This window comes from Streptococcus mitis (genome assembly GCF_023109105.1).
Classification (GTDB): Bacteria; Bacillota; Bacilli; order Lactobacillales; family Streptococcaceae; genus Streptococcus; species Streptococcus mitis_BW.
The window spans coordinates 1-57,671 of the sequence record NZ_JALDTZ010000003.1 but is presented as its reverse complement, the minus strand read 5'-3'; the positions used below and the strand labels follow the sequence as shown (position 1 = coordinate 57,671).

The window sequence follows — 57,671 nt, the reverse complement described above, 5'->3', positions numbered from 1 at the left end:
AAAATCTGAAAAGTTAACAATCCCCTCAATGGAGTAGAAAAAGAGTTGCCTAAAACTCCAACTGGTCTTGCCAGCCTGCCTTTCGACATTAGGATAATCTAAATAGTGAGTTTTAAACCCGACCCAGGCAAAAAGTCCTTTAGAAAAACGATTGGACTCAGTCAAGCTTAAAATGGCATCGACTACAGACCTTCTCATCATACGAAAATCACGGACACCTGATGGCAGGGCTACTGGACTGATTTTTTTCATGAAGCCGTAAAAGAGATTAGCACAGAAACTGCGAAAGAAGGGTTCTCCCTCCCGACTAGTTCTCCTGGTCCCAACACAGTCCAAGTCTGTATTCTGGTCTAGTAAGGCTTTCATCTCAAGCAACATACTAGGAGGATCTTGGAGGTCTGCATCCATCACCACCACCAAATCCCCTGTCGCATATTGTAAGCCTGCATAGAGGGCTGCTTCTTTGCCAAAATTTCGCGAGAAAGAAATATAATGCACTGCCGGATTTTGCTCCCGATAGGTCTTTAAGAGTTCCAAAGTCCCATCACTTGATCCATCGTCGACAAAGACATACTCGATTTCTGTTTCCAAATCTGGAAGTAAAGCTTCCAAAGCCTGATAAAAAAGAGGAAGTACTTCCTCTTCGTTTAAACAGGGGACTATGATTGAAATCACCATCTTAGTCTTCAAATCCATTTGGATGCTTGCTTTGCCAACGCCATGCGTCTTCACACATTTGGGTGATGTCTAATTCTGCTTCCCAACCGAGTTCTGCTTTGGCTTTTGCAGGATCTGAATAGCAGGCTGCGATATCCCCTGGGCGACGTTCTACAATGCGGTAAGGAATTGGACGCCCCACTGCTTTTTCCATATTTTGGATAATTTCAAGAACTGAGTAGCCTTTCCCTGTTCCAAGGTTATAAACATTTAGACCTGAGCCTTTTTGGATTTTTTTCAGAGCTGCAACGTGACCTTTAGCCAAGTCGACAACGTGGATATAGTCACGAACACCAGTTCCGTCTTCCGTATCGTAATCGTCTCCAAACACTTGCACTTGTTCTAATTTTCCAACGGCTACTTGCGTCACATATGGCAAGAGATTGTTTGGAATACCATTTGGATTTTCTCCCAAATCACCACTCTCATGGGCTCCGATTGGGTTGAAATAACGAAGTAAAACCACATTCCATTCTGAGTCTGCCTTGTAGATATCTGTCAAAATTTCCTCAAGCATAAGCTTAGTGCGACCATATGGATTGGTCACTGAAAGTGGGAAATCTTCCAAGATTGGCACTGTATGAGGATCGCCATAAACTGTCGCAGAAGAACTGAAAATAATGTTTTTACAGTTGTTTTCTTCCATGACCTTCAAAAGACTAACAGTTCCAGCAATATTGTTGTCATAGTAGGCAAGAGGAATACGGGTAGATTCACCGACAGCCTTCAAACCAGCAAAGTGAATGACACCAGTTGGTTCTTCTTGCTTGAAAATATCTCTGAGAGTATCTGTATCACGGATATCTGCCTCATAGAAAGGCACTTCAACTCCTGTAATTCTCTCAACAACTTCTAAACTTTTTCTGTTACTATTCACAAGGTTATCCACCACAACAACTTGATGACCTGCTTGGATTAACTCAATAACTGTGTGGGTTCCGATAAAACCTGCTCCACCCGTTACCAAAATCTTTTCTTGCATCTTTTTTCCTCGATTCTCGGATTATTTTTTCTTATTTTACCATTTTTGATAGGGAATGTCATTTGCCATCCTAGAGGGGAGGCTAAAATTTCAGTAAAATTCTTATTCGCTTTTTACCCGTTTGACATAGTTTTCAATTGAGTAGTTCAAAGGGTCCAAGGTCAACTCCTTGCCTTGAATCAGTTGAGCTAGATGGTAACCAATGATAGGACCTGTTGTGAGGCCTGATGAACCTAGCCCACTAGCCGCATAGACACCTGCCAATTCTGGCACCTGCCCAAAGAAAGGTGAGAAATCACTGGTGTAGGCACGGATTCCCACACGCTCACCAGCTCTAGTAGCTTCTGCTAAACTAGGATAGTGGGGTAAGGCTGCTTCCTCCATTTGTCGGAGCAAGGTTTCATCTACTGTCAAATCAAATCCCATACCATTTTCATGAGTAGCGCCTAAGGATAATTTCCCACCTGCAAAAGGAATCAAATCCCACTCTCCTTCTGGCATAACAACAGGGTAAGCTTCCATGTCTTTACCAAGCTGATAATCTCTAAGTTGTCCTTTTTGAGGACGAACATCCACTTCATAACCTAAGGGTTCTAATATGTTCCCCAACCATGCTCCCGTCGCCAAAACAACCTGATCAAACACCTCTTCGCCAATCTGGTAGCCTGATGCTAAAGGTGTCAGAGTCACTTTTTCTTTGACCAGCTTGATGTGACTGGTTTCCAGCAAACGAGTCACTAAGAGTTGTCCATCCACTCTCGCTCCACCAGAAGCATAAAGCAGGCAGTCAAATCCCTGCAAGCCAGGGAATAATTCATTTACTGATGCTTGATCCAGAATAGCTAATTGCCCTATCAAGGGAGATTCTTCTCTGCGCTGAAGGGCCAGTTGATAGAGTTCTTCGAGTTTTTTTTCATCCTTTTTCAGGAGAAAGACTCCCGAACGCTGGTAAAAGTCGATTTCTTGCCCTGACTTCTCTAAATCAGCTAATAAATCCACATAAAAGTCAGCCCCCAAGCGCGCCATCTTGTACCAAGCTTTATTGCGGCGTTTTGAAAACCAAGGACTGATAATTCCTGCTGCAGCCTTGGTAGCCTGCCCTTGTCCATGGTCAAAGACGGTCACCTCTAGGTCACTTTCTTTCGAGAGGTAGTAGGCAGCTGTCGCCCCCACAATCCCTGCTCCAATAATGGCAACTTTTTTCATTGTTTTCACTTTCTAATACTCAATGAAAATCAAAGAGCAAACTAGGAAGCTAGCCGCAGGCTGTACTTGAGTACGGCAAGGGGAAGCTGACGTGGTTTGAATTTGATTTTCGAAGAGTATAACTAGATATGGTGGAAAGGATTGGTCGATGCTTGACTAGCTACAATATCAATAGTCCAGCTTTTTTCCTCTTTCCATTGAGTAAGAAGCTCTGCAATTTTTTCTACAAAAAGCACTTCGATATAGTGTCCTGGGTCCAATGCCAACAGGCCATCAGACAACATATCCTGAGCTGTGTGGTAATAAATATCGCCAGTAATATAGACATCTGCCCCCTTTGCCAAAGCATCCTTATAGAATGACTGCCCACTTCCACCACAGATGGCCACTCTTGAAATAGGCTTCTGCAAATCAGTCTCTTGATAATGCACCATTCGAAGACTATCTAGACCAAAGACTTGCTTGACAAGCTGGGCCAAGTCCCCAAATGTCTGAGGCTGAATATTCCCAATACGTCCAATTCCTCGTTCTGGACCTGTTTCCTGCAGATAAGTTGTATTCTCAATACCTAACATCTGGCAGAACCAGTCATTAAGGCCATTTTCAACGATATCAATGTTAGTATGACTGACGTAAACTGCAATATCGTGCTTAATCAAATCGATATAAATCTGATTTTGAGGTCGATCGGCTACCAAGTCCTTGATGGGACGGAAAATGGGCGCGTGCTTGACGATAATCAAGTCCACCCCCTTTTCAATAGCTTCAGCCACCGTCTCTTCACGAATATCGAGGGTAACCATGACACTTTGGATATCCTTGTCCAGAGTTCCTATTTGCAGGCCACGACTGTCTCCCTCCATGGAAAATTCCTGAGGGCAAAAGGATTCATATGCGCTAATTACTTCACTTGCTAGCATGGAGAACCTCCTTGATTGCTTGAATTTTATCTACAAGAACTTGACGTTCCTCCAAATTTTTTTCAGGGATTTGTCCTAGGGCGAACTCTAACTTCTCAGCTTCTTTTTGCCATTTTTGGACAAACACTGGACTAACTTCTTTGGATAAGAAAGGACCAAAACGTGTATCTCTTGCTGACAATTTCATTTCTCCAGTTTCCACGACTAGAATCTCATAAAATTTACCAGATTCCTCTAAAATACTTTCGGCAACAATTTGGAATCCATGGTCTTGTAACCAATTACGCAAGTCGTCCTCACGATTATTAGGTTGAAGAATCAAACGCTCAACATTGGCTAGTTTATCCAATCCCTCTTCTAATATTGAAGCTATCAAACGACCTCCCATTCCTGCAATAGTGATTACAGAGACCTGGTCACTTTCTTCGAAAGCTGATAAGCCATTGGCGAGTCTGACTTGTATTTTTTCTACCAAGTCATGTTCTTTGACATTTTTGATTGCAGATTGGTAGGGACCTTCTACGACCTCACCTGCAATGGCACGCTCGATGTGACCTTTTTCAACTAATTCAATCGGTAGATAAGCATGGTCACTTCCCACATCCAGCAAAACGGCTCCTTGAGGCACAAAGGAAGCTACCGTTTCTAATCTCTTTGAAATCATTTTTTCTCACTTTCCGAATTACTATTAGTTCTATTATACCATATTTCAACCTTCAATCTTACACCAAAAAAGACTGCAACCATCGATTGCAGCCTTTCTTTATTTTCTCATTTGATAACGACTTGTCAGGATGAACATCACAATAAAGATGAACATCATGACGCTATAGACTGGTAGTGTTTGTGCTGTAAGTGTTGAAATTTCCAGTAGTTTTTGAATTCTTGGAAATAGAGCTGTTCCAAGGAAGCCCCCAACTGACCAAACAATCAAGAGAACTCGCCAAAGGGTAAATGGCAAGCAAGCTCTAACGACAGACATGAATCCAATTGATGCCAGTAGGTAATACAGAATTGTCGAAATTTCAATGGCCGACCAGCCTTGACTTGTTCCAAAAATTTTAATAAACAGAACACTAAAGACTACCATCAAGGCACTTGGTAAAGCACGGAGCATGGATTTTCTAAGGAAGTTCTGTTCGACAGGTTTGATATTTCTCTCAAAAGTCAATACAAACGGTGGGAATCCTTCCACAAACTGGTCAATCATGGTAATCTGAATAGGAATGAATGGGAAAATCAAAATCCATTCCGTACGTCCCAACAAAGCACTGGCAATACAGATAACTGCTAGCAAGAAGGAATAGATGGTCTTAATCAAGAAAATCGGAGCAATGTGGGCAATGTTATTAACCACACGACGACCTTCAAAGAGAATCTCAGGAACATCATTGAAATCTGAATTCAAGAGGACCAGATTTGCAATCTGACGAGTCGCTGGGTCTCCTTCAGCCATAACGATGGAACAGTCTGCCTCACGGAGAGCTAGAATATCATTGACACCATCTCCTGTCATAGCAGTGGTGTGGCCTGCTTTTTTCAGAGTTTGGATAATCAGTTTTTTCTGATGAGGTGAAACACGTCCGAAAATGGCTGTTTCCTCAGCCATGGCTATCAATTCCTCATCTGTGATTTTCGAGCAATCTACATAGCTATGGTAGTCCGCAAAACCAGCCTTCTGGGCAATGCTGGAAACCGTAACTGGATTGTCACCAGAGATAATCTTGAGTCCCACTTCCTGAGAACGGAGATAGTCCAGCGTCTCTGCTGCTCCCTCTCGAATAGGATCCAAGATCTCCAGCAAGGCTAGAGCCTGAATATCAGATGGTTTCTGGGGCTTGTGATGGTCTAATTTCTCCTGACTAAGAGCTAAGACCAAAACACGTGACCCTCTCTCCAAGGCCTCTCTGGCTTCTAGTACTTCAGAGTCCAACAACATCTCAGGTGCACCTAAGAAAATCGTTCCCAAACCTTCTAACTCCATAGCTCCCCACTTGCGGTCACTTGAGAAAGGAAGATTGGAAATCATAGGATAAGTAACTTCTCCCACAAAACGCTTTCGAATAGCTTGGGCTGTTGGATTTTTATCTTCACTATGAGCCATATAGCTGGCTAAGATGCTAGCAAGCGCTGACTCTCCATACTCTTCGGTCAAAGGAAGAACAGCCTCCACCTGCATATTTCCTTGGGTGATGGTGCCCGTCTTGTCCAGACAGAGCATATCCACGCGCGCCAAGGTCTCAACAGAGTACATCTCCTGAACCAAGACCTTTTTCAAGCCCAGCTTAATCACCGCAGTCAACAAAGAAGTAATAGTCAAAAGGGCAATTCCCTTGGGCAACATTCCCAAAAGAGCTGTCGACGAATTTACAACGGATGACTTGAGAGGCAAGCCTTTTAACATCAAGGCTTCTAGCAAGAGAGCCAGACCAAAAGGAATGATAATCTTCCCAGTAAAACCAGCTAGCTTGTCCAGCGATTTCATAATACGGGAGTTGATGGGTTTAACGGTCTTTGCTTCCAGCATGAGTTTGGCAGCATAGTTGTCTGCACCGACATGGTAAACTTGAGCTAAAACTGACCCACTGGCTAGGAAACTTCCTGACAAAAGCAGGGCGTCCACTTCCTTTTGCACCAAATCACTTTCTCCCGTTAACATGGCTTCATTGACTTCTGCAAAGCCTTCTAATACAATGGAATCACTAGGAATCTGCTCTCCCGCAGACAAACGAATGACATCTCCTAGAACCAATTCTTCCGGATTGAGGGCAACTTCCTGCCCATCACGAATGGTTTTGACCTTTTCCTTGGTCATGAGATTGAGCTTGTCCACCATGTGTTTGGCTCGTAGCTCGGTCACAATTCCAGAAAAAGCGTTAAAGCAGATAACAGCAAAGAAGACCAGATTGCTCCAGGCTTGCACAAAGGCTAGTGCCAAAGCAATGACAAAGTTTAAAGCGTTAAAAAGGGTAAAGACATTTCGTTTGATGATTTGCCAAGTGCTAGTACTAGCCGAAGCAGTAAAATCATTGACCAAGCCCTCAGCCTGTCTTTCCTTGACTTCTCTTTGGGTTAATCCCATAATCTTATTTTTATCCATAAATTCTATCATATCATTTTTTTAAAAAGAATTCTAATCTCATCCCAAATATGCATCTAGTCAAGGGAAAAGTTTGCCAGCCATCCTTTGATAGGGTATAATAATAACAAGAAAAGAATCGAAGGAGATCGCATGTTTTATACTTATTTACGTGGATTGGTTGTCTTGCTCCTATGGTCCATCAATGGCAATGCCCACTATCATAATACTGATAAAATTCCTAATCAAGATGAAAATTATATTCTAGTTGCACCTCATCGCACTTGGTGGGATCCAGTTTATATGGCCTTTGCGACCAAGCCAAAACAGTTTATCTTTATGGCCAAAAAAGAACTCTTTAGCAACCGTATCTTTGGTTGGTGGATTCGTATGTGTGGTGCCTTTCCTATTGACCGTGAAAATCCTAGCGCCTCAGCCATCAAATATACTATCAATGTTCTCAAAAAAAGTGACCGCTCTCTCATCATGTTTCCAAGTGGGAGCCGTCACTCAAACGATGTCAAGGGGGGCGTAGCCTTGATTGCCAAGATGGCCAAGGTTCGTATCATGCCTGTTACCTATACAGGGCCTATGACCTTAAAAGGCTTGATTAACCGCGAACGTGTCGATATGAACTTTGGAAATCCAATCGATATCTCAGATATCAAGAAAATGAATGATGAAGGCATTGAAACAGTCGCCAATCGCATCCAAGCAGAATTTCAACGTTTGGACGAAGAAACGAAACAATGGCACAATGATAAAAAACCAAACCCACTCTGGTGGTTTATCCGCATCCCTGCCCTCATCCTTGCCATTATCCTCGCTATCCTAACCATCATCTTTAGCTTCATCGCAAGCTTTATCTGGAATCCAGATAAGAAGAGAGAGGCTCTTGGTTAAAAAATACAATTATCCCTTGGCTTTTACCAGGGGATAATTATTTTATTCGATTTCCCATTCTTGGGCCAACCAGTTGGAAAAGGCTAGAAATCGTTCAGCTACTTGCTCATGGTGTCCATAAGGATCAAAAACAAACTGACCATTCGGATAGCATTTCTGAAGACTGGTATGAATCTGCTCAGCATAGGCTGGTGCTTGGGCCAAGCGATTAGTATGATGGGCTCCTTCTGTTTGACCATTTTGTAAATACAGCAAACAGTCTAGATTTTCCACTTTCTTTTCCTTGCAGTAAGCCACAAAATCAGGATACCAAAAGGAACCGCAGATGGAGAAGACACAGGATACCTTGTCAAAGCTGAAAAGACTGTAAACTGCCACCAAACCACCTAGTGAGTAACCTCCGTAGGCAAGACGTGCTTCATCCAAACGATAAAGCGACTGCAACTTGTCTAAAAGACCCCCAAATAAAAGATCATGATAGGCATTTGCCTGACCACCAAAATCTGGAGCCCCATCTCTTAGAGCTGGTGCCTTCCAAGGAGTGTAGTCGTCTAGACGATTTTTAGAGGTCAAGCCCACTAAAATCACAGATTCTGAAAGGGAAGATAGGAAATCCAAGTTTCCATCATTCAAGAGAATCGCTGGATAGGTTTGATCGGGATCATAGGTCGAAGGAAGGCTGACCTTGACTTGGATCCCTTCCCAATCAAACTCATTATTGCTTGATAAAGTCATTGATTTTCTCAAGGGAATCAATCACTGCTGGACCATAGTCCATCAATTCATCGTAAGAAATGGTCATGATTTTTTGATTCTTAATTGCAGGAACGCTTTCCAAAACAGCATTCGCCTTCATCAACTCCACTGCTTTTTCATCCAATTTTTTATTGCGGTCGCTGGTTACATAGATAATCAATTCAGGATCCATTGACACCAGGTTTTCCAAGGTCAAGCCTGATGTACCCGTGGCAACGTTTGTATAACCAAGTTGGTTCAGCAAACTTTCTTGTAAGGCTGACTTGTAGGCCCCAAAGGTTTCATCATTGTAGGCTACCATAATCAAAGCCTTTTTCTTTTCACCCTGTGTTTCTGGGTTGGCTTTTTTAACCGCATCGATTTTAGCTTGTAATTGCTCTGCATATTGGTTAGCCTTGTCTTGGACATTAAAAATAGTACCAATATTCTTCACATCTTCTACGATATTTCCTAAATCTTGTTGGATATTTGATAGTGAAGCTTTTTGCGTATAAACAGGGATTTTGTTTTCATTCCAAGCGCTAATGGTTCCCATTGACTTTTCAGAGAACATCATGTTGCGTCCCATCAAGGCATCTGGTTCATAAGAAAGAACACTTTCTTGTGAGACAGATTTTTTATCGCCAATATGCGGGATGGCTTCAATGGCATCCTTGTATTTACCAGTTACAGCATTATCAGGATTGAGCATGCCAGCAATTTTATCTTGCAAACCGAGTTCAAGCAAGATTTCAGTTGTTGAAAGATTGTTGGTGATGACCTTTTCAGGTGCTTTTTCAAAGACTTGTTCGACTTCGTTTCCTTTGGCATCATAAGTTTTGATGGTTACAGGATAGCTGGTTTCCGTACTAGCTTTTGGACTGGCTTCTGTTGTAGCTGGTGCAGTTGATGTTTCTTTAGAAGTGTTGCCACAAGCTGCCAAAGTTAAGGTAGCTACTGTTACCAGAAAAATGCTTAGTGTTTTTTTCATCTTGTTTTCCTTTTCTTTCTTATAAATAGTGAATCATAGCTTGCTGATCCTCGGTCCAAGTCACCTGACTTTGAACTCCGTATACAGTTTGCAATGACTCATGGGTGATGGTCTCTTGCGGAGTCCCCTGATAAAGGATTTCCCCCTCTTTCATCAGATAGAGATAATCCGAATAGCGACAAGCTAGCTGAATATCATGCAAGACAGCTAGTACATTAATCTTGAGTTCCTTGACAATGGCCAGTAAGTCTAGCTGATACTTGATATCCAAATGATTGGTCGGTTCATCTAAGAGCAAGAGTGTCGGTTCTTGCGCCAAGGCGCGTGCTAACAAGACTCGCTGTTTCTCTCCCCCCGACAGGGACGAATAAAGACGAGTTTTCTTCTCGAGCATATCCACCTTAACGAGGGCATCTTGAACGAGCGTAAAATCCCTGTCCCTTTCCTTCTCTAAAAAAGACAGGTGGGGAGTTCTTCCCAGCAAGACAATTTCTTCAACTGTACAATCAAACTGCAATTGATTGAACTGGGTGACAACTGCCATTTGCTTGGCTGTTTCTTTGAGTGACCAATGCTCCAAAGGGTTTCCATCTAAGCTTATCAAGCCTTTATCCGCCTTTTCCTGACGATAAAGGAGTTTAAGTAGACTGGTTTTCCCGCTTCCATTTGGTCCTAGTATCGTGTGAAATTGATTCCCTTCAACCTTAAGAGAAACTCCTTTTAGGATTTTTTTCTCTCCTAGTCCAAAGTGGATATCCTGACAAATCAAATCCATATCAGCCCCTCACCTCCCTTCGCCTACCTCCAACCATGTAGATAAAGAAGGGGGCACCTACTAAGGCTGTGAAAATACCAATAGGAAGCTCTGCGTTTGGAATGATGATACGAGATAGTACATCTGCCCAGATGACAAAGAGGGCACCTAGCAAGGTTGCAACAGGAAAAAGCCTCTTGTAATTCGTTCCTACTAACCCACGAGCTAAATGTGGTGTAATCAAACCGACAAAACCGATGATTCCACAAGTCGAAACTAGGACTGCAGTCATCACAGCTACAATCGTCACATAGAGATACCAGTAAAAACGTAGGGGAATCCCCAAGGTCAAAGCCGCCTCATCTCCCATCATCATGGCATTGAAAACACGGTATTGAGTAGAGAAAAATAAAAAGGCTATTCCCACGATTATAGTTGGCAAGGTTAAATGAGCCCATGAGGTTCCCGCTAAAGAACCCATGGTCCAAAACTTGATGGTCATAACGCTATCAGCATTGGCCCCGATAGAGATAATAAAGTTTGAAAAAGCCAAAAATAGTGCATTCACAACTGTCCCCGATAGGATTAAGCTGGAAGTTGTCATCCTGCCCTGCATCGATGCAATGAGAAGAACTGCAACCGTTGCTAAAATCGCTCCAAGGAAAGATCCTAGACCAATCATAACCTTAAATCCAAGAATAATACTCAAAGTTGCTCCAAAGGTTGCCCCGGCTGAAATTCCTAACACATAGGGCTCTGCGATTGGATTATTGACGGTTGACTGCATGACACTGCCACACATGGAAAGTCCAGCACCCACAATCAATCCAAGAAAAACCCTTGGCAATCTCATATTCCAAACAATAGCAATCGTAGACTTTGAGATATCTCCTATATCAAAAGGAGCACCTAACTGACTCAAAATTATCCGATAGGTATCACTCAAGCTAATCTGAACAGAACCCATAGAAACTGCCAGAAACAGAGAAATCCCCAAAGCTCCTAACAGAATAGCTAGTAAAAAACAATATCTCAGGTTTTGATGACTTCCAGAAAATTTGGAAAGCATGAAACCCTCCCTTTATCAAAAATTAAAAATTTAGACAATTTTCATAAATTAGTATACCACATTTCCAAAGCAGGAACAAGACAAGAAAAATGCACATAAAAAAAGCCCTCTGAAGTCAGAGAGCTGATTTGAGCTCGGGCTAAAATCCAAGTAAAACAAAAAAATCTACACGGTCAGAAAAGTCTCTATCGTGCCATTTTCATACATGATGTATAGTCCAAGTAGAATGAATACTAAGGGAACAATGATTCGCTCGTATTTTTCAATTGTCTCGAATATTAACGGAATAGAGGATAACACCCGACTAAGCTCGCATAAGATAATTATGCCGATTACAAACACAAGCAACGCCACGAGGGTCTGTGACCAATCTAACGAAGCAAAATAAGGTATATAGATACCTAAATTATCTCCGCCAGACGCAATTGTCAGCAATGTAACTGTCCAAAACAGTTGATTTGCCTTGCTTTGTTCTAATCTTTCAATAATTTCTTCCTCTTCTTCCTCACCTTCTCCAACAATTGCAAAGCGAATCCCTAAATAGATAGGGATTAAACCAAGCAATCCAACCATCCATTCTTCAGGCACGAAATTAACGACATAAGCAGCAACTAAACTCGCCCCTACAAGTAAGCCTGTGCCTAGATATTGCCCCGCATAAATATGCCATTTTTGTTTATTCTGTGATAGCTGTGCAAATAAAATAAATAAAATAATTAAATAATCGATACTGGTGGAAATATAAACACCAATAGCAGATATGATTGTCTGTCCCATAAAAACCACCTGTATTAGTCAGTAATAAATCAGCAGATTTTAGGAGAGCACAGACACATTAATTTAGCTATCGCTAATGGGTAATGTCGAACGTAGGAAAGCATTTTACTCCTCCTAAAAACGTAGTTACAAAGTAATTTCTAACTGGAATTCGGTGACTACTTCCATGTAAAGTATAACATACTATACTTTACTTCGTAAAGTGTGGGCTCTCCGAGGGTCTTGCAGACTACTACCATTTGAGGTTTTTGTAGTCCTATTTCAACTAAATTGACTCAAGCGCAAGGTTTTTGTAGTCTCCAAAATTGTGGCCGATAAAACCTCAATAAAAAAGCTCCCTGAAGTCAGAGAGCTTGATTCTTGCTGGATAAAACGTTTATAGACTAGGCGGCAAGCCGAAGATTGTACTGATGGTACATCGAGGCGAAGCCAACGAAGTATAGAAACGTTTTAGACGCAAGATTAACGACGAAGTCCAAGAGAGTTGATTAACTCACGGTAACGGTTAACGTCGTTTTTACGCAAGTATGCAAGCAAGTTACGACGGCGACCGATTTTCTTCATCAATCCACGGTAAGTAGCGTGGTCTTTTTTGTGTTGTTTGATGTGTTCGTTAAGGTGGTTGATTTCCCAAGTAAGGACAGCAACTTGAACCTCTACTGAACCTGTATCACCTTCGTGACGTGCATATTGTGCAATGATTTCATTTTTTTTCTCTTTTGAGATTGCCATGATGTTTCTCCTTTTTATTTGGCTTCATCCGAGTGACAGGTTGGCATGCCTGTAACCAAGAAGAAGTTATTTGTCTTTACGACATTTCTTATTCTACCAATAACTAGGTTCTTTGTCAACTAATTTACTATCTATACCGCAAATGTGCTATAATAGTTATAGGAAGGATATCTAAGTAGACAGCTTGAAAAGTGAGGTGATTACCATGCGTAAATTCTCTCAATATCTCCCCTACTATCTGGTTATATTTTTCTTTTATTGGCCACTTTATGAACTGTTATTATGGACTATTACTGAAAACTATATCTTGAAGGAGCTCTTCATCAGCAACGTTATTATCTTTTCTCCACTGGCGACTTTCATAGTATCACTATTCTACTCTTATCGTTTCAAGTTCTCAGTTTGGTGGTTAATTGGAGTTGGATTGCTCTTTTGCTTTACAATCATTACTTTCGGAGAATTTATCCTTCTCTACTTCTTAGCCTATGAAATCTTTGCCCTCGCAGGCATGGCTTCTGGTCTTGGAATCAAGTATCTTCTACAAAAAAGAAAAAACAAAAAACTTTCACAAAAACCTTGAAAAATCTCGCAATCATGCTATAATAATGCATAGAGATAAGTCACTTAGGCCCTTTCTACCAGAGAGTGCGTGGTTGCTGAGAACGCATAGGAAGACTATACTGATACTACTCTACTGACTTTTATGAAAACATAAAACGGTGGCCACGTTAGAGCCAATCAGAGGTGTCCCTCTTTTTTGAGGAACATAAATGAAGGTGGAACCACGTTGCGACGTCCTTTCGAGGATGTCGCTTTTTGTTTTTCTTTATTTAATACTGCAAAATAGGGAAACACTTCTGCTTTAAAAATAATGGAGAACTAATATAAGGAGAAAACCATGATTAAGATTACTTTCCCAGATGGCGCTGTTCGTGAATTCGAATCTGGCGTTACAACTTTTGAAATTGCCCAATCTATCAGCAATTCCCTAGCTAAAAAAGCTCTTGCTGGTAAATTCAACGGCAAACTCATCGACACGACTCGTGCGATAACTGAAGATGGAAGCATCGAAATCATGACACCTGATCACGAAGATGCTCTTGATATCTTGCGTCACTCAGCTGCTCACTTGTTTGCACAAGCAGCTCGTCGTCTCTTCCCAGACATTCACTTGGGTGTTGGTCCAGCTATCGAAGATGGTTTCTACTACGATACTGATAATCAAGCTGGTCAAATCTCTAACGAAGATCTTCCTCGTATCGAAGAAGAAATGCAAAAAATCGTTAAAGAAAACTTCCCATCTATTCGTGAAGAAGTGACAAAAGATGAAGCCCGTGAAATCTTCAAAGACGACCCTTACAAGTTGGAATTGATCGAGGAACACTCAGAAGACGAGGGTGGTTTGACTATCTACCGTCAGGGTGAATATGTTGACCTCTGCCGTGGACCTCACGTCCCTTCAACAGGCCGCATCCAAATCTTCCACCTTCTCCATGTAGCTGGTGCTTACTGGCGCGGAAATAGTGACAATGCGATGATGCAACGTATTTACGGTACAGCTTGGTTCGACAAGAAAGACTTGAAAAACTACCTTCAAATGCGTGAAGAAGCCAAAGAACGTGACCACCGTAAACTTGGTAAAGAGCTTGATCTCTTCATGATTTCTCAAGAAGTTGGTCAAGGTCTACCATTCTGGTTGCCAAATGGTGCGACAATCCGTCGTGAGTTAGAACGCTACATCGTCGATAAAGAGTTGGCTTCTGGCTATCAACACGTTTACACTCCACCACTTGCTTCTGTAGAGCTTTACAAGACTTCTGGTCACTGGGATCATTACCAAGAAGACATGTTCCCAACTATGGATATGGGAGATGGGGAAGAATTCGTCCTTCGCCCAATGAACTGTCCACACCACATCCAAGTCTTTAAACACCATGTTCACTCATACCGTGAATTGCCAATCCGTATCGCTGAAATCGGGATGATGCACCGCTATGAAAAATCTGGTGCCCTCACTGGTCTTCAACGTGTGCGTGAAATGTCTCTCAACGACGGTCACCTCTTTGTGACTCCAGAACAAATCCAAGAAGAATTCCAACGTGCTCTTCAGTTGATTATCGATGTTTATGAAGATTTCAACTTGAATGAATACCGTTTCCGCCTCTCTCTTCGTGACCCTCAAGATACTCACAAGTACTTTGATAACGATGAAATGTGGGAAAATGCCCAAACCATGCTTCGTGCTGCCCTTGATGAGATGGGTGTTGACTACTTTGAAGCTGAAGGGGAAGCAGCCTTCTACGGACCAAAATTGGATATCCAGGTTAAGACTGCCCTTGGAAAAGAAGAAACTCTTTCTACGATCCAGCTTGACTTCTTGCTTCCAGAACGCTTCGACCTCAAATACATCGGAGCTGATGGTGAAGAACACCGTCCAGTTATGATTCACCGTGGTGTTATCTCAACCATGGAACGCTTTACAGCTATCTTGATTGAAAACTACAAAGGTGCCTTCCCAACATGGCTTGCACCACACCAAGTAACTCTCATCCCAGTATCTAACGAGAAACACGTTGACTACGCTTGGGAAGTGGCTAAGAAGCTCCGTGACCGTGGTGTCCGTGCTGATGTGGATGAACGTAATGAAAAAATGCAATTCAAGATCCGTGCATCACAAACTAGCAAGATCCCTTACCAATTGATCGTTGGTGACAAGGAAATGGAAGACGGAACTGTCAACGTTCGTCGCTATGGACAAAAAGAAACGAACACTGTGTCAGTAGAAGAGTTTGTAGCAGCTATCCTAGCTGATATCGCCAACAAATCTCGTGTTGAGAAATAAAACGATCACAGTCTGAGAAACATTTTTCAGTAAGAAAAAGCAACAACTATTTCAGTTGTTGCTTTTTATATTTTGTTTAACCTGAGTTAGTAGTGATTGATCAAACCACCACAAATAGTATCCTCATCAACAATCTTTTCTATCCATTAACTTTTGGATATAGGATATCCTCCCAAGATTTGCTTCCATGAGTTAGATAAGTTGACTATCCTCAGTCCTTGTCTGCCTCAATTTCTTTTACGATGTCATCTTGTGAATCTTTTTCAGAGAGTTTTTGATCGATATACTTGTCAATGTTTTCGTAAAATTCCTTAATCGTCTCACTATCTAATTTTGCCGAATTATGGAATTGCTTGACTTTCAATTGAACAGATTGAATACCGTAAGAGGCTTGTTTTTGGCGAATGGTTTCTAATTCTTCTTCTGAAATCGGACCTCCAACAACCGTCAAGACCAATTCATTATTACTTGACTTGTAGACTTGATTAATGACCGTATGATTGGCGAACTCTTTTCCTACAAACTGTTTGATCCCTTCTTTGCGCGCTTGTTCTATTGTCAGAGTAACTGCCGAATAGCTAGCTGGAAGAATCAACAATACAATCAAAGAAATCAAGCCAATTCTCATTTTAATGCTCAGCTCTTTAAATGAAGTTAAAGGAGATTTTCTCATCAAAATTCTTGTTCCAACAATGTTGGCTAGCATGATAAAGACACAGTTGATCAAGAAAAGATAGAGAGCCCCCAATAAAAATCGTACATTCCCATTAGCTAAACCATAGCCAGCAGTACAGATAGGCGGCATCAAAGCTGTAGCAATGGCTACTCCTGGCACGATATTGTTTGCTTCTTTTTTCCTTGAACCGATCACACCAGCAATCCCACCAGCAATAGCAATGAGAACATCCCAAATGGTTGGAGAGGTTCGTGCGATCAACTCGCTACTTGCATAAGACAAGGGAGAAATCCAGAAATACAGAGTCGAGACAAGCAAACTGACCAACACTTGAGTCAATAAAACCTCTAGAGATTGCTTGATTAAACGCGTATCAAAAATAGCTAAACCGAATCCCAGTCCAACAATCGGTGTCATGAGAGGTGAAATTAACATGGCTCCAATAATAACAGCTGTTGAATTCATATTTAGACCGATAGAGGCAATAAAAATTGCACACATCAAAATCGCTGTATCTCTCAATCGAACATGAAGGTCATCGTATAATTTCTCACGGTATTCCCGTGTTGAATAATTGGCAGTCATTTGTCCTCTCCTCTTTCCTTATTTAAATCGGTATAATAATTAATAATAACAGCTGATAAACAGCCAAAAAATATGAGCCCATAAATCGTCAAGAAGACACTGGTAATCCTTCCAATCAAGGTCACAGCTAGGAGATCCCCGTAGCCGACAGTCGTCGAAGTCACAAAAGCATACCAAAGACCGTCTCCGTAATTTGTGATAGCAGGTTCAACTAGGAAAAGCACGCCTCCTGACCCAAAAACAAAGGTCACAAAACTCAGAGCAAACCGAGTAAAACCCGTAACCTGTATAATATGCCATAACATTTTTAAACGTCTCATTTGTTCTCCTTATTCATACTAGCTCCTGACCGAGCCGTTTTTTCCAATAATCAAAGTGAAGATAGGACATGATCTCCATCAGAGAAAGATAGACAAACTGATAGATCTGATTTAAGCTGATTATCAACTGATATTGTTTGAAAAATGACTGGAAGAAAGACCAGATATGACTGTCTTGAATCAGTCCCTTCTTAACATTATATCAAAAATTTTACAGTCTTTCTCTGAAGAAATCAATTAATTTAAAAGATAGAGAAAGGAAGAAATTTTTGTATCCTTATCCGAAGAAAAAACGTTTTGAGTTGAAAAGTATTAAACTTTTTCACACATTTCCTCTTTCTCATTTTTAAATTTTATCAGAAAAATTACTGTTATATCATACAGTTATCTTACATTTAAAATAGTAATCTTACATTTTTGTGAGGAAACCATATTTCTACTAGATAAAATAATTTACTCGGATATACAGTTATAGATAAAAAAGCCCAGTTGTTTTATCTTGGGCTCTTATCTAATATGCTCACTCAATTATCAGATTCATATCGGAAAACTTGATTCTTACTGTCGTTCCTTTTCCAACCTCAGACTCGATGCGAATCTGATGACCTAGTTCTTCAGAAATCTTCTTAGATAGATAGAGACCAAGTCCAGATGACTGCTGGGTCAGACGTCCATTATATCCTGAAAATCCACGTTCAAAGACTCGGAGGACATCACTGTTTTTTATCCCGATTCCCGTATCCTTGATACAGAGTTCCTGGCCTTCCATATAAATCTCCAGACCACCTTCCTTGGTGTATTTGAGACTATTTGAAATGATTTGCTCAATAACCACTAGTAACCATTTTTTATCCGTCACGATTTCTTTATCAAGGTCATGTAGATTGACATTTAAGCCTTTTTGAATAAAGAAAAGAGCATATTTACGAATTATTTCCTTGACCAAGTCCTCAATTTGAACTTGCTTTAAGACCAAATCGTCATGGAAACTTTCTAAACGCAGGTACTGTAAGACTAGGTTGGTATAGGAGTCGATTTTGAAAATTTCCTGTTCTAACTGTTGCTTCAGTTGGCGGTCGGCTACTTCTGCAACTAAGAGTTGGCTGGCTGCAATGGGGGTCTTAATCTGATGGACCCATAAGGTATAGTAATCCAGCAAATCCGTCAGTTTTCTTTCTGCTTCTGACCTCTGCTGATAGAGTTCCATCTCACGCGCTTCTAATTTTTCTGCTAAAGCTATTTCCAAAGGAGACTTAGCTTCCCTCTCTCCATAGAGAAGTTCCTTGCGATAAACCTGCATCTCCGCCAATATGTCCCAAGTGAAAAATAGGATGGTTACAAAGCAACACAAGAGGAAAAAGTAGAGAAAGTAAATTCCCAAACTGGCAAATAAAAACTGAAAGAGCAAGACCAGAAACATCAAAGAAAACAGATAGACAAACAGACGACTACGGGAGCGCAGATAGGCTAGAAAAAATTGTTTCCAATCAAGCATGCTTCAGTCCATACCCTATCCCTTTCTTGGTCTCGATAAATCCTACCAAGCCCTGCTCTTCCAACTTTTTACGCAAACGAGCCACATTAACAGAGAGCGTATTATCATCAATGAAAAAGTCACTGTTCCAAAGCTCCCGCATCAGGTCATCACGTGCTACGATATTGCCTGCATGCTCAAACAGCACTCGTAAAATCTGGAATTCGTTCTTGGTCAAATTCAAGACTTGCCCTTGATAATGTAAATCCATGGATTTGGTATTGAGGATAACACCGGCATATTCCAGTAAGCTCTCGTCACGCCCAAACTCATAGGAACGGCGCAACAAGCCCTGAACCTTGGCTAGAAGGACCTGCTGGTCAAAGGGCTTGGTCACAAAGTCATCCGCCCCCATATTGATTGCCATGACGATATCCATAGCCTGGTCTCTCGAAGACAGAAACATGATGGGTACTTTGGAAATCTTGCGGATTTCCTGACACCAGTGATAGCCATTAAACAAGGGCAAGCCAATATCCATGAGGACCAGATGAGGTTCCGACTGGACAAATAGACTCAAAACTTCCATAAAGTCTTCTACCAGAACCACTTCAAATCCCCATTCAGAGAGCATCTTTCCGACCTGTTGACGAATGACCTGATCATCTTCTACTAATAAAATCTTGTGCATGCGCTTCTCCTTTTCTATTATTATAACAGATTTTTCCATGCTAGAAGGTCTGAAACTGAATTTGAAATAGCTTGTTTTTAGCCAACAAAGTGTGGCAATCCTACTAGCTAATTTGAGGGAAATTTGATAAGATAAATAAAAAGAAAGGAGCTCCTATGGCCAATATTTTTGACTATCTGAAAGATGTCGCATACGATTCCTTTTACGACCTTCCGTTGAATGAATTAGATGTTTTAGCCTTAACAGAAACCACCTACCTCCCCTTTGATAATCTGGTCTCCTCAACTCCTCAGCGACTTTTAGACCTGATAGCTCAGGTTCCAAGGGAACCTAACATGTTGACCAGTAAAAATCGCCTCCAGCTATTAGATGAACTAGCTCAACACAAGCGCTTTAAAAATTGCAAACTCTCCCATTTTATCAATGACATTGACCCTGAATTGCAAAAGCAGTTTGCGGCTATGACCTACCGCCTCACTCTCGATACCTATCTGGTTGTCTTTCGTGGGACTGATGACAGTATCATTGGCTGGAAGGAAGATTTCCACCTGACCTATATGAAGGAAATTCCCGCCCAAAAGCACGCCCTCCACTATTTAAAGAACTTTTTTGCCCACCATCCTAAGCAAAAGGTCATTCTGGCTGGGCATTCCAAGGGAGGAAATCTAGCCATCTATGCTGCTAGTCAAATTGAGCAAAGCTTGCAAAATCAAATAACAGCAGTTTATACCTTTGATGCGCCTGGTCTCCATAAAGAACTGACACAGACCGAGGGCTATCAAAGGATAATGGATAGAACCAAGGTCTTCATTCCACAAGGTTCCATTATCGGTATGATGCTGGAAATCCCTGCCCACCAAATCATTGTTCAAAGTACTGCCTTGGGTGGTATCGCTCAGCACGATACTTTTAGCTGGCAAATTGAGGATAAGCACTTCGTCCAACTGGATAAAACCAACAGTGATAGCCAACAAGTCGACACAACCTTCAAGGAGTGGGTGGCCACAGTCCCTGATGAGGAACTCCAGCTCTACTTCGACCTCTTCTTTGGTACCATTCTGGATGCTGGGATTAGCTTCATCAATGACTTATCTTCCTTCAAGGCTATCGAACACATTCATCATCTCTTCGTCCAAGCGCAATCCCTCACTCCAAAAGAAAGAGAAACCATGGGACGTCTTACCCAATTATTAATTGATACCCGTTACCAAGCCTGGAAAAATAGATAAAAAGCTTATGATAAGGTGTGAACCTTCTCACAAGCTTTTTTGTTTTAAAGAAAAAATCACTCCTTCATTTTATTCTCTGCATCTGCCACGACTTGCTCTAGACTAGTCTGACCAAGTTCAGCCTCCATAGCCAGCTGGATTCTCTCCAATTTTTGATCCAAAACATCATGAATATGAGCTCCAACTGGGCAATTTGGATTTGGATTGTCATGAAAACTAAAGAGTTGACCTGTCTTACCAAGACACTCAACCGCTTGATAAACATCTAAAAGACTAATGTCCTTGAGATCCTTAACAATCTCTGTTCCGCCTGTCCCACGCGCTACTGAAATCAACTCTGCCTTCTTCAACTGGGACAAGGTTTTTCTGATAATGACTGGATTGACCCCAACACTAGCAGCCAGAAAATCACTGGTTACCTTGCTTTCCTTCCCCTTGAGGGCAATGATTATCAGCATATGAGTCGCAATGGTAAATCTACTTGGAATTTGCATCCTCTTCTCCTTTTTAAGAGGCTACCCTGCCTCTACTCTTCTTTTTCTTTTATTATACCCTTTTCAGTTGTAATGTCAATTATTACCACTTTCCAACCAGGCATCTAATTCCCTATCATATCCCTCTTTCTGGGCCAATTCTCTCAGAAATTCCTGATTATGAGTATGGTGGATACCATTGACCAGACTTTCATAATAAACCTCAAAATAGGGAAGTTTAAGGTCTTTAGCCAGCTGTAATTCAGCTGCCACATCGTAGTCTACCCGTCGGAAGTCCATATCTACCAAGCCCTTGTCATCAAACTCCAAAATCATATACTGGGCCCGTAAGTCCTTCCGCAGCTGGGCATCTAGAAAGAAAGGTTGGCCAATCGAACCCGGATTGACAATCAATTGCCCACCAGTCCCGTAACGAAGCAACTGCTGATGAATATGACCATAAACAGCAATATCACAAGGCGGATTGGTCACCAAACGGTCAAAATCCTCTTGTGCTCCAGTATGAATCAACTCTCGCCCCCAGTTCTTATCAGGCAGATGATGGCTAATTCCTACCGTCAAATCCCCAAACTGACGATGAAGCTGGAGAGGTTGATTGTGGAGCAGTTCGATTTCTTCTAGGGAAATTTCCTCTAAAACATACTGGCACTGGCGCAAGAGATAGCGTTGGCTGGGACGAGTACTATCCAATTCCTTGCGGACACCATGCCAAAGACTGTCTTCCCAGTTTCCCAAAACTCTAGCCGTAATCGGTATTTCAGCCAACAAGTCCAATACCCTTCTACGCCCTGTCCCTGGCATAAGAATATCTCCCAAAAGCCAGTATTCATCCACTCCTAGCTGCCCGGCATCGGCCAAAACAGCCTCTAAAGCAGTGGTATTGCCATGAATATCTGAAAGAAGAGCTATTTTTGTCATATTCATCTCCTCATTTTTTCTCTTGCAATAAGTATAACATAAAAAGTCACAGCTAGAGAAATCTAGCTTTTTTTGATATACTAGATAAAGATATTAGACAAGAGGAAACGAATGACCCCAAACAAAGAAGACTATCTAAAATGTATTTATGAAATTGGCATAGATTTGCATAAGATTACCAACAAGGAAATTGCGGCTCGTATGCAAGTCTCTCCCCCTGCCGTAACCGAAATGATTAAACGAATGAAGAGCGAAAATCTCATCCTCAAGGACAAGGAAGCTGGCTATCTACTGACTGACCTTGGACTCAAACTGGTCTCTGAGCTCTACCGTAAACACCGTTTGATTGAAGTTTTTCTAGTCCATCATTTAGACTATACGAGTGACCAGATTCACGAGGAAGCTGAGGTATTGGAACATACTGTCTCTGAGCTATTTGTGGAGAGACTGGATAAATTGCTTGGATTCCCCAAGACCTGCCCTCACGGAGGCACCATTCCTTCCAAGGGAGAACTCTTAGTTGAAATCAATAACCTGCCACTAGCTGATATCAAGGAAGCTGGCGCCTACCGCCTGACTCGGGTGAATGATAGTTTTGACATTCTCAATTATCTAGACAAGCACTCACTTCACATCGGTGACCAGCTCCAAGTCAAGCAGTTTGATGGCTTCAGCAATACCTTCACTATCCTCAGTAAAAACGAGGATTTACAAGTAAGTATGGACATTGCCAAACAACTCTATGTCGAAAAAATCGACTAATTTCTCAAGTACCCCAACCAACCCTGAAAGTTTGATTTTCAGGGTTTTATTTCTATCATTTGATTTTACTTTCATTTAGTTGTAGAATGTTTGTTAAAAAAAAGAAAGATAGTTTAAGCTATGAAAAAATCACTAAAAATTTTTGCGACATCCAAATGGTTTGACCTCTTCGGGGTTGCTTTGGTCGTTGGAATTGCGATTGCATCTGGTTACCTCAACTCACGTCTAGATAAATTTGTAGACTGGGGACCATGGACTGCACTTGTTCCCTTTGGATTGATTTCCGTAACCAACGTTGGAATTTCCATGTTGTCCACTCGTTTTACAGGAAAATTAAGCAAATGGGGAAATTACTTTGGCATTGTCAATACGATTTTGTCTGGTACCATTGATTATATCCTTGGAAATAAAGCGGCCATCATCACCTATCCTGTTACCTTCCTCATTTATACCTTTGCTATTAAAAAATGGGAAGTTTCGCAAGAAGGCAGACCCAACCAAATGAGCCAAAAACAGGTAAAATTGGCGGCCATCATCATTTCAATTATTGCCTTCCTCTTTGCCTTTGTGACCAACTATATCGGCTATGGAGGTAAGATGAATCTCCTTGCCTACGTGACAACGATTGCCTTTGCACTGTCCCTCATTGCCAATGCTTTGAATGCATTAAAATTAACAACTCAATGGGGCTTTTGGTTGATTTACAATTTTGTGCAGCTGACAAAGGCTGGCATTCAAGGAAACTTCGCCAATATCGGTAAATATATCTTTTATATCCTCAATGCAATTGGAGCTTTATTTGTCTGGAATGATGAAGAAGCTAGATAATAGAAGGAAACTCAAATAAAGAAAGCAAGACGACTTAATAGAATCACCCTTCTACTGTTTATTATCATTTTAGTTGTAACTACCATTGGTTTGGTGTAGAATAAAGCTAGATAAAAGAGGGAGGTCATCCTATGAAAAATCTCTTTAGAATCCATTTTGTAGCAATTGCAGTCATTGATTTGCTACTATTTGCATTTTTTAACACGAGACAAGAGACATTTTTAGACCGGTTCTTGCTCTCTGGTTTTATTTTCCTCCTTGCTCAGGGACTCCTGCTATTTCGCTTGCTTGTCCGACTCAAACATCATTTCTCTGAGATTTATCCTCAAATCAATAAAAAGATTCGCTTCTACTATTTAGGAGTTCTCTCCATTGATTTTCTATTTTTTGTCCTTTTAGCCTTCGTTAGTTCTCATCTTTTTTTCTCTCTTATGCCAGTCGTCACTGCTTGCCATTCTACTTTTTATTATACGACGACTAACTACCTAAGGGACAACTATCCAGATTTTTACAACAAACACATCTCTTTATGGGAGTGCCTCTAAAGAAAAGGAGGTTTTAGCATGAAAAAAATCATCTACAGCAAAACCATTCAACTCCTTGTCATCGATGGAATCATGCTGGCATTTTTGACATTTAAAGAAGGGCTTACTTGGGATTGGATTTTGATTTATAGCGGTTGGCTCATTTTCTTTCATCCTGTGCTACTGACTTATCTTTCTAACCAGCTTTGTGACCACTTTAGTCAACTCTATTCCCAGATTAGACCGAAATTCTGGCGTTTTGCCCTACAAATCCTCCTATGGGATTGCCTGATGATTCTCTCCTTGATATGTTTAAGTGGTGTCCCACTTTTCCTTCAAGGAACTCTCCTAATTTTAGGACACCTCATTTCTTCCTATCGCATAAACCAAAGCCTGAAACAAGATTTCTCCAAAGCCTATCAAGAACCGATTTCATTTTGGAGTATTTTATGATAGATAAGAAAAACCAAGCCGGCTGGGCTTGGTCTTTCTTATCTATTTTTAGTATCTAGGATAATGGTAACAGGTCCGTCATTGATCAGCTCAACCTGCATATCCGCTCCAAAAATACCTGTCTGAACGGGCACTTCCTGCTCTAATTTTTGATTAAAAGCATCATAGAAGTTTGATGCCATATCAGGCTTAGCTGCACCTGTAAAGGCTGGCCGATTGCCTTTCTTAGTATCTGCAAAGAGGGTAAACTGAGAAATAGAGAGGATTTCTCCTTCAATATCTTTGACAGACAGGTTCATCTTGCCTTCTGCATCTGAAAAAATCCGCATATTGACAAGCTTTCTCACAGCATAGTCCAAATCTTCCTCTTGGTCTTCTGGTCCAACACCGACCAACAATAAGAGTCCCTGATTGATTTTTCCCTGAACCTGACCTTCGATACTCACTTGGGCTTTTTTAACCCGCTGGATAATGATTTTCATAATAGCCTTTCTAGTAAGAGCTAGGACAATTAGCCGTTGGTCCGTTTGACAGAATAGACCTCTGGTACGCTCTTAATCTTGTCCACAACCGTAGTCAGCGTAGAGAGGTTAGCAATACCAAAGGATACATGGATATTAGCAAATTTCATATCCTTGGTTGGTTGGGCATTGACTGTTGAGATATTCTTAGTTGTGTTTGAGAGAACTTGAAGAACGTCGTTTAAGAGACCTGTACGATTGAGACCGTAGATATCGATATGGGCCATATACTCCTTATTTGAGTTTGAGTACTGGTCTTCCCATTCCACATCAAGAAGACGTTGCTCGTAGTTTTCTTGGGCTCGCAGGTTCATACAGTCCACACGGTGAATAGCCACACCACGACCCTTGGTAATGTAACCGACAATATCGTCACCAGGCACTGGATTACAACACTTGGCAATCCGCACTAGGAGACCAGAAGCACCTTCAATGACCACACCACCCTCATGCTTAACCTTGAGGGTTTCTTTATTTTCAACCTTGACCTCGCCACCTTTGACAAGTTCTTCTGCTTCAGCCTTTGCCTTGGCCCGCTCTTCTTCACGACGTTCCTTTTCAGTCAGACGGTTAAAGACGGTAATAGCACCGATTTCGCCAAAACCAATGGCCGCAAAGAGGGATTCTTCTGTCTTGTAGCTAGTCTTTTGCAGAACTTGGTCCATATGGCGCTTGTCCATGAATTTATTGGCCACATAGCCGTTTTCTTGGAACTGAGCCATCAGCATTTCACGACCCTTATTGACAGACAATTCCTTGTCTTGGTTTTTAAAGAACTGGCGAATCTTATTACGAGCCTTGCTGGTCTTGACCATATTGAGCCAGTCACGACTCGGCCCAAAGGAGTTCGGGTTTGTGACAATTTCAACCTGATCTCCTGTCTTGAGCTTAGTTGTCAGCGGAACCATGCGACCATTGACCTTGGCACCAGTTGCTTTTTCCCCAACTTTTGTATGGATTTCATAGGCAAAGTCAATCGGTCCTGAATCTTTTGGAAGTGAACGGACAGCTCCATCTGGGGTAAAGACGTAAATCTCCTCAGCCAGATAGTTTTCCTTAACAGAGTCCACAAATTCCTTAGCATCATCAGCCTGGTCTTGGAGCTCCATCATCTCCTTGATCCAGTTCATTCCAATAGCAGATTCCTTGCTGTTAACCTGCCCCTTGATGCCCTTCTTGTAAGCCCAGTGAGCCGCAACCCCGTACTCAGCCACCTCGTGCATTTCCTTTGTCCGAATCTGGAATTCGATCGGCCCTTTGGGCCCATAAACAGTGGTATGGATAGACTGATAACCATTGGCCTTGCGATTAGCGATATAATCTTTGAAGCGACCCGGCATCGGCTTCCATAGCTCATGCACGTAACCAAGCATGGCATAAACATCACTTTGGGTATCTAAGATACAACGAATGGCAATCAGGTCATAGATTTCCTCAAAACGTTTTCTCTTATCCTGCATTTTGCGGAAAATCGAATAAATATGCTTGGGACGACCATAAATTTTCCCTTTTAGGTGACGATCTGTCGAATAGTTTTCTAGTTTCGTAACTACCTCATCCACCAAGGCCTCACGCTCTCTACGCTTTTCCTTCATCATATGGGTAATCTTGTAAAACTCCGTTGGGTTAAGATAACGGAAAGATAAGTCTTCCAACTCCCATTTGACGCTAGAAATCCCCAAACGATGGGCAAGTGGGGCATAGATTTCCATTGTTTCTTTGGAAATGCGCTCCTGCTTGTCTTTTCTAAGATGTTTCAAGGTCCGCATATTGTGCAAGCGATCTGACAGTTTGACCAAGATAACACGGATGTCCTCAGACATGGCCATAAGCATCTTACGATGATTTTCAGCCAACTGCTCCTCGATCGATTTGTACTCGACCTTACCAAGTTTAGTAACCCCATCGACAATCACGCGCACATCAGGACCAAACTCTCTTTCCAAATCGTCCAAGGTCGCATCAGTATCTTCCACCACATCATGCAAGAAACCACAAGCTACCGTTACAGCATCCAGCTTGAGTTTGGCTAAAATACCTGCCACTTGGATAGGGTGAATGATATAAGGCTCGCCTGATTTGCGGTATTGACCACTGTGGCAATCCACCGCATAGACCAAGGCTTTATGTACAAAAGCAACATCCTCTTCCGTTAAATATTCTTTGGTTAAAGCGACAACTTCTTCGCCTGTTAAATTCACTTCTTTTGGCATCTCTACTCTCCAATTCTTCCTACCATTTTATCACTTTTTTAATAATATGAAAACTAGAAAAGAGGATTCTAAAGCTTATTCAGTTTGTTAGGAAGGAGGATAACATAAGATTCGCACTAAAACAACAAATTTATCTAGCTCTTCATCTAACTTTGTTTGGATATTGGTTGCGTTAAAAGTTAGTAAAATGAAAATACTTTCTTCTTTTTCAATAAGAAAAGATTTGATATTTTAGTAATTTTCTAACTTTTTTAGTGTATAATGGTAATATGAACAGTTTTTTACGATAATTACTGAAATTTCATCTCTCTAGAAAGGTATCTCATATGAAATCACACAAAAGACTGACACTTTTAGCTTTGGCTGTGCTTGGCTTATCCAGCCAAGTGGTTTTGGCTGATGATACAAGTCATTCTACTAGTAACCATATTAGTAGTTCTACAACTACTTCTGCTAGCAGTTCACAAGCTAGTACAGAAACTTCGTCAAGCACAGCTAGTTCAAGCGAACAAGAAACCAAGCCGTCTCTTTCTAAGGAAACCAAACCCAATCAACCTATACAGACTGGCTGGGTAAAAGAAGGAAGCAAGTGGACGTTTTATAGTCAAACTGGGGTCAAATTTACAGATACTCTCTATGATGGTTATCTCTTTGATAGTCATGGCTATTTGCTTGAAAATAGCTGGTATCAGATGGGAAATAATTGGTACTATATCAATGGGTCAGGTAAATATTTATCCAACCAATGGAGCCAAATCAATGGCAAGTGGTATGTTTTTGATGGCTACGGTAGAATGTTGGCCAATGTCTGGAAGGGCGATTACTACCTCAAATCTAGCGGTGCCATGGCAGATAAGGAATGGGTCTACGACCAAAGCTACTCTAGTTGGTTTTACCTCAAATCTGGCGGACGCTACGCCCAAAAACAATGGATTGGTTCCTACTACCTCAAATCTGGTGGCTACATGGCCCATAAGGAATGGATTTATGACCCAGACTATCAAGCTTGGTACTATCTTAAGGACGATGGTGTGTATGTCACAGGAACCTATGCAGTGGATGGCAAAAACCAGCTCTTCCAAGGAAATGGAAAATGGGTTCGTGGATTAGCACAAGGTTTTCAAAAAGGACATTACTCTAAAACTATTTTTCTAGATCCAGGACACGGTGGTAAGGATCGCGGTGCTTATTACTATGGCATAGCTGAAAAAGAATTGAACCTACAAGTTTACCGTAAATTACGTAAACGATTAGAAGGCCTAGGCTATACCGTTCTTACCTCTCGAGACAGTGATATAGACGTTGATTTTATTACCGAGCGTTCTCGTATGGTCAACAAGACCAATGCTGACTTTTTCATCAGCCTTCATTTCAACGCTACCGGAAATGATACTACTGTTAATCTAGGTATCCAAACCTATTCTTACAAGGAAGAACCTGGCTTCCCTAGCAAGATTAACAAGGATTGGCATAATAATCCTGAACGGATAAGTGAAAGTAACCGTCTTGCTGCCGATATCCATTCTTCACTGTTAGCTGAAACTGGAGCCAGAGATGCTGGACTTTTGCAAGCAACCTTTGCTGTTCTACGTGAAACAGCTAAACCAGCTGTTTTGCTAGAGATGGGATATATGGATAATCCAGAAGAAAACAAAAAAATCCGTAGTAGTGAATACCAAGATAAACTAGTTGAAGGGATAATCAAGGGAATCCAAAAATATTACGCAGGGAATTAAAGTAGTCTAAGCCTCGAACTCATTCGGGGCTTATTTTTTCTTATCCAAACCATATCCTTCTTTCTAGAACTATTTCCTTTTTATGCTTATTCTCCCTAACTATGCTATACTTAATTTAGTACATTCTTTGAGATTGGAGCCAATATGAAAATCCATAAAACTGTGAATCCCGTTGCCTATGAAAACACCTATTACCTAGAAGGTGAAAAGCACCTCATCGTTGTCGATCCTGGTAGCCATTGGGAAGCCATTCGTCAGACAATAGAGAAGATCAACAAACCGATCTGTGCCATTCTATTGACCCACGCCCATTATGACCATATCATGAGTCTGGACTTGGTTCGCGAGACTTTTGGCAATCCTCCTGTCTATATCGCAGAGAGCGAAGCTAGCTGGCTCTATACTCCTGTCGATAATCTCTCTGGGCTTCCCCGCCACGATGATATGGCGGATGTGGTCGTAAAACCTGCTGAACACACCTTTGTCTTTCATGAAGAATACCAATTAGAGGAATTTCGTTTCACTGTCTTGCCAACACCAGGTCACTCTATCGGCGGCGTTTCTATCGTCTTTCCTGATGCTCACCTAGTCTTGACAGGAGATGCTTTGTTCCGTGAAACTATCGGACGGACCGACCTTCCAACTGGTAGTACGGAGCAACTCCTCCATAGTATCCAAACCCAACTCTTCACCCTACCAAACTACGATGTCTATCCAGGGCATGGTCCAGCTACTACTATTGCTCACGAAAAGACTTTCAATCCTTTTTTCTAGTAAAATGATGACAATCAATTTCGCAATTTAATACTCAATGAAAAACAAAGAGCAAACTAGGAAACTAGTCGCAGGTTACTCAAAGCACCGCTTTGAGGTTGCAGATAAAGCTGACGTGGGTGAAGAGATTTTCGAAGAGTATAAATAAACTATACAGCAATTCTTTCCATTATAAAAGGCATCCTATCAAGGCTTTCACACCTGATTGGATGCCTTTTTCTGATGACTAGATTTTTTGCATTACCAAATAATGACGCGCTCTTCTGGTGAACGCCACATACCGTCGCCTTCTTTGACATCATAGGTTGTAAAGAAATCATCGAAGTTTGGTACTTGCACATTGACACGAAGTTTAGCTGGTGCGTGCACATCAACGCTAGCCAAAAGTTTCATAAATTCTGGACGACCTTTCATGCGCCAGATACGACCGAAGTTGTAGAAGAATTCTTCTGCTGAGAAGTCTGGTTCTCTCTTAGCTGCTTCAAGCGCTGCAGCGATTCCTCCCAAGTCAGCCACGTTTTCTGACACAGTCAATTTACCGTTGATGGTTGCTCCATAAGAATCTTGTCCATCAAACTGGTCAATAACTTTTTGTGTTTTCTCCTTGAAGGCAGCATAGTCGCTCTCTGTCCACCAATCTTTGAGACTACCATTTTCATCAAAGGAAGCTCCGTTGGTATCAAAGGCGTGGGAAATTTCATGGGCAATAACTGCACCAATACCACCGTAGTTAGCAGAAGACGACTGATGCAAGTCATAGAAAGGCGCCTGTAAAATAGCCGCTGGGAAAACAATCAGATTCTTCTGTGGATTGTAGTAGGCATTGACCATATGAGCAGGCATGCCCCATTCCTTATAGTCTACAGGCTGGTTCCACTTGCTCCAACTGTGTTTGATTTCCACACGCGCAAAGGCTAGAGCATTGTCAAAAAGACTAGCAGTCTCATTTACTACTTTGTCCTTATAACGTTCTGGCAATTCTTCTGGGTAACCGATATAAGGCTTGATGACATTGAGTTTGACAATGGCCTTGTCACGAGTTTCAGGAGTCAGCCAGTCATTTTTAGACAAGCGTTCCTTATAGACATCAATCATAGTTGCCACTTTTTTCTCCACGTCTGCCTTGGCCTCTGGAGAGAATTTTTCATGGGCATACCAGAGACCCAAGGCTTGTTTGAAAGGACCTTGTGCTAGCTGGTAGGCTGCCTTGACCTTGTCTTTGGCTTCTGGAACTCCAGAAAGCGCACGACTGTAGGCACCTGACAAGACACGGATTTCTTCTGTTAAATAGCTGGTTGAAAGATTCACAACACTTAAAATTAAGGTTGCCTTGAGGAGAGGCCATGCCTCTTCACTATAGAATTGGTCTGCTGCTTGCCAGAAGCGTTCCTCGTCTACGATAACCTTGTCTGGTACTTGTCCAAGAACGGCTTGGAAGAAGTCATCCAAAGGTAGGGCAGGAGCGAATTTTTTGAAATCTTCATAAGAATATGGATGGTAGAGTTTGGCATATTCTGAACTTTCTTCATTAGAGAGCACCACTGCCGCAATTCGGCAATCCAATTCTAGTCTTTTCTCTAGCAAGTCTTCAATTTCTTCATTAGAGAAATCATAAGCCTTGAGAAGATTTACGCTGGTTTCTTTCCAAAGAGTCAAGAGTTCTTCGCGCTGAGGATGGTCTTCTGCATAGTAGGTCGTATCTGGCAAGATTGTGCTTGGAGCGCTAGCCCATAGAACATTGATTCTAGCATCCATAAAGTCTGGCGATACACCAAAAGGAAGAAAGTTTGGTTTGCCAGCAAGCTCAAACTCTGCTAGTTTAGCTGTAAAATCCGCAAAAGTCTCCAATTCTTGGAATTCTTTAAGAAGTGGTAAGACAGGTGTGATACCGTCAGCTTCTCTCTTGTCAAAATCACGAACTAGGCGGTGGTATTTGACAAAGTTTGCCAAGATAGCATCCTCAGGCACCTCTTGACCTGCCAACCACTTGTCTGTTGTCGCCAGCATCAGGTCTTCAATTTCCTGGTCTAAATCAACAAAACCTCCCGTTTGAGACTTATCTGCTGGAATTTCAGCTGTCTTCTGCCATTCTCCATTGATTGCATCATAAAAATCGTCTTGATAACGTGTCATCTTGTTCTCGCTTTCATTTGTATTTGTTTATTTGTTTTTAGCTTAACAAAAATTACCTGGGAATGCAATTAAAAATAAACGGATGTTTCCTATTGTTTTTCAGTTAATATTTTAATTTTTTGAAAAATTAACTTGACTTAATTTTTTTTTTAAGGTATATTAAGAGTCAGGAGGAATATAAGTTTATGATACGTATCGAAAACCTCAGTGTCTCCTACAAAGAAACGTTGGCACTTAAGGATATTTCACTAGTGCTCCAAGGACCAACAATTACCGGAATCATTGGTCCAAACGGTGCTGGAAAATCAACATTATTAAAAGGTATGCTGGGAATTATCCCTCATCAAGGTCAGGCATTTCTCGATGACAAGGAAGTTAAAAAATCCTTACACCGAATTGCCTATGTCGAACAAAAAATCAATATCGACTACAACTTTCCCATCAAGGTCAAGGAATGTGTCTCGCTAGGACTATTTCCCTCTATTCCTCTCTTTCGCAGTTTAAATGCTAAACATTGGAAAAAAGTAGAGGAAGCCCTTGAAATCGTCGGCCTAGCTGACTACGCTGAACGTCAAATCAGTCAACTGTCTGGAGGTCAATTCCAGCGGGTCTTGATTGCCAGATGTTTGGTGCAGGAAGCCGATTATATCCTCTTGGATGAACCCTTTGTTGGGATTGACTCTGTCAGTGAGGAAATCATCATGAATACGCTGAGAGATTTGAAAAAAGCTGGTAAGACGGTTCTCATCGTTCACCACGACCTCAGCAAGGTTTCCCACTACTTCGATCAAGTCTTACTTGTCAATCGAGAAGTGATTGCCTTTGGTCCAACCAAAGAAACCTTTACCGAAGCCAATCTCAAAGAAGCTTACGGTAATCGACTCTTTTTCAATGGAGGTGACCTATGATTGCAGAATTTATCGATGGATTGCAAAAATTCCATTTCCTACAAAATGCCTTGATAACAGCTATTGTCGTCGGGGTCGTAGCTGGAGCTGTGGGATGTTTCATCATTCTACGTGGGATGTCACTCATGGGAGATGCTATTTCACATGCTGTCTTACCAGGTGTAGCCCTCTCCTTCATCTTAGGCGTTGACTTCTTTATCGGAGCCATTGTCTTTGGATTGCTAGCTGCTATCATCATTACCTACATCAAGGGGAACTCGATTATCAAAAGCGATACCGCCATCGGCATTACCTTTTCTTCTTTCTTAGCCCTCGGTATCATCTTGATTAGTGTCGCTAAAAGTTCAACTGACCTTTTCCATATCCTTTTTGGTAATATTCTAGCCGTCCAAGATACGGATATGTTTATCACTATGGGCGTAGGGGCGGTCATTCTCTTGTTAATCTGGATTTTCTTCAAGCAACTCTTGATCACTTCCTTTGATGAACTCTTAGCTAAAGCCATGGGAATGCCTGTCAATTTCTATCACTACCTCCTCATGATACTCCTGACTCTCGTGTCTGTGACAGCCATGCAAAGTGTTGGAACTATCCTGATTGTAGCCATGCTGATTACCCCAGCTGCAACTGCTTATCTGTATGCTAATAGCCTGAAAAGTATGATTTTCCTTTCCTCAACCTTTGGAGCTACAGCTTCAGTTTTGGGACTCTTTATTGGCTATAGTTTAAACTTAGCAGCTGGTTCTAGCATCGTACTTACAGCTGCTAGCTTCTTCTTAATCAGTTTCTTTATCTCTCCTAAACAACGATATTTGAAACTGAAAAATAAACATTTGTTAAAATAAGGGGCAAAACCCCAATAAATTGGAGGATCTAATGAAAAAATTAGGTACATTACTCGTTCTCTTTCTTTCCGTTATTGCTCTTGTAGCATGTGCTAGCGGAAAAAAAGATGCAGCTTCTGGTCAAAAACTAAAAGTTGTTGCTACAAACTCAATCATCGCTGATATTACTAAAAATATTGCTGGTGACAAGATTGATCTTCACAGTATCGTTCCGATTGGACAAGACCCACACGAATACGAACCACTCCCTGAAGATGTTAAGAAAACTTCTGAGGCTGACCTCATTTTCTATAACGGTATCAACCTTGAAACAGGTGGCAATGCTTGGTTTAGCAAATTGGTAGAAAATGCTAAGAAAACTGAAAACAAAGACTACTTTGCAGTCAGCGAAGGCGTTGACGTTATCTACCTTGAAGGAAAAAATGAAAAAGGAAAAGAAGACCCACACGCTTGGCTTAACCTTGAAAATGGAATTATCTTTGCTAAAAATATCGCCAAACAATTGAGCGCTAAAGATCCTAACAACAAGGAATTCTATGAAAAAAATCTAAAAGAATATACTGATAAGTTAGACAAACTTGATAAAGAAAGTAAGGATAAATTTAATAACATCCCTGCTGAAAAGAAACTCATTGTAACCAGCGAAGGAGCATTCAAATACTTCTCTAAAGCCTATGGTGTCCCAAGTGCTTACATCTGGGAAATCAATACTGAAGAAGAAGGAACACCTGAACAAATCAAGACCTTAGTTGAAAAACTTCGCCAAACAAAAGTTCCTTCACTCTTTGTAGAATCTAGTGTGGATGACCGTCCAATGAAGACTGTTTCTCAAGACACAAACATCCCAATCTACGCGCAAATCTTTACTGACTCTATCGCAGAACAAGGTAAAGAAGGCGACAGCTACTACAGTATGATGAAATACAACCTTGATAAAATTGCTGAAGGATTGGCAAAATAATCCTCTGAAAAACGTCATTCTCACATGAGATGGCGTTTTTTCTATGCCCATATTTCCGGTCAAATCATTGGAAAATTCTGACCGTTTCAGCTACAATGGAAGAAAAAAGATTGGAGTATCTTATGGTAACTTTTCTCGGAAATCCTGTGAGCTTTACAGGTAAACAACTACAAGTCGGCGACAAGGCGCTTGATTTTTCTCTCACTACAACAGACCTTTCTAAAAAATCTCTGGCTGATTTTGATGGGAAGAAAAAAGTCTTGAGTGTCGTGCCTTCTATCGATACAGGTATCTGCTCAACTCAAACGCGTCGCTTTAATGAAGAACTGGCTGGACTGGACAACACGGTCGTATTGACTGTTTCCATGGACCTACCTTTTGCTCAAAAACGTTGGTGCGGTGCTGAAGGTATTGAAAATGCCATCATGCTCTCAGACTATTTCGACCATTCCTTTGGGCGTGACTATGCACTTTTAATCAATGAATGGCACCTATTGGCACGCGCGGTCTTTGTCCTCGATACCGACAATACGATTCGCTACGTTGAATACGTGGACAATATCAACTCTGAACCAAACTTCAAAGCCGCAATTGCAGCTGCTAAAGCCCTATAGAAAAAATCCTCTGTCACAAAGAGTTCTCTACTCTTTGAAACGGAGGATTTTTCTTATTCTTTAATTATTGTTTATTTTGAAATGAATCCTTCAAAATCTTTTAGTTGAAAATTATATTTTTCAGTGAGTAACACATTATCCACTGCAACATCTTCTCCCAATGGGTAAATATTTCTTTTGAAACGGTTGTAGGAGGAAAATCTCTCCTACACTATTATTGATTCTGAGAGAAAATTGCAAAATATCATCTACCAAACTTTCAATTATTGAGATTTTTTGCAGTTTATCTGAATTAGAATCGCAAGGATTCTCAATAATATAATTGTCGAATTTTTTCAATCTAACTTCCTCTCCACTATTTCTTCCTTTATCAAGAAAAAGTTACCTCAATATTAATAAAGTACAATTCTAAATTAACTCCAATTATTGATTCACGATAATATTTCAGTAACTCATCGTGCAATTAAAAACAAGGATTTTTATTTCAGACGATCCATCGTGATCACTTCATCAGCCATCTCCCAAATTGCCGGATTATGTGTTGCGATAATAATTAGCCTATTATCATCTCGAAGAGATAGCAAAATCTCCATAATCAACTGAGAGGTTGCTGGGTCTATTGAAGCTGTTGGCTCATCTGCCAGAATAAAGGGTGGATTCTTTAAGATAACTTTTGCCAAGGCAACCCGTTGCGATTCTCCGCCCGATAACTCAAAGATGCGCTTATCTAGGTCAAGATAAGCCAGGCCGACCTGTTCTAAAGCCTGCTTCTGCCTCAACCGCTGTTCCGACCGACTCAACTTTTGACCAATGAGACCTAGCTTAAGGTTTTCTTCAATACTTTGGTTTTCAATTAAGCCAAAGTTCTGGAAGAGGTAGCCCAATTCGTGACGGAAAAAATCACTCGATTTATAATTGGCCAAGTCTTTACCTCGGTAAAAAATCGTGCCATCATAAGATTCTAATTTCCCAATCATGTTCATCAAGGTTGTTTTTCCGCTACCACTTGAACCAATTAAGGCATAGACTTTTCCAGCCTCAAATGTTATTGAAAGATTCGAAAATAACTCTCGTTCTCCAAAAGATTTACTCACCTGTTTAAGTTCAATCATATTAACCTCCCTTCAAAACAAGCATGGACATCTTGTTTTCTTTCTGCATTTGGACATGTAACTGTAAAAGAGATAGACCAGTAAAGAGTAACGAGACTAAGAAAGCAACTACTATCTCTACCATAAGAAATACACTCGCAATAAATCCCAGTAAAAACACACCCAGTTGAGCAAAGAGATAAGTGCGATGGATTTCTAAGAACCTGAGACCTGCAATGCGTTTGATAAAAATAGCACGTCTAAATTCTTCAAAGTAGAGCCTATTCATAGTGTTAAACAACAAGATTGAAGTTGCAATCCCAAGCACAGCTCCTGCTAGCATTACCCAACGTTCCCTCTGGATATTATCCGATAATGTGATGTAGTTGTGGTAACCTGTTTGCATTTCTGAGACCCAATTTTCAATGCCTTGTCTCTGGATAAGCTCCTGGGCATCAGACAATTGATTAAAGAGAACGTAGTTCTGTACTGCGTCTACCCAAAACACAATGGACTGTGGACCAGTTGATTGGGGTGTTATAACAATGATGATTGGATCTTTCAAAAACTGCTGGTAAGAAATAGGGGTCGTATTATACACAAAACGATCATGACCTGATTCCAAATAACCTACCGTAGCAGTCATTTGCTGTCGTTCATCTTTACTAGATATGCGACTGGTTAAGTCGTCTTCAAAAACAGATTTATAATGTTCTTCCTCTGAACGGAGGTGTTCAGGCAGTAATAAGACAAACTCCCCTACATCAAGGTGATTCATCTTTTGCTCAATAGTTGTATCTACAGGAATGTTTTGACGCTCCAAGTATTGCGGTGTGACGATAAGGACATTGCCATTCGGGCTGTAATCGTGCCATTCTGTAGAGGTTGTCAAGTTTTTGGAGGAAGCCATGCCATTTTGCAAAGTACGGTCAATTAACTGGTGTCTAGATAAGAAAGCCTTTTGTTCTGAAACAGCCAGATCCATCAATTGATACCAAGTTCTGAGTTTTCTTTGAGCTTGTTCATCAAAACCAGGACTCGTTCCTTCACGGCTGATTGATAGGATAGTCAGTTGCCTTTCCTGACTCCAAACCTCTTGTCCAATCCGATGCTGTTGCCAGGCTTGGGAATACTTTAAACTACTCCCTATTCCCAGCGTTACAATAATAATCGCTAATAGTTGACCGATTAAAATTAAACTAATGATTCCTCTGACAGGCACTTGCCCTTTTATAATCTGCATCAGGTGTATCTTTTTTATCCCAACTGCGAAGAGTTGAGCGAAAAACAGGGAGATCGACAACAAGATGAGATTATAACTGAGCAAGCCTTCTCCTATTGTCATTAGGGATTGCGTTGGAAGCGACAGAATTTTTTGCATAAGAATGGCGAGAACACCAGCTAAACTGAAACCAACAACTATCCCTTTCAAATCCTCACCAACTGGTCTAAGGAAAATGGACCACCGTTTCTCTCCTGAAATGAGGCGAATGCCCGACGACCGTAATTGGCTAATTTGACTAATTAAAGTCAGTGCTACAAAGGTTAAGATGAAAATCAATAGACTGATTAACTGAAATCCGTTACTAAAGATAGCCATTAACGTAGATAGTTTAGATGGAATTGTCAGGTGCATGTTAGTCAAGCCAAGTTGACTTAGCTCCTCCCTTAGCAAGTGAATATCTAGGTTTCCATCGAATACAAAATAGTTTGTTTCAACACTACTACTTTGAGCATCTTCTAGATTTTTTTCCTGAAGCCCATCAGGCAACTTTCCGTCCCCAAAGGTCGTATAAGAAAAAACTGTAGTACCTTCTGAGTTAGGATCTTGGTGTTGAATCGCAATAAAGCTATCCGTTTCTTCTGCTAGTTTTTCCAAGCGTGTAGCAACATGCTGAAAAGTTGTTTCAGGGGAAGAATCACGTACAACAACGTTGGGGTAATAATGGGAGACATATGTATCAGTCCAAATGGTAAATACCCAAACAAAGAACAAACTAGCAAGCAGGTTGGATATGAGTATAAATAATTTTTTCATAGTGCATTCCTTATTCTAAAATAGAGGGCAGAAATACCCCTGCCCTCTATAAACTAACAAGCTTACTAAACTATTGATAAAAGAATCTTCTTCAATTATTCTTGCCATCCCGCATCAAATGTAACTTGCTCCCCAAAATTTGTATTAATAAACGCATAGGCCGCACTATGTGCTCCTGCATAAGCTGTCTTTTGATTGTCACGTCCATTACTTCCAACATAGGCCCAGTGATCCTCTGAACCATGATAATAATTCGAAAATGCTCCCCAATTATTTGGATCATGATAGCCTCCATAGGTCCACTCGCCACCACGGTGAGAAGCTGCCAAAACAGGAAGAGCCAAACTAACTGCCAAAACGGCAAGGGATGATGCAACTACTTTTCTAAATTTTAACATATTATTACTCCTCTAAATGAAATATTATGAAAATGAGCGAAATGCAACTACATATTTTAATTAGAAATCTCAGTCTGAATTATAGTATCCTATTTTTTCCTCCTTTCTAACTGCACGTTCCTTTCTACAGACAGAGACCTAATTTTATAAACCAATCTTAAATACTTTAGATTTTGTAACTCATAATTTTCAACAGTTGGTTAGCTATGAAAGCATTTTATCAAACATCTCCATTCTTATATCTATCTGGTATTGTTACAAGCTCTCATCAGAATACCTTTCTCTAAATAGTTGAATTTTAAAGTAATACGAAATCAATCAGCCTTCCCAACATCAAGACCATTGTACTTCTTTTGTGATTGGACTCGAATCTCCAATTGTTTATTCTTCTGAATGAATTGTTGGTAAGGAATTGTATTACTAAACATAAAAACACCTAGTAATGCAAATGTAACTAATTTTTTAATTCCACGTTTTTTTGTCATGCAATGAAACCCTTTTCTGTTTCCTTGTTTTTATTTTAACAGATATATTTTATTTAGCCAAGTATTTTTATGTAATTTTTGACTTTTTTATTTTTTTATTACCATAGGGAATTATTCATCCCTTTAACTTGCTATTTTGAACTAAAAATTTTATAATAAAATTAAGCAAATAGGAAGGTTTATTATCTTTAATGAATACACTCGCAGAGAAATTCAGATTGAAAAGAAAAGAGTTGAGACTCTCCCAACAAACTCTTGCAGAAGGAATTTGTGAACAAAGCCAGATTAGTAAAATTGAGAGAGGGCATTTCATTCCCTCTGCAGACCTTTTGTTCAAACTCTCCCAACGACTCGAAGTGCCATTAGATTATTTTTTTAATGAACAAATTGAAATTAAATCTAACCTCTCTAATTTCAAGCAATTATCTGCTCGACTATTAGATGATAGAAATTATGACAATTTGGAATATATTTATAGAATAGAGATTGAACGAAGTACTTTTCTAACACTAGAAGACCGAACTTACCTTGAATGGATTAAAGCTATTATTGACTTCTATCAATATGACAGTAAGTGTGAGGCTATTTCTTCATTGGAAAATATATTATTAAAAGTCTCCTCAAATACTCTGATTTATTTAAAGGCATTGAATACTCTATCTAATTTCTATTCCTTAGTTGGTCGTGAACAAGAATATGAGGCAAACTACTCTCATTTAATGGAGTTATATCAGACAAAAAATTTTGAGCATCAAGAGTTTTTATTTGGCTACATCAGAGTTCGTTACAACTACGCTCACTACCTAGTGTCAAAGGAAAAATATAATGAAGCCATCCAAGAAGCTCTTGAGACTATTGAACTCTGTAAACAAAGACAGACAAGCTACCAACTGGCTCCTCTACTTATTCTTGTAGGAAATGCTGGAGCCAAATTTCTAGACAAAGAACAAGTCAAAAATTATTATATAGAAGCAAGAGAGTTATGTAAGATTTATAACAATCCTTTAATGTTGATGAAGATAGAAAATTATTTGAAGGAATTAGATACTGTTTAGTTAATATTGACATCATAGTTTTTCTGAAACGTTAAATAACCTGTAAGGCTGATAGTGAAATTAATACTATCAGCCTTATAATTATGTGACTATTAGTCCGTCTCGCTCCGCTAGGTGCGAGACAAAAAAACCACTCGCTATGCGGGTGGTCATGATTTACGAGTAAATTCAAGTTCGATCTGATAAAAACAACTAAATTACTCTACAGATTTCAAGGCTTCTAACATATCAACCTTTCTCAGATGATAATTGACAAAGAAACCAAGTAAGGTCAAAATGATGCTTACTGCTGCCACTGGGATTACATAGACTTCCCAGCCTACCTGTGGATAAAAGAGAATAGTCGCAGGCGAAATCATTTGAATCAAAAATTGGTGTAAATAGAAACCAGATACCAAACCAAGTACGATTCCCACAAGAGACAGCACAATCGTCTCACGGTAAATATAGAGGGTGACTTCATTATTATGAAAACCGAGAACCTTGATAGTGGAGAGTTCACGGATTCTTTCAGCTACGTTTATATTGGTCAGATTGTAGAGGATAACAATAGCCAACAGAACCGAAACGATGACCAAGATGGTCATGGTCTGATTGAGTGAACTAGCGACGGAGTCAAAGAGCCGAATGGCTGAAGCATTCTGGACAACGCTGGACACCGCAGATTGATTCATAAGTAAGCCAGCCTGTCTTTCGATACTAGTAGCACTGGTATCTCTTAACGAGACCAGATAAGTGTTGGCTTGGGGTAGCTGTCCGTAAATTTGCTCATAGCTAGCCTGACTCATATAAATAAAGTGGCCAACGTAGTTCTCAGTAATAGCAGCGACCGTTAGTTCCTTACCTTCAATTTCTAGAGTCTGTCCAACCTTGACACCTGCCAGATGGGCAAGTTTAGCTGTAATAACGACACCATCTTTTAATGTCAGCTCCTGCTGATGATTTTGCAGATGAATAAAGGGAGTCAAATCTTCCTTCTCTGTCCTCATAAGGGTAATGGTCTGAAGACCAGCCTTACCTTTGAAATCCTTGTCTAGCGTTTTAGAATAGATTTTCTGATAAGCTTGGATATCCTGCCCTTTCAACACTTCTTCCAACTCTGCCTTGTCTTGATTGGTCCCACTAGGGTTTTCAGAGACAATCATCTGATACTGTTGGATTTGTTGAAACTGTCTAGACGGAACTCCTGCTACAGAGGATTGGATTCCCAAACCTGCAAAGAGAAGGGCTACAGAACCTGCCACACCAAAGATCGTCATCAACATCCGCTGCTTATAACGGAAGATATTGCGAGCTGTTACCTTATGAGTAAAACTGAGACGATGCCAAATAAAACCGATGCGCTCTAGTAAGATTTTAGCTCCTTTAACAGGAGGTTTAGGCAGTAAAAGCTGGGCAGCTTCGTCATGAAGTTCCCTACGAGCTACCAAGTAGGCTGGTAACACACTCGCCAACCAACTCAAAGCAAGAGCCAGTAAGCTATAGGTCCAATAGAACTGAATCTGGGTTTCTCCCACCACCATGCCTTTTGTAATGACACTTGAAATCACACTGGCTAGTAAATAATGGCCAAGTATACTACCTAGAGCTGTTCCGACAGTCCCAGCTACCAGACCATAGAGGAGAAATTTAGCAATAATATCCTTACTGCGATAGCCCAAGGCCTTAAAAATTCCAGCATGTGTTCGCTCTTCATCCACAAAGCGAGTCATGGTTGTAAAGGTCACCATGGCCGCTACGGTATAAAGCACTACAGGAAAGATATTTCCCACTGCTCGAATACTGGCTGAAGCATTACTATACATGAGATAGCCCTGACCACCTGGCAGGGTCTGACGATTATAGACCTGATACCTTGGCTCCGCCAAATCATCCAAAACTTGCTGATGTTTTTCTAATTTTTCCTTTTCTTGGGCTAGATTTTGTTCAGCCTGCTTTAGTTTGTCCTCTTCCTTGCTCAATTCCTGCTTAGCTTGGATAAGTTGAGCACTGGCCTGCTCTCTCTGGGCTTGAGAAAGCAAGGCTAGTTGACTTTCTTGAAACTGTATACGAGCTTCAGCAGCTGCTAAACGACGCTTGCCTTCCTGCAAATTAGTCTCAGCCTTGTCAAGGGTCTCTTGACCTTTGTCTAGAGACTCTTGTCCTTCTTTTTTCAAGAGTTGCAGACGTGCCTTGCCATTATCTGACAAAGTTTGTTCAAGGTCTTCCTGATGTTGCTTGGATTTTTCTTCATAAGCTGCTGAGAAAGCATTTAAACCTGACAAATCTTGATATTTCAAACGTACTATATTGTAGACTTTCTGATCAAACTGACTAGGTAAAATCACTCCATAAGCTGTCAGAGTCCCACTTCCACTTCCTGCGTAGCCCATATCTCTCTGAGAGAGGATTTCAGCTGAATCCACAAAACCAGTAATGGTATAGGTATGGTCTTTTAAAGAGGAATGACTGCCTTCTTTTTCTTTAAAGCTAATCTCCTGTCCCACACGATATTGGCCTTGCAAATGACTAGCTAAAGCAATTTCCTGGTCTGACTGAGGAAGTCGCCCCTCTCTGAGCTGAAAGGTTGAAATTCGCTCTGGTTTAGAGTATAGCCGAATGGCATCCTGCCCATTATCCATAGTCACATCTGTCAAATAGCCAAACTCTACCTCTGCTCCCTGTGTCTGTTCTAGCTCTTCTTGATCTGCTTGATCCAAGCCATAGTTAGACATGACTGCCAAATCCAAGGTTTGAGCAGTTGTTAAATAAGCATTGGCTGTCGCCTCCATATTGGGGCTGGTTACTTTGAGGCCTACTAGAGCTAGAGACCCCAACATCATCAAGGTCAAGATGGATAAAAAACGCCCCTTGGAGCCTGTGAAGGACTGAATCAAGTCCTTCCAATAGGTTTTTCGCTTCATCATGCTAGTACTCCAATGTATCGATATCCTGAGGATGCTGGTTGATCACCACATCCTTGACACTAGCATCGTGCATATGAATCACCCGATCTGCGATAGGTGCTAATGCGCTATTGTGAGTCACGATGATAACAGTCGCTCCCTTTTGACGAGACATGTCTTGGAGAATCTTCAAGACTTGCTTGCCCGTCTGATAATCCAAGGCTCCTGTTGGTTCATCACAAAGGAGAATTTTAGGATTTTTGGCTACTGCGCGTGCAATGGAGACTCGCTGTTGCTCCCCTCCAGAAAGCTGGGCTGGAAAGTTGTTGAGACGATGAGCCAGACCTACATCTGTCAAAACCTGCTCAGTATCCAAGGCGTCTGTCACAATTTCTGACGCCAGTTCCACATTTTCCTTTGCGGTCAAATTGGAAACTAGATTGTAAAACTGAAAAACAAAACCAACATCATTTCTACGGTAATTGGTGCGCTGGTAGGGACTATAGTCGGCAATATTGAGACCATCAATCCAAATCTCCCCTTCATCATTGGTATCCATTCCTCCAAGAAGGTTAAGAACCGTTGACTTGCCTGCACCAGACGCACCAAGAATGATCACCAGCTCCCCCTTTTCAATCTCAAAATTCACATCGCGATTGGCCACAATCTCCGTCTCCCCAACCTGATAACGCTTGTAACAGTGTTTCATCTCAATATAAGCCATCAGACCCACCTTCTCTCAAACAAATTACTTCCTATTACCATTATAACGCTTTTTCAACTAGTTGGAAACTGCTTACATTCTCAAATCCTTATTAAAAGGCAGTCTCAAACTACTGCCTTCTAACATCTTCTTAAAAATAAAATTGAACAAGATCCCCTTCTGATGTTGCCACCGAAATACAATCTTTCCCCATGCATTTCGCTTCTACTTTTTCTTGATTCATTTCAATCACACTCTTCTCAATACTTGGATAAGAGACTCGCAAATCTCCCCCACTTCTTGATAAAATGGTCAACTGTAAAAGTTTTTTATCCGCCCAGCTCATGCTAACTTCAAAATATCCACGTGCCACTAATCCTGAAACGGAACCACTTGACCAGGCATCAGGTAGGGCGGCTAGAGGCACCAGATAAGATGTATGAGACTGGAGTAACATTTCTGCCATGCCACTCGTAGCACCAAAATTACCATCTATCTGAAAAGGAGGATGGCTACACCAAAGATTTGGCAAGGTGGATGACTTTAACTGCTCTGCTAATAATTTGTAGGCTCGATTGCCATCTCCTAGACGCGCCCAGAGATTAATCTTATTAGCCTTAGACCAGCCTGTGCCTCCATCTCCACGATCATTGAGACTAGCACGCGCCGCATCAAGATACCCTTGCCCCATATAGCTAAAGAGAGTGCCAGGATAGAGTCCCACTAGATGGGAAGCGTGCCGATGCTGGGCCTCCACTTTCTCATTTTGAAAATGCTGCTCTTCCTCCTCATACCACTCCCTGATTCTACCAGATTGAGTGATTTGCAAAGGATTTAGTAAATCAAACTTCTCCTTAACCTCAGTCAACAAGTCCTCATCCAGACCCAATTCCTGAGCAGCCTGAATAAAATCATGAAATAACTGCCAAATCAGAGATTGGTCATAGGTATTGCCAATCGAAATCGGACCATGTTCTGGGGAATAAGACGGAGAAGACACCCAACGTTGCGCCTGCTGATCTTCATGTAAAAAAGCATTCCAAAAACGAACTGTTTCCCTCAACATGGGATAAATTTTCTCCCTGAGATAGTCTTGGTCCCTGTAAAATGAATAGGCTTCATAAATAGTTTGCATCATCCACGCATTGGCAGCTGGTGACCACCCCCAATAGTAATCCCAACCAGGTGCCGTCCAACCAAAGGGAGTCGCTTGTGTGTGAACCAACCAACCCTTCTCCTCCCCTTCCTGAGAGACGATTCCTGCATACCTTGCAGCGGCTAGACGACCATAAACACGCAAATCATCTACATAGTTGATGACTGGAAAGGCCGTCTCTAGGAGATTGGTAACATAGGCTGGCCAATAATTCATCTGCAGATTGATATTTAAGTGATAGTCCGAATTCCACGGAGGATTATCGACCGCATTCCAGACTCCCTGTAGATTAGCTGGTAGAGCATCTGGGCAGTCTCTAGAAGAACTAATCAATAAATACCGTCCATACTGGAAGAACAACTCCTCCAAAGCCTGACCCTCTTGTGGCTTATAATTTTTTAGCAAATCATCTGTAGTGGATGTGTCAACATCAACTCCCAAATCCAATTGAACACGCTGGAATAAGGCTTGGTAGTCCTGAATATGCCTTGATTTCAATTGGGCATAGCCCTTTTCTTTAGCTATCTTCACCAAGTTCTGTACCTGTTGCTCTAAATCTATTTTCTTACGATAATTGCTAGCAGGATTTTGGGCAAAATCTGTCTTAGCCGCCAAGAAGAGATTAGCATAACTGGCTCCTGATATCTGAACCTTATCTGACCAGACTCTAATGTCCCCATCCGTTTCCCAAGCTAGATAACTAGCAAACTGGAGGTCATTATCCTTAACCCGCCCCTTCATCAAGATATGAGAAGAAGAGATATCCAGCTGGCACTCCTTGTAATCAGATTTTTCCCGCTCATACTTTCCATCAGAAACCAAATCACGACTTAACGACAGTTCTATAGTAAAATCTAGAGTTTCCGCCCCTTCCTTAGTAAAGCGCTGAATCAAGAGATCATCTGGAAAACTGGCAAAAGCTTCACGTTCAAATCTCGTTCCCTTATAGACATAAGAAGTCGTCGCAAGCGCTTTACTGATATTAAGCTGTCTCTGATAATTCGTCACCTGAGACAAAGTCTTACCTTGCTTGCTAAACTCAATGTGAATATCCCCAAAGGACAGATAGGTCCCATATTGACTCGTTTTTGGCCCGACCAGGTGCTGTTCAGCCAGTTCCTTAGCAGTATTGTAGTCTCTCTTCTCCAAAGCCTGCCGAATATCCGCTAAAAAAACATATTGATTCTGAAGATTTCCACCCTGATAATCTGAACTATCAGGAAGTGGACCCCCAGACCAGAGACTTTTTTCATTGAATTGAATCCGCTCAGCCCCTATAAGCCCAAATACTTTTGCCCCTAAAGAGCCATTGCCTATCGGTAAGGCTTCTTCTTCCCAACCCTTATATGTTCTTGACGCTGGTTGCTTGTAGGTCAGTATATAATCTCGTTTTTTATTCCTTATCATACTACCATACTAACATAAAAAGCCTAGAAATCAATCCTAGGCTTACGATTTTTTATTTTCCAAGGTAGTATTCAGAAACTACGTTCAATTTTTCGTCGAATTCGAATACCAATGGTGGGAAGTTAGGGATTTCCACGTCCATGATTTCGTCATCTGACAAACCTTTGATGTGTTTTACAAGGGCACGGATTGAGTTACCGTGAGCTCCTACGAATACGTTTTTACCATCTTTAAGTGCTGGAGCGATTTTATCTTCCCAGAATGGAAGCGCACGTTCCAAAGTTACTTTCAAGTTTTCAGCATCTGGAATAACTGAGTCATCAAGTGAAGCATAACGACGGTCTGTATGAGCTGAGTGCTCATCATCACGATCCATGTTTGGAGGCAATACATCGTATGAACGACGCCAAATGTGAACTTGCTCATCACCGAATTGTTCAGCTGCTTCTGCTTTGTTTTTACCAGTCAAACCACCGTAGTGACGTTCGTTCAAGCGCCATGATTTTTCAACTGGAACCCACAATTGGTCAGAAGCTTCAAGAGCCAAGTTAGTTGTTTTAATCGCACGTTTCAATACTGAAGTGTAAGCTTGGTCAAATTCAATACCAGCTTCTTTGATCAATTTACCAGCGTCAATCGCTTGTTGTGTACCTTTTTCAGACAAATCAACATCAGCCCAACCAGTGAAAAGGTTAGCTTTGTTCCATTCAGACTCACCGTGGCGAGCAAAAACCAATTTTACCATTAGATGGATTCTCCTTTAAACTTTCCGAGGTTTCCCCTCGTTTATCTATTCTATTTTACACAATTTTTCACAAAAAAGCTAGTCAAAACCAAAAAGGAAAGGACTGCTTGGCAATCCTTTTCCTTGTTTTTTATCCTTCAACTTTGAATTTTTTGAGACTTCCTAAAAATAATGAGCCACCAATAATTGCTAGGATTCCTCCTACCCATCCTAATGCTGGAATCAAACCTACCGCACCGCCTACAATCAGAAGAACAGAAGGAGCTGATCCAACTCGCTCTTCTCCTTTATAGTAAACAATCGCGATGATTCCCAAAACAAGAATAGCTATTTTTAATACTGTTGGAAGTAAAACTCCTGCAACTCCTGCAACTGTTGTAGATGCAGTTAATTCAGGACTCTGGGTAGCTGTTGCTGTAGCAGCTGTACTCACAACTGCTGCTAATAAAAGAAACGGAGCAATAAGCAAGTAGATTCCACCTACTAAACCAACAATACCACTATAAAGTGCTAAAGCTTTTGACTTCATAATAAATCTCCTTTAATGTTTTATGCTAAATATTATACCATAACTAGTTAAAATACTCAATTTATGAATACTCCCTAGACTTTTCAACCCTATTTCTCTTCAAATCCTTCTGCGACTGCGTCTGCAAAGTTTTCTTCTACGATGCTTGCACAGTGGTCACAGATAGTTGCGTGGTAGCTACGCTCTGCTGTACTTGGATCGATACGACGGCAACGGTCACATACTTCACCTGTAGCACGTTCAACTGTAAAGGCTACATCTTCGAAGCTAACGGCAGCTTCTGGAGCTGCTCCTTCTGCAATGGTCAACTCTGAAACAATCAAGAGTTGTGCAACGTTGCTATCAAGCGCTCCAAGGAGTGTTTTCACTACTTCGTTTGGATAAACAGTCAAGTGAGCTTCAAGTGATTTACCGATTACTTTGGCATTACGAGCTTCTTCCAAGGCTTTTTGAGCTTGTCCACGGAAGTCCATAAAGGCATCCCATGTATCCAAGATTTCTTCTTGGTTAGCAAAAATTTCTGCTTCTGGCAATTCTGACAATTGAACGAAATCTTCTGCTTCAAACTCAAGATATGACCAGATTTCTTCCGCAGTGTGAGGAAGGATTGGAGTCAAGAGTTTGGTGATTTTCACAAGAATATCATAGAAAACAGTCTGCATTTGACGGCGTTCCAATGATTTAGCACCTTCAATGTAGACAACATCTTTGGCAAAATCAAGGTAGAAGGCAGACAGATCAACGTTGATAAAGTTAACAAGCGCCTTATAGATTGTCAAGAATTCAAAGTTAGCATAAGCATCACGAATGGTCTTAACAAGTTGGTTAAAGCGAATAGTCATGTACTTGTCAACTGAACGCAATTCTTCATAAGCCACCGCATCCTCAGCTGGATTAAAGTCAGATGTGTTAGCAATTAAGAAACGAAGAGTGTTACGAATCTTACGGTAAGTTTCAGAGACTTGGCTCAAGATATCCATAGAGATACGCACGTCGTTGCTTGAGTCCACACTGGTTACCCAGAGACGCAAGATTTCCGCACCAAATTGTTTTTCAACATCGCTTGGAGCAATGGTATTTCCAAGAGATTTGGACATCTTCTCACCTTTACCATCCAAAGCAAAACCTTGTGACAAGATTTGTTTGTATGGTGCAACACCATGGTTAGCCACAGAAGTGATAAGTGATGAGTTGAACCAACCACGGTACTGGTCAGAACCTTCTAGGTAAAGATCAGCTGGGTATTTGAGTTCTGGACGGTTAACCACGACTCCATTCCATGATGAACCTGAGTCAAACCAAACGTCCATGATATCTGTTTCTTTCCTGAACTCGCCATTTGGTGAACCTGGATGCGTAAATCCTTCTGGCAAGAGGTCTTTGGCATCACGCTCCCACCAGATGAGAGAACCATGGTCTTCAAAGAGTTTAGCTACATGCTCAATCGTTTCAGCTGTCATGATTGGCGTTCCGTCTTCAGCATAGAAGATTGGAAGTGGTACACCCCAAGCACGTTGACGAGAAATAACCCAATCGCCGCGGTCACGGATCATATTGTAAAGACGGACTTTACCCCATTCTGAGTGGAATTTCACTTTTTCAATTTCGTCCAAGATTTCTTGACGGAATTTTGATACAGAGGCAAACCATTGTGGCACTGCACGCCAGATGATTGGTTTCTTAGTACGCCAGTCAAATGGGTATGAGTGAGAGATTTCTTCTTGCGCAAGAAGGAGGCTGCCAAGTTTTTCAATAACAGTTGGTACAACCTTATCATAGAATTGACCTTCAAACTCAGCACCAGCATTAGCCATCATGAGACCGCGTTCATCAACAGTGACTGCGACTTCAAGACCATTAGCAATACCAACATTGTAGTCGTCCTCACCAAAACCAGGGGCTGTATGGACAATACCAGTACCAGAGTCAGTCGTAACGTGGTCACCAAGGATAACCAATTCATCTACAGCTGTATCCCATGGGTGTTCTGTCACGATGTGGTTGAGTTCTTCACCACGGTAAGTTGCTAAAACTTGAACATCAGCCCAACCAAATTTCTCAGATAAGCTAGTCAACAATTCTGCAGCAACCACAAACTTACGAGTTTCACCAGCAGGTTGAACCAAAACGTAATCAATATCTGCTCCAACAGTCAAACCGCGAGAAGCTGTGATGGTAAATGGTGTAGTAGTCCAGACAACGATGTAAGTATCTGTATCGAGAATACCTTTGCCATCTTTGACCTTGTTGGCATAGTAAAGGGATGTTGAAACCAAGTCATGGTATTCAATCTCCGCTTCAGCAAGGGCTGACTCAGATGACCAAGACCAGTAAACTGGTTTTGCACCACGGTAGATATAGCCTTTATTAGCCATTTCACCAAAGACACGGATTTGGGCTGCCTCATAGTCAGGTGTCAAAGTTACATAAGGATTTTCCCAGTCACCGGAAACACCCAAACGCTTAAAGTCTTCACGTTGTTTATCTACTTGAGAAAGGGCGTATTCACGGCAAAGTTTCAAGTACTCAACCAAGTCCATTTCTTTGCGTTTGACACCTTGTTTGGCCAAAACTTGCTCGATCGGAAGACCATGAGTATCCCAACCTGGAATATATGGTGCGTAGAATCCTGACATAGACTTAGAACGAACAATGATATCTTTAGAAATCTTGTTCATGGCATGTCCAACGTGAATATTTCCGTTAGCATATGGAGGGCCATCATGAAGAGTGAAATGAGGTTTACCTTCATTTAATTCTTGACGACGTTGGTAAAGTTTTGCATCTTCCCAATCTTTTTGCCATACTGGCTCTTTGGTTGGAAGTCCTGCACGCATTGGGAAAGCTGTTTTCCCAAGGTTAAGGGTATCTTTGAGTTTCATGGTATCTCCTTTATATCTAGACAAATTAAAAACCACGACTCGCAAAAAGGACGAAAATCGTGGTACCACCTTTGTTCGGAAAAAGACCTAGTCCTTTTCCCTCTTTTCCCGTAACGTGGGGAACGTCAAATCCTACTAACTTCAGACTTGATAGCTAGAGATGATAATCTTATCATTAGGGAATGCAGGACTCACACCATCTCCTGCTCGCTGGAAATATAAGGATAAGATATTGTTCTCAGAATATTTCTTATAAAATTGAAACAGATTCTTGCGGTGCTGCAAAACCTGGTTCTGAGTTTACAGCTTCAGTAGCTGGTGTTGGTCCTGAGTAATGGCTTGGAGCTACTTCTGGCTCTTCATACATTGGACCAACTGGATGAACTGGACTTTCTTCAAAAACCGGAGCTGGTGAAACCACTTGTTCCTGCTCAGCTCTCGCTTCGGCTTCTGCAAGTTCCTTATTAGCCGCTTCGATACGCGCTTGCAACTCTGCCATTTCCTCGGGAGAAAACTGGCGAGTAATATCAATCGGTTCTTCCTCTTGATGTTGTTGCAAGACAGAGTCACCTAAGACTTCGCTGACCACTTCTTTGAAGGCCTCATCACTTGTCTGAAGATAAGTCGCTGTTGGGCGAAGAATATCTTCCCAATCTGAAGATTCAACAATTGCTAACTGGCTCTCAATTGTAGATTTAAGACGTTGATGGAAGACACGGCTCTTGTTCTTTAATTCTTCTGTTTCGACAGCAACCTTCTTAGCATTGTCAGTTGCTTGACGAAGAATTTCATTCGCCTTGTACTTAGCTTCTTCCAACAAACGTTGGGCATCTTGCTCTGCTTGTTGGATAATATTGTTTGAACGTTCCGTTGCAGCTTGTTTTACTCGCTCAGCTGTATCTTGTGCAATCAATACAGATTGACTCAATGAATCTTTCATCTCATCAAAGTAAGACAAACGCTCTTCCAAACTCTTAATATGCAAATCCTTATCGTGATTAGAACGAACTAAATCTTCATAATCACGGACTACAATATCTAAAAATTCATCTACTTCTTCTGGGTCAAAACCTCTAAAGCGTGTGCTAAAGGTTTTATCTTTGATTTCTAACGATGTAATTGGCATATTTTTCCTCACTTACTTAATAACAATTGGACCGTTAATTTCTTTTTATCTTTTTTTGTTTGCCCATTATCTCTAACTAGTTTCAATCGACCAAATTTCCTTACACTAATCAAATCACCAACTTGAACTGGATAATCTGATTTTTCAACTAAATGGTAATTAACCTGGACAGCCTGTTTTTCAATTAACTGACTTGCCTGATTTCTAGACAGCTTGAAGACACCTGCTAGAAAAACATCTAATCTAGAACTAGCGATACAAATATCTAATTCTTGATAATCTTCTACAGTAGCAATTCTATCAGTAAAATTCCGTTCCTCTAGACGAACCGGTAAACGAGCAATTTTCGTAATGCCGTCTTGAAAAAGGAGCATAAACTGTCGATTAATGATAATCTGTGCTCTCTCTTCATTGACTAAGATATCACCAAATAGCTTCCTATCAATTCCCAGCTGATTTAAAACAGTTCCTAATATTTTCGCATGTGTTAATCGCTCAAACTTACTAGGATAGACAATTTCTTGCAAGGATAGTTCAAAATCAGAGAATTCTGGCTCAAAATAATCAGGATACAGGAGAACCCGTACATATTCAGTTTCAAGAAACTGCCGACTGCTCATGTAGGAGATGCCACTGGTTGATGCTAGAACCTTTAAAATCTTTTCTTGATGGGGATTTACAAAGGGTGTTAAAAAAGGAGAATAAGAATCTTCTACCTTTTTTATCCATTCTACTCCCTTATCAATAAAAGACGAATCATTCTTAGAAAAGTGTTGATAAATCATCTTGTTCATAGAAAAATCACTAACAGTCGAATCAATTGGTTCCCTATAAAATGTACTAATAATACCGCAATCCAGACAGACAAGTCAAGACCTGCAATCTGGAGGGGTAAACGTTGCAAGGGAGCCATTATCGGTTTCACTAAACTAATAATCAAGCGTCCAAAACGTGATTCATAAGTATTGGGAAACCAAGACATCAGAGCAAACACAATTAAAATCAGTGAATAGATATCCACTGCATTTTGAATAAAACGAATGAGAAAGAGCATTATCTCACTCTCGTACGTTTCATATCAAAGCCAAATTCACCATTTTGTGATTCATCTGGGATTTTGATGTCTTCAATATTGACGACAACATCAACTGGTGTCAGTAGATACATAGTAGATGCTACCTTTTTCATGTTACCAGCTAAAACGTGACGTGCCCCATCCAGATAGTCCAAACAACGACGAGCTTGAACTTCTGTCATATATTGGAAATCAATCAAAATACTTTCGTTACCAGCTAATAAATCAACAATATCTGTGGCATCTTCATATTTGCGTGGATAACGAACATCAATTGTCACCTTATCAGTAGAACGTTGACTTTGCATAGCCAACTCTTGTTGACGGGCATGAAGACGAGTGATGTTTTTATCTTTAGATGGCGTGCTACCAGCTTGTTGAGGCAATTCTTGAACAGAAGGGACTGGAGTCACAATCGGCTTTTCAACTTTAGACTGATAAGTAGTACCAACATCTTCTCCATCTTCTGTAAAATAATCTATAAATTTATCAAATCTATCTTTTAAAGACATATTTCTTTCCTATTTAAAAAATGCTGTACCAATTCTGACAAAGGTTGAGCCAAATTCAATCGCTTCCTTGTAGTCACGACTCATACCCATACTCAAGTCCGTCATTGGCATATTGGGAATTTGTTTTTCTCTAATTTCTAGTTGCAAATCCTGCGTAGCTTTAAAAATCTCTTTCAACTCATCACTACTAGCTTCAAAAGGAGCCATAGTCATCAAGCCGACATATTCGATTTTATCTAAGGTGGCCAATTCTGGCAAGAGCTCCAATAGTTCTTCCTTAGAAAAACCATGTTTGCTCTCTTCCCTTGAGATATTTACTTGTAAGAAACACTTAACAACTCGGTCACTTCTTTTTTGAATTTCCTCTGCTAGCTTTAATGAATCCAAAGCATGGAAATAATCAACAAACTGAATGACATCTTTGACCTTACGTCTTTGCAAGGTGCCAATCAAATGCCAGGTAATATTCCTATCTTTTAAAGCTTCATATTTCTCAAGAAATTTATCCACACGATTTTCACCAATATGATGCACACCTAGCGAAAGCAAAGCCTCCGCTGTCGGTACGTCTACATATTTTGTAACAGCAAGAACCGAAACAGAATTAGGTTCTCTTCCTGCCTGCTGACTTGCATCTTTTATTTGTTGAAAAACACGTTCTGTATTTTCTTTCAAATTCATTTACTTAACGATTTTTGAAAAATGGAGGAGTGTCTAATTCATCCTCATCGTGTAAAGATGGCGCTTCGAAACGTTCAACTGGTGATACAACTGAATCAGTTGGTCGAACAATTGTCTCACGACGCAAGTCCCAATCACCAAATGCTGAAGTTTGAGAAGTTTCTGTACGGCGAGGTGCTGGACTTGGAATTTCTGCAGTTTCAGCCATATCAAAATGACGATTATGATTGTGTGCATGACTAGGACTTACTTGTTCATGACGAACAGCTTGTCTTGGTGCATGACCAACAACTTTTTCAACACGGTCTTGACGAACACCAGTTGCAACGACTGTAACACGGATTTCATCTTTCATGTTTTCATCGATTGATGTTCCGAGCCAGATGTTCACTCCTTGACCAGCTGCTTGGTTGACAATTTCAGAAGCTTCTTCTGCCTCAATCAAAGTCAAGTCGAGTCCACCGGTAACGTTGACGATGACATCCTCAGCACCGTCAATAGTTGTTTCAAGAAGTGGTGAGTAGATTGCCTTACGAGCTGCTTCTACCACACGTTCTTCACCACTACCGATACCGATACCCATTAAGGCGTTCCCTTTATTTGCCATAACTGTTTTCACATCGGCAAAGTCAAGGTTAATCAAACCAGGATTTGTAATCAAGTCCGTAATCCCTTGAACACCTTGGCGAAGTACGTTATCGGCTTCGCTAAGAGCTTCAAGAAGTGGAGTTTTCTTATCAACAATTTCAAGCAAGTTGTTGTTTGAAATAATCAATAGAGTATCTACATGTTCGCGAAGCTGATTGATTCCTTCTACAGCGTACTGACCACGTTTGCTTCCTTCAAAACCGAAAGGACGTGTCACAACACCAACTGTAAGAGCACCTAAATCTTTAGCAATGCGGGCAATAACAGGAGCTGCACCAGTACCAGAGCCACCTCCCATACCTGCAGTAATGAAGACCATATCTGCTCCAGTAATAGCTTGAGTCAAGGCTTCTTCGCTTTCTTCAGCTGCCTTTTGACCAACTTCAGGTCGACCGCCAGCACCCAAACCACGAGTCAATTTAGGACCTAACTGAATTACAGTCTCAGCTTTTGTACTACTCAAAGCTTGTACATCTGTGTTTGCTGCGATAAATTCTACGCCTGCAACACCTTCGTCAACCATGCGGTTAATGGCGTTACCACCACCTCCACCAACACCGATTACTTTAATCACTGCACCTTGAGCAGCTGCTGTATCAAATGAAAATGTCATAGTTTATTTTTCCTCTTTTATTCATCAAACATACTTCCAATTAAACCACGGAAGCGATCTGCGATTTTTGGTTTATTTTGAGAAGATACTTTATCTTCTTTTGGAGCAACTACGTTTGTAGAAGCCGATTGCTCTACCTCAGTATTTTGAACTGGTTGAATAGGGGTAGGTTGCGCTACCTGCGTAACGCGTTGAATCATCCCTCCAAAATTAATTGGTTGGTGACGCAAAGTATCATCACCCTTGACTGCTTTTTGTGCTAATAAATGCACTTCAGTCAATTGACCAGCAAATTCAGACAAGCTGATCACATGAGCAAAGGCAGGGTTACGAATTCCAACTTGATTTGGAACGTAAAGTTTGACACCAACGCCAAATACTTCCTGCGCAAGTTCTACAATACCTGGTAAAATAGCATTTCCACCAATCAGAACAATCCCACCTGGAAGATCCAACAAATGTCTTCTTTCCAACTCTTGTTTAATCTGTTCAAAAATGTGTTTAATGCGAGCTGAAATAATCTCCGCTAGGTAGCTTTCTGTAACTTCTACAGGCTCTACTTCACCAATCACTTCAACTTGGAAGGTTTCTTTGCTTGCAAGTGAAGGGTAGGCTTCACCATAGTTCAATTTTAATCCTTCAGCAAGTTTTTGTGAAGTCTTCAAGACTTTAGAGATATCTTTTGTGACATAATCTCCACCCTCTTGAAGAATATTTGTAAACTGGAGTTCTTGGTTACGGATTGTAGCAACAGTTGTTTGCCCTGCTCCCATATCAATCACAGTTGCTCCAAATTCACGCTCTCCTTCGTTCAAGACTGAACGAACCAAAGCCAATGGCGAAATAATAATATTTTCAACTTGAACACCTGAGCGCTCAACTGTCTTGCGTAAATTGTGAAGAATAGTACGTGGACCTGTGTAAAGTAAGCCACGCATTTCAAGACGAACCCCCATCATCCCACGTGGGTCACGAATACCTTGGAAACCATCTACTATAAATTCTTCTGGAATAAAAGTAATGACTTCACGATCTGGTGTCATACTCTTTGTCAGGGCTGATTTAACAACATTTTCGACATCTTGATCTGTAATTTCTTTTGTATCAGATGTAACTGGAATCATTCCTTGAGTTGGTTCTACTTGCAAAAGATTTCCAGGCAAACCAACATTCACTGATTTGATTGAAATGCCAGCTTTCTCTTCTGCTTGGGAAATAGCTGACTTGATAGCAGTTGCTGCTGCTTCAATATCAACGATGATCCCATCCTTTACACCTTTACTCTTGGCATTACTTACACCAATTACATTAAGTTCACCATTTATAAGCTCGGCAACCAATACTTTAATCGAATTAGTTCCAATATCTAAGCCTGTAAAAAAACCATCTCTAGCCATTACATCGCATCCTCTCTCTTCCAAGTTTCAAACTTCTATTCAATATAGCTAAAATAGGGCATAGCTATTCACAGAATATTATAACACAAAAAATCTCATCGTGCTCAGTTTTTTCCTAAATTTACCAGTCAATTTTTTAGTGGTAACTTCTCAAAGTAACTTCCACTTGTCTGACCAAAGTGGAAGTTAGTCTAAAACGGATTTTTATGGTGGAATTAAGTATGAGACGTTTGAGTTAGAAATGAGGTCTACTATGACAAAACATAAACACCTTACCCTTTCAGACCGTAATGATATCCAACTAGGTTTAGAGCGCGGTGAAACCTTCAAAGCTATTGGCCAACTTATTCTAAAAGACCCCACCACTGTTTCTAAAGAAGTCAAACGAAACAGACAAATCCGAGAGTCTACATGTGATAACCTTCCTTGCCCTCTACTCGATAAGGCTCCCTTTGTCTGTAATGGGTGTCCTAAAAGAAGACAAAACTGTGGCTATCAGAAAATCTTCTACCTCGCCAAACAAGCTCAAAAACAATACGAACAAACTCTTGTTGAAGCTCGTGAAGGAACTCCCCTTAATTCTCAGACTTTCTGGGACATGGACAAAGTCATTTCTGATGGTGTTAAAAAGGGACAACACATCTATCATATCCTCAAAACTCATAACCTTGATGTTAGTTCCTCAACTGTCTATCGACACATCCGAAAAGGTTACCTGTCTATCGCTCCGATTGATCTTGCTAGAGCCGTTAAATTTAAAGAGAGACGGAAAAGTAATCTACCTTCCATCCCTAAAGAGGCTAAAAAAGGGCGTTCCTATGAGGATTTCCAAAATTATTTGGCCCTTAAGCAACTGAATTACTGGCTGGAAATGGACAC

54 protein-coding genes and 1 pseudogene (1 of these 55 running past the window's edge) are annotated in these 57,671 nt (G+C 40.9%); 16 read left to right on the top strand and 39 right to left on the bottom strand.

Features of this window, described 5'->3' with window-relative positions:
- From M1F37_RS02935 to M1F37_RS02910, 6 genes are all read right to left on the bottom strand, one after another.
- Positions 1-678, bottom strand: the 5' portion of a protein-coding gene (locus M1F37_RS02935) for a glycosyltransferase family 2 protein (RefSeq protein WP_247934743.1). 288 nt of this gene lie to the left of the window's left edge; the window shows 678 of its 966 coding nt (coding positions 1-678); its start codon is at positions 676-678; its stop codon lies beyond the left edge, outside the window.
- Position 679: 1 nt separating this feature from the next.
- Positions 680-1,699 (bottom strand): UDP-glucose 4-epimerase GalE, encoded by a 1,020-nt coding sequence (gene galE / locus M1F37_RS02930; RefSeq protein ID WP_247934655.1) that lies wholly within the window; start codon positions 1,697-1,699, stop codon positions 680-682.
- 102 nt (positions 1,700-1,801) lie between these two features.
- Entirely contained in the window at positions 1,802-2,905 is a 1,104-nt protein-coding gene (locus tag M1F37_RS02925) for an NAD(P)/FAD-dependent oxidoreductase (protein WP_247934654.1), read from the bottom strand.
- Positions 2,906-3,027: 122 nt separating this feature from the next.
- Entirely contained in the window at positions 3,028-3,825 is a 798-nt protein-coding gene (locus M1F37_RS02920; protein WP_247934653.1) for a Nif3-like dinuclear metal center hexameric protein, read from the bottom strand.
- The gene (locus tag M1F37_RS02915) at positions 3,812-4,489 is read right to left on the bottom strand and encodes a tRNA (adenine(22)-N(1))-methyltransferase (protein WP_247934652.1); all 678 of its coding nucleotides are present in this window, start codon (positions 4,487-4,489) and stop codon (positions 3,812-3,814) included. Before M1F37_RS02915 ends, M1F37_RS02920 begins: the two co-directional genes overlap by 14 nt.
- A gap of 99 nt (positions 4,490-4,588) precedes the next feature.
- Positions 4,589-6,925: a cation-translocating P-type ATPase gene (locus M1F37_RS02910; RefSeq protein ID WP_247934651.1), complete on the bottom strand. Its 2,337-nt coding sequence runs from the start codon at positions 6,923-6,925 to the stop codon at positions 4,589-4,591.
- A 132-nt stretch (positions 6,926-7,057) separates the two neighbouring features.
- Here M1F37_RS02910 and M1F37_RS02905 point away from each other — a divergent pair, with 132 nt between their 5' ends.
- Positions 7,058-7,807: a lysophospholipid acyltransferase family protein gene (locus M1F37_RS02905; RefSeq protein ID WP_247934650.1), complete on the top strand. Its 750-nt coding sequence runs from the start codon at positions 7,058-7,060 to the stop codon at positions 7,805-7,807.
- Positions 7,808-7,849: 42 nt separating this feature from the next.
- On the opposite strand, the gene M1F37_RS02900 is transcribed toward M1F37_RS02905, so the two are convergent.
- The 6 genes from M1F37_RS02900 to rpsO form a co-directional block, all read right to left on the bottom strand.
- Positions 7,850-8,542, bottom strand: coding sequence for an alpha/beta hydrolase (locus tag M1F37_RS02900; protein ID WP_247934649.1), 693 nt, complete (start codon positions 8,540-8,542; stop codon positions 7,850-7,852).
- On the bottom strand, positions 8,523-9,533 hold the full coding sequence (locus M1F37_RS02895) for an ABC transporter substrate-binding protein (protein WP_247934648.1): 1,011 nt from the start codon (positions 9,531-9,533) through the stop codon (positions 8,523-8,525). Before M1F37_RS02895 ends, M1F37_RS02900 begins: the two co-directional genes overlap by 20 nt.
- Before the next feature lie 19 nt (positions 9,534-9,552).
- Positions 9,553-10,308 (bottom strand): ABC transporter ATP-binding protein, encoded by a 756-nt coding sequence (locus tag M1F37_RS02890; protein ID WP_247934647.1) that lies wholly within the window; start codon positions 10,306-10,308, stop codon positions 9,553-9,555.
- A gap of 1 nt (position 10,309) precedes the next feature.
- On the bottom strand, positions 10,310-11,356 hold the full coding sequence (locus M1F37_RS02885) for a FecCD family ABC transporter permease (protein ID WP_247934646.1): 1,047 nt from the start codon (positions 11,354-11,356) through the stop codon (positions 10,310-10,312).
- Positions 11,357-11,521: 165 nt separating this feature from the next.
- The gene (locus M1F37_RS02880; protein ID WP_223330249.1) at positions 11,522-12,133 is read right to left on the bottom strand and encodes a CadD family cadmium resistance transporter; all 612 of its coding nucleotides are present in this window, start codon (positions 12,131-12,133) and stop codon (positions 11,522-11,524) included.
- Positions 12,134-12,595: 462 nt separating this feature from the next.
- Complete coding sequence (gene rpsO, locus M1F37_RS02875; protein WP_001018251.1) at positions 12,596-12,865, bottom strand: 30S ribosomal protein S15; 270 nt, start codon at positions 12,863-12,865, stop codon at positions 12,596-12,598.
- Positions 12,866-13,070: 205 nt separating this feature from the next.
- On the opposite strand from rpsO, the gene M1F37_RS02870 reads away from it, so the two are divergent.
- Together M1F37_RS02870 and thrS are read left to right on the top strand one after the other, a co-directional pair.
- Entirely contained in the window at positions 13,071-13,445 is a 375-nt protein-coding gene (locus M1F37_RS02870; RefSeq protein WP_247934645.1) for a hypothetical protein, read from the top strand.
- A gap of 318 nt (positions 13,446-13,763) precedes the next feature.
- Positions 13,764-15,707 (top strand): threonine--tRNA ligase, encoded by a 1,944-nt coding sequence (thrS, locus tag M1F37_RS02865; protein WP_247934644.1) that lies wholly within the window; start codon positions 13,764-13,766, stop codon positions 15,705-15,707.
- A 211-nt stretch (positions 15,708-15,918) separates the two neighbouring features.
- Here the strand turns inward: thrS and M1F37_RS02860 are convergent, their stop codons facing one another.
- The 4 genes from M1F37_RS02860 to M1F37_RS02845 form a co-directional block, all read right to left on the bottom strand.
- Positions 15,919-16,968 carry a DUF389 domain-containing protein gene (locus M1F37_RS02860; RefSeq protein WP_247934643.1) on the bottom strand — a complete coding sequence of 350 codons (1,050 nt, stop codon included), beginning with the start codon at positions 16,966-16,968 and terminating at the stop codon, positions 15,919-15,921.
- Entirely contained in the window at positions 16,965-17,288 is a 324-nt protein-coding gene (locus M1F37_RS02855) for a potassium channel family protein (RefSeq protein ID WP_001253404.1), read from the bottom strand. The genes M1F37_RS02860 and M1F37_RS02855 overlap by 4 nt, the downstream gene beginning before the upstream one ends.
- 520 nt (positions 17,289-17,808) lie before the next feature.
- Positions 17,809-18,783 carry a sensor histidine kinase gene (locus M1F37_RS02850; protein WP_247934642.1) on the bottom strand — a complete coding sequence of 325 codons (975 nt, stop codon included), beginning with the start codon at positions 18,781-18,783 and terminating at the stop codon, positions 17,809-17,811.
- Positions 18,776-19,453 (bottom strand): response regulator transcription factor, encoded by a 678-nt coding sequence (locus M1F37_RS02845; RefSeq protein ID WP_000548991.1) that lies wholly within the window; start codon positions 19,451-19,453, stop codon positions 18,776-18,778. The genes M1F37_RS02850 and M1F37_RS02845 overlap by 8 nt, the downstream gene beginning before the upstream one ends.
- 155 nt (positions 19,454-19,608) lie before the next feature.
- Between M1F37_RS02845 and M1F37_RS02840 the strand changes: the two genes are divergently transcribed.
- Positions 19,609-20,682: a DUF2974 domain-containing protein gene (locus M1F37_RS02840; protein ID WP_247934641.1), complete on the top strand. Its 1,074-nt coding sequence runs from the start codon at positions 19,609-19,611 to the stop codon at positions 20,680-20,682.
- 56 nt (positions 20,683-20,738) lie between these two features.
- On the opposite strand, the gene M1F37_RS02835 is transcribed toward M1F37_RS02840, so the two are convergent.
- Positions 20,739-21,176 carry an Rrf2 family transcriptional regulator gene (locus tag M1F37_RS02835; RefSeq protein WP_247934640.1) on the bottom strand — a complete coding sequence of 146 codons (438 nt, stop codon included), beginning with the start codon at positions 21,174-21,176 and terminating at the stop codon, positions 20,739-20,741.
- 75 nt (positions 21,177-21,251) lie between these two features.
- Complete coding sequence (locus tag M1F37_RS02830) at positions 21,252-22,094, bottom strand: metallophosphoesterase family protein (protein WP_247934639.1); 843 nt, start codon at positions 22,092-22,094, stop codon at positions 21,252-21,254.
- Between the two features lie 111 nt (positions 22,095-22,205).
- Here M1F37_RS02830 and M1F37_RS02825 point away from each other — a divergent pair, with 111 nt between their 5' ends.
- The 4 genes from M1F37_RS02825 (at position 22,206) to M1F37_RS02810 (ending at position 24,661) form a co-directional block, all read left to right on the top strand.
- On the top strand, positions 22,206-22,856 hold the full coding sequence (locus tag M1F37_RS02825) for a metal-dependent transcriptional regulator (protein ID WP_247934638.1): 651 nt from the start codon (positions 22,206-22,208) through the stop codon (positions 22,854-22,856).
- Positions 22,857-22,976: 120 nt separating this feature from the next.
- Entirely contained in the window at positions 22,977-23,684 is a 708-nt protein-coding gene (locus M1F37_RS02820) for a nicotinamide mononucleotide transporter (protein WP_247934637.1), read from the top strand.
- A 131-nt stretch (positions 23,685-23,815) separates the two neighbouring features.
- Positions 23,816-24,229, top strand: a complete 414-nt coding sequence (locus M1F37_RS02815; RefSeq protein ID WP_247934636.1) for a hypothetical protein — start codon at positions 23,816-23,818, stop codon at positions 24,227-24,229.
- An 18-nt stretch (positions 24,230-24,247) separates the two neighbouring features.
- Positions 24,248-24,661, top strand: a complete 414-nt coding sequence (locus M1F37_RS02810; RefSeq protein WP_247934635.1) for a hypothetical protein — start codon at positions 24,248-24,250, stop codon at positions 24,659-24,661.
- 38 nt (positions 24,662-24,699) lie between these two features.
- On the opposite strand, the gene dtd is transcribed toward M1F37_RS02810, so the two are convergent.
- Positions 24,700-25,143, bottom strand: coding sequence for a D-aminoacyl-tRNA deacylase (gene dtd / locus M1F37_RS02805; protein ID WP_247934634.1), 444 nt, complete (start codon positions 25,141-25,143; stop codon positions 24,700-24,702).
- 29 nt (positions 25,144-25,172) lie between these two features.
- Positions 25,173-27,395 carry a RelA/SpoT family protein gene (locus M1F37_RS02800; protein ID WP_247934633.1) on the bottom strand — a complete coding sequence of 741 codons (2,223 nt, stop codon included), beginning with the start codon at positions 27,393-27,395 and terminating at the stop codon, positions 25,173-25,175.
- Between the two features lie 326 nt (positions 27,396-27,721).
- Between M1F37_RS02800 and M1F37_RS02795 the strand changes: the two genes are divergently transcribed.
- On the top strand, positions 27,722-29,131 hold the full coding sequence (locus M1F37_RS02795; RefSeq protein WP_247934632.1) for an N-acetylmuramoyl-L-alanine amidase: 1,410 nt from the start codon (positions 27,722-27,724) through the stop codon (positions 29,129-29,131).
- A 144-nt stretch (positions 29,132-29,275) separates the two neighbouring features.
- Positions 29,276-29,905 (top strand): MBL fold metallo-hydrolase, encoded by a 630-nt coding sequence (locus M1F37_RS02790; RefSeq protein WP_247934631.1) that lies wholly within the window; start codon positions 29,276-29,278, stop codon positions 29,903-29,905.
- Between the two features lie 240 nt (positions 29,906-30,145).
- On the opposite strand, the gene pepO is transcribed toward M1F37_RS02790, so the two are convergent.
- Positions 30,146-32,038, bottom strand: coding sequence for an endopeptidase PepO (gene pepO, locus M1F37_RS02785; protein ID WP_140834546.1), 1,893 nt, complete (start codon positions 32,036-32,038; stop codon positions 30,146-30,148).
- Positions 32,039-32,223: 185 nt separating this feature from the next.
- Between pepO and M1F37_RS02780 the strand changes: the two genes are divergently transcribed.
- The 4 genes from M1F37_RS02780 (at position 32,224) to tpx (ending at position 35,366) form a co-directional block, all read left to right on the top strand.
- Positions 32,224-32,946 (top strand): metal ABC transporter ATP-binding protein, encoded by a 723-nt coding sequence (locus tag M1F37_RS02780; protein WP_000619162.1) that lies wholly within the window; start codon positions 32,224-32,226, stop codon positions 32,944-32,946.
- Positions 32,943-33,791, top strand: coding sequence for a metal ABC transporter permease (locus M1F37_RS02775; RefSeq protein WP_000559791.1), 849 nt, complete (start codon positions 32,943-32,945; stop codon positions 33,789-33,791). The genes M1F37_RS02780 and M1F37_RS02775 overlap by 4 nt, the downstream gene beginning before the upstream one ends.
- Before the next feature lie 31 nt (positions 33,792-33,822).
- Positions 33,823-34,752 carry a metal ABC transporter substrate-binding lipoprotein/adhesin PsaA gene (psaA, locus tag M1F37_RS02770; RefSeq protein ID WP_000733070.1) on the top strand — a complete coding sequence of 310 codons (930 nt, stop codon included), beginning with the start codon at positions 33,823-33,825 and terminating at the stop codon, positions 34,750-34,752.
- A 122-nt stretch (positions 34,753-34,874) separates the two neighbouring features.
- Positions 34,875-35,366, top strand: coding sequence for a thiol peroxidase (gene tpx, locus M1F37_RS02765; RefSeq protein ID WP_247934630.1), 492 nt, complete (start codon positions 34,875-34,877; stop codon positions 35,364-35,366).
- Positions 35,367-35,546: 180 nt separating this feature from the next.
- Here the strand turns inward: tpx and M1F37_RS02760 are convergent.
- The 5 genes and pseudogenes from M1F37_RS02760 to M1F37_RS09965 all read right to left on the bottom strand — a co-directional run.
- Positions 35,547-35,705, bottom strand: a pseudogene (locus M1F37_RS02760) (competence protein ComA); the annotation flags it as partial.
- Positions 35,706-35,845: 140 nt separating this feature from the next.
- Positions 35,846-36,478: an ABC transporter ATP-binding protein gene (locus tag M1F37_RS02755; protein WP_153195703.1), complete on the bottom strand. Its 633-nt coding sequence runs from the start codon at positions 36,476-36,478 to the stop codon at positions 35,846-35,848.
- Between the two features lies 1 nt (position 36,479).
- A complete protein-coding gene (locus M1F37_RS02750; protein WP_153195705.1) occupies positions 36,480-38,495 on the bottom strand; it encodes a bacteriocin-associated integral membrane family protein in 2,016 nt (671 codons plus the stop codon).
- 95 nt (positions 38,496-38,590) lie between these two features.
- Complete coding sequence (locus tag M1F37_RS02745) at positions 38,591-38,893, bottom strand: lactococcin 972 family bacteriocin (RefSeq protein WP_004260361.1); 303 nt, start codon at positions 38,891-38,893, stop codon at positions 38,591-38,593.
- Positions 38,894-39,207: 314 nt separating this feature from the next.
- Entirely contained in the window at positions 39,208-39,378 is a 171-nt protein-coding gene (locus M1F37_RS09965; protein WP_282184457.1) for a PhrA family quorum-sensing system peptide, read from the bottom strand.
- Positions 39,379-39,569: 191 nt separating this feature from the next.
- Between M1F37_RS09965 and M1F37_RS02740 the strand changes: the two genes are divergently transcribed.
- Positions 39,570-40,433, top strand: a complete 864-nt coding sequence (locus M1F37_RS02740) for a helix-turn-helix domain-containing protein (protein ID WP_004247195.1) — start codon at positions 39,570-39,572, stop codon at positions 40,431-40,433.
- A gap of 197 nt (positions 40,434-40,630) precedes the next feature.
- Here the strand turns inward: M1F37_RS02740 and M1F37_RS02735 are convergent, their stop codons facing one another.
- The 13 genes from M1F37_RS02735 to ftsA all read right to left on the bottom strand — a co-directional run bounded on the left by M1F37_RS02735 (position 40,631) and on the right by ftsA (position 56,792).
- Positions 40,631-43,339, bottom strand: a complete 2,709-nt coding sequence (locus M1F37_RS02735; RefSeq protein ID WP_247934629.1) for an ABC transporter permease — start codon at positions 43,337-43,339, stop codon at positions 40,631-40,633.
- Position 43,340: 1 nt separating this feature from the next.
- Positions 43,341-44,042, bottom strand: a complete 702-nt coding sequence (locus M1F37_RS02730) for an ABC transporter ATP-binding protein (protein WP_247934628.1) — start codon at positions 44,040-44,042, stop codon at positions 43,341-43,343.
- 130 nt (positions 44,043-44,172) lie between these two features.
- Positions 44,173-46,584 (bottom strand): glycosyl hydrolase family 95 catalytic domain-containing protein, encoded by a 2,412-nt coding sequence (locus M1F37_RS02725; protein ID WP_247934627.1) that lies wholly within the window; start codon positions 46,582-46,584, stop codon positions 44,173-44,175.
- Between the two features lie 52 nt (positions 46,585-46,636).
- The gene (locus M1F37_RS02720) at positions 46,637-47,329 is read right to left on the bottom strand and encodes a phosphoglycerate mutase (protein ID WP_000240129.1); all 693 of its coding nucleotides are present in this window, start codon (positions 47,327-47,329) and stop codon (positions 46,637-46,639) included.
- Positions 47,330-47,459: 130 nt separating this feature from the next.
- Complete coding sequence (locus M1F37_RS02715; RefSeq protein ID WP_247934626.1) at positions 47,460-47,858, bottom strand: hypothetical protein; 399 nt, start codon at positions 47,856-47,858, stop codon at positions 47,460-47,462.
- An 89-nt stretch (positions 47,859-47,947) separates the two neighbouring features.
- Positions 47,948-50,740 carry an isoleucine--tRNA ligase gene (ileS, locus tag M1F37_RS02710; protein ID WP_247934625.1) on the bottom strand — a complete coding sequence of 931 codons (2,793 nt, stop codon included), beginning with the start codon at positions 50,738-50,740 and terminating at the stop codon, positions 47,948-47,950.
- Between the two features lie 250 nt (positions 50,741-50,990).
- Positions 50,991-51,866, bottom strand: coding sequence for a DivIVA domain-containing protein (locus M1F37_RS02705; RefSeq protein WP_348771858.1), 876 nt, complete (start codon positions 51,864-51,866; stop codon positions 50,991-50,993).
- A gap of 8 nt (positions 51,867-51,874) precedes the next feature.
- The gene (locus tag M1F37_RS02700; protein WP_247934624.1) at positions 51,875-52,660 is read right to left on the bottom strand and encodes an RNA-binding protein; all 786 of its coding nucleotides are present in this window, start codon (positions 52,658-52,660) and stop codon (positions 51,875-51,877) included.
- A complete protein-coding gene (locus tag M1F37_RS02695; protein ID WP_247934623.1) occupies positions 52,657-52,920 on the bottom strand; it encodes a YggT family protein in 264 nt (87 codons plus the stop codon). Before M1F37_RS02695 ends, M1F37_RS02700 begins: the two co-directional genes overlap by 4 nt.
- Positions 52,920-53,453, bottom strand: a complete 534-nt coding sequence (locus M1F37_RS02690; protein WP_247934622.1) for a cell division protein SepF — start codon at positions 53,451-53,453, stop codon at positions 52,920-52,922. The genes M1F37_RS02695 and M1F37_RS02690 overlap by 1 nt, the downstream gene beginning before the upstream one ends.
- Before the next feature lie 9 nt (positions 53,454-53,462).
- The gene (locus M1F37_RS02685; protein ID WP_247934621.1) at positions 53,463-54,134 is read right to left on the bottom strand and encodes a YggS family pyridoxal phosphate-dependent enzyme; all 672 of its coding nucleotides are present in this window, start codon (positions 54,132-54,134) and stop codon (positions 53,463-53,465) included.
- 4 nt (positions 54,135-54,138) lie between these two features.
- Entirely contained in the window at positions 54,139-55,395 is a 1,257-nt protein-coding gene (gene ftsZ, locus M1F37_RS02680; protein WP_125393485.1) for a cell division protein FtsZ, read from the bottom strand.
- 17 nt (positions 55,396-55,412) lie between these two features.
- Positions 55,413-56,792, bottom strand: coding sequence for a cell division protein FtsA (ftsA, locus tag M1F37_RS02675; protein WP_247934620.1), 1,380 nt, complete (start codon positions 56,790-56,792; stop codon positions 55,413-55,415).
- A 253-nt stretch (positions 56,793-57,045) separates the two neighbouring features.
- Between ftsA and M1F37_RS02670 the strand changes: the two genes are divergently transcribed.
- A partial coding sequence (locus tag M1F37_RS02670; protein ID WP_247934619.1) for a helix-turn-helix domain-containing protein occupies positions 57,046-57,671 on the top strand: 626 nt, incomplete at its 3' end.

Coding starts and splice junctions, on each gene's coding strand:
- M1F37_RS02790 (WP_247934631.1), top strand. CDS start 29,276: ATGAAAATCCATAAAACTGTGAATCCCGTTGCCTATGAAAACACCTAT.
- galE (WP_247934655.1), bottom strand. CDS start 1,699: ATGCAAGAAAAGATTTTGGTAACGGGTGGAGCAGGTTTTATCGGAACC.
- thrS (WP_247934644.1), top strand. CDS start 13,764: ATGATTAAGATTACTTTCCCAGATGGCGCTGTTCGTGAATTCGAATCT.
- M1F37_RS02905 (WP_247934650.1), top strand. CDS start 7,058: ATGTTTTATACTTATTTACGTGGATTGGTTGTCTTGCTCCTATGGTCC.
- M1F37_RS02750 (WP_153195705.1), bottom strand. CDS start 38,495: ATGAAAAAATTATTTATACTCATATCCAACCTGCTTGCTAGTTTGTTC.
- M1F37_RS02715 (WP_247934626.1), bottom strand. CDS start 47,858: ATGAAGTCAAAAGCTTTAGCACTTTATAGTGGTATTGTTGGTTTAGTA.
- M1F37_RS02815 (WP_247934636.1), top strand. CDS start 23,816: ATGAAAAATCTCTTTAGAATCCATTTTGTAGCAATTGCAGTCATTGAT.
- M1F37_RS02900 (WP_247934649.1), bottom strand. CDS start 8,542: ATGACTTTATCAAGCAATAATGAGTTTGATTGGGAAGGGATCCAAGTC.
- M1F37_RS02695 (WP_247934623.1), bottom strand. CDS start 52,920: ATGCTCTTTCTCATTCGTTTTATTCAAAATGCAGTGGATATCTATTCA.
- M1F37_RS02780 (WP_000619162.1), top strand. CDS start 32,224: ATGATACGTATCGAAAACCTCAGTGTCTCCTACAAAGAAACGTTGGCA.
- M1F37_RS02885 (WP_247934646.1), bottom strand. CDS start 11,356: ATGCTTTCCAAATTTTCTGGAAGTCATCAAAACCTGAGATATTGTTTT.
- M1F37_RS02725 (WP_247934627.1), bottom strand. CDS start 46,584: ATGATAAGGAATAAAAAACGAGATTATATACTGACCTACAAGCAACCA.
- M1F37_RS02740 (WP_004247195.1), top strand. CDS start 39,570: ATGAATACACTCGCAGAGAAATTCAGATTGAAAAGAAAAGAGTTGAGA.
- M1F37_RS02895 (WP_247934648.1), bottom strand. CDS start 9,533: ATGAAAAAAACACTAAGCATTTTTCTGGTAACAGTAGCTACCTTAACT.
- M1F37_RS02735 (WP_247934629.1), bottom strand. CDS start 43,339: ATGATGAAGCGAAAAACCTATTGGAAGGACTTGATTCAGTCCTTCACA.
- M1F37_RS02810 (WP_247934635.1), top strand. CDS start 24,248: ATGAAAAAAATCATCTACAGCAAAACCATTCAACTCCTTGTCATCGAT.
- M1F37_RS02925 (WP_247934654.1), bottom strand. CDS start 2,905: ATGAAAAAAGTTGCCATTATTGGAGCAGGGATTGTGGGGGCGACAGCT.
- M1F37_RS02825 (WP_247934638.1), top strand. CDS start 22,206: ATGACCCCAAACAAAGAAGACTATCTAAAATGTATTTATGAAATTGGC.
- M1F37_RS02840 (WP_247934641.1), top strand. CDS start 19,609: ATGGCCAATATTTTTGACTATCTGAAAGATGTCGCATACGATTCCTTT.
- M1F37_RS02855 (WP_001253404.1), bottom strand. CDS start 17,288: ATGAGACGTTTAAAAATGTTATGGCATATTATACAGGTTACGGGTTTT.
- dtd (WP_247934634.1), bottom strand. CDS start 25,143: ATGAAAATCATTATCCAGCGGGTTAAAAAAGCCCAAGTGAGTATCGAA.
- M1F37_RS02850 (WP_247934642.1), bottom strand. CDS start 18,783: ATGCTTGATTGGAAACAATTTTTTCTAGCCTATCTGCGCTCCCGTAGT.
- psaA (WP_000733070.1), top strand. CDS start 33,823: ATGAAAAAATTAGGTACATTACTCGTTCTCTTTCTTTCCGTTATTGCT.
- M1F37_RS02920 (WP_247934653.1), bottom strand. CDS start 3,825: ATGCTAGCAAGTGAAGTAATTAGCGCATATGAATCCTTTTGCCCTCAG.
- M1F37_RS02705 (WP_348771858.1), bottom strand. CDS start 51,866: ATGCCAATTACATCGTTAGAAATCAAAGATAAAACCTTTAGCACACGC.
- pepO (WP_140834546.1), bottom strand. CDS start 32,038: ATGACACGTTATCAAGACGATTTTTATGATGCAATCAATGGAGAATGG.
- M1F37_RS02685 (WP_247934621.1), bottom strand. CDS start 54,134: ATGAATTTGAAAGAAAATACAGAACGTGTTTTTCAACAAATAAAAGAT.
- M1F37_RS02755 (WP_153195703.1), bottom strand. CDS start 36,478: ATGATTGAACTTAAACAGGTGAGTAAATCTTTTGGAGAACGAGAGTTA.
- M1F37_RS02830 (WP_247934639.1), bottom strand. CDS start 22,094: ATGACAAAAATAGCTCTTCTTTCAGATATTCATGGCAATACCACTGCT.
- rpsO (WP_001018251.1), bottom strand. CDS start 12,865: ATGGCAATCTCAAAAGAGAAAAAAAATGAAATCATTGCACAATATGCA.
- M1F37_RS02915 (WP_247934652.1), bottom strand. CDS start 4,489: ATGATTTCAAAGAGATTAGAAACGGTAGCTTCCTTTGTGCCTCAAGGA.
- M1F37_RS02880 (WP_223330249.1), bottom strand. CDS start 12,133: ATGGGACAGACAATCATATCTGCTATTGGTGTTTATATTTCCACCAGT.
- M1F37_RS02870 (WP_247934645.1), top strand. CDS start 13,071: ATGCGTAAATTCTCTCAATATCTCCCCTACTATCTGGTTATATTTTTC.
- M1F37_RS02700 (WP_247934624.1), bottom strand. CDS start 52,660: ATGAACAAGATGATTTATCAACACTTTTCTAAGAATGATTCGTCTTTT.
- M1F37_RS02775 (WP_000559791.1), top strand. CDS start 32,943: ATGATTGCAGAATTTATCGATGGATTGCAAAAATTCCATTTCCTACAA.
- M1F37_RS02890 (WP_247934647.1), bottom strand. CDS start 10,308: ATGGATTTGATTTGTCAGGATATCCACTTTGGACTAGGAGAGAAAAAA.
- M1F37_RS09965 (WP_282184457.1), bottom strand. CDS start 39,378: ATGACAAAAAAACGTGGAATTAAAAAATTAGTTACATTTGCATTACTA.
- M1F37_RS02795 (WP_247934632.1), top strand. CDS start 27,722: ATGAAATCACACAAAAGACTGACACTTTTAGCTTTGGCTGTGCTTGGC.
- M1F37_RS02860 (WP_247934643.1), bottom strand. CDS start 16,968: ATGACTGCCAATTATTCAACACGGGAATACCGTGAGAAATTATACGAT.
- ftsA (WP_247934620.1), bottom strand. CDS start 56,792: ATGGCTAGAGATGGTTTTTTTACAGGCTTAGATATTGGAACTAATTCG.
- M1F37_RS02835 (WP_247934640.1), bottom strand. CDS start 21,176: ATGCAAATTCCAAGTAGATTTACCATTGCGACTCATATGCTGATAATC.
- M1F37_RS02910 (WP_247934651.1), bottom strand. CDS start 6,925: ATGGATAAAAATAAGATTATGGGATTAACCCAAAGAGAAGTCAAGGAA.
- M1F37_RS02690 (WP_247934622.1), bottom strand. CDS start 53,453: ATGTCTTTAAAAGATAGATTTGATAAATTTATAGATTATTTTACAGAA.
- M1F37_RS02720 (WP_000240129.1), bottom strand. CDS start 47,329: ATGGTAAAATTGGTTTTTGCTCGCCACGGTGAGTCTGAATGGAACAAA.
- M1F37_RS02800 (WP_247934633.1), bottom strand. CDS start 27,395: ATGCCAAAAGAAGTGAATTTAACAGGCGAAGAAGTTGTCGCTTTAACC.
- ileS (WP_247934625.1), bottom strand. CDS start 50,740: ATGAAACTCAAAGATACCCTTAACCTTGGGAAAACAGCTTTCCCAATG.
- M1F37_RS02730 (WP_247934628.1), bottom strand. CDS start 44,042: ATGGCTTATATTGAGATGAAACACTGTTACAAGCGTTATCAGGTTGGG.
- tpx (WP_247934630.1), top strand. CDS start 34,875: ATGGTAACTTTTCTCGGAAATCCTGTGAGCTTTACAGGTAAACAACTA.
- M1F37_RS02845 (WP_000548991.1), bottom strand. CDS start 19,453: ATGCACAAGATTTTATTAGTAGAAGATGATCAGGTCATTCGTCAACAG.
- M1F37_RS02820 (WP_247934637.1), top strand. CDS start 22,977: ATGAAAAAATCACTAAAAATTTTTGCGACATCCAAATGGTTTGACCTC.
- M1F37_RS02745 (WP_004260361.1), bottom strand. CDS start 38,893: ATGTTAAAATTTAGAAAAGTAGTTGCATCATCCCTTGCCGTTTTGGCA.
- ftsZ (WP_125393485.1), bottom strand. CDS start 55,395: ATGACATTTTCATTTGATACAGCAGCTGCTCAAGGTGCAGTGATTAAA.